This window comes from Neobacillus sp. BF23-41 (assembly GCF_041106275.1).
In genome coordinates this window covers 1-57,671 of sequence record NZ_JBGBPR010000010.1, presented here as the reverse complement: position 1 = coordinate 57,671, position 57,671 = coordinate 1, and the positions used below count along the sequence as shown (strand labels likewise).

Genomic DNA, 57,671 nt, shown 5'->3' with positions numbered 1-57,671 from the left:
TGAAATCACTGCTGAGATGATTGGGATTGCCGCAATGATGTTAGGAGCTGGACGCATCACTAAAGAATCAGTCATTGATTTGGCAGTAGGCGTTGTTCTCCACAAAAAAGTAGGCGATTTTGTCCAACAGGGTGACGCACTTGTGACGATCCACAGTAATCGTGAGAATGTTCAAGAAGTCATCGAGAAAATTTACGCAGCCTACAAACTAGTTGAAGAAAAAGTAGCTCAACCAACACTTATTTATACAGAAATCCATTAATCCCTTACGAGGTTGGCTTGTTGGTCAGTCTCATGCTTTTTATTCTCTTATATAAAAATCATGAATGGAGAATAATAAATTATAAATTAAAAATTAATTGATCAAGCGATCGTGGCTCGGAATCATTTACATCTAAGAATAAAATACATCATTGTGGAGGAAATCATGAAATACATCATAGCCATCATTGGATTACTTGTTGTTTTTGGACTTGCCTTTATTGCGAGTAATAATAAGAAAAATATTAAAATCAAACCGATTATCCTAATGGTCATCATTCAAGTAATATTAGCGGCATTATTATTAAATACAAAATTTGGTTTAGTCTTAGTTAAAGGATTTGCTGACGTTTTTAGTAAATTATTAGAATACGCAGCCAGCGGTATTTCCTTTGTGTTTGGCGGGCTTGCGAATAAAGGTGAAATGTCGTTCTTCCTTAATGTATTACTTCCAATCGTGTTCATTTCAGTATTAATTGGTATATTCCAGCATTTTAAAATACTCCCTATCATTATGAAAGCAATAGGGTTATTGTTAAGTAAAGTAAATGGTATGGGTAAATTAGAGTCATACAATGCCGTAGCTTCCGCGATCGTTGGTCAATCAGAGGTATTTATTACGGTTAAAAAGCAGCTCGGCCTGCTGCCTGCCCATCGCTTATATACATTATGTGCTTCCGCAATGTCAACCGTTTCGATGTCCATTGTCGGTGCGTATATGACAATGATTGAACCAAGATATGTTGTGACAGCACTTGTAATAAACCTATTTGGCGGATTTATTATTTCATCAATTATTAATCCATATACTGTGCCAGAAGACGAAGATATCCTCATCATTCAAGATGAGGAAAAGCAAAGCTTCTTTGAAATGTTAGGCGAATATATTATGGATGGATTTAAAGTAGCCGTCATTGTCGGTGCTATGTTGATTGGATTTGTTGCTTTAATGGCTGGTATCAATAATGTTTTTGATATGGTTTTCGGAATTTCATTCCAGGAAATTTTAGGATATATTTTTTCACCATTTGCCTTTATCATGGGAGTTCCATTTTCAGAAGCTGTCCAAGCTGGGGGGATTATGGCAACGAAGCTTGTCACAAATGAGTTTGTAGCGATGATGGATTTAGCAAAAATACAGGAGAGCTTTAGCCCGCGTACATTAGGAATTATTTCTGTCTTCCTTGTCTCCTTTGCAAACTTCTCCTCGATAGGAATTGTTGCAGGAGCCGTAAAAAGCTTAAATGAAAAAAAGGGAAACACTGTCGCACGATTTGGTCTAAAACTTTTATTTGGAGCAACATTAGTTAGTGTTTTATCATCCGTGATCGTAAGTATCGTTTTATAAATAAGGTTGTTTTCGTAAATATTGTGGTTTTTCGAATCAATGTCTAAACCCGTATTAATAAAGGTATCGTGGCAAAAATAAAGTTTACGAAAAGAGCAATAAATGATGTTGAAAAAGCAATTTCTTTTCTTAGTTGAGAGGGGATTGCTTTCTAAAAGGAGGGGAAGGTTGTGAAAATAGTTTTTCACAACTATTAATATGAGTTTTGTTGGTTTATTTCTCTCAGGTGCAGTATTATTTTTAAACAGTCTTATGCTATTGGGGAAAGCAGAAGCAAAAAGTGTAGGTGTTTTTAATATATTTGTTGGAATTATTCAAATAATAATCCCATCTTACTTAATGATTGTATCAGGTCAAAATAATTGGGAACTTTATAATGTTGCATCTATTTTTCTATTTGGATTAACCTATTTATATGTGGGGGTAACCGTATTGAAAGGGCTTGATGGCAGCGGTCTCGGTTGGTATAGTTTATGGGTCGCTATTATTGCAGTCGTCTATACCTTAACATCGATTATTCACTTTCACGATGTTGTCAATGCATTAACATGGGGTATGTGGGCACTATTATGGTTTCTGTTCTTTTTATCAAATGCGCTTAAAAAGAAAATAGATACGTACATTGGGATTGTTGCTTTCATACAGTCATGGGTAACGCTGACCATTCCAGCTTTGCTGTATTTCTTAGGTGTCTGGAATACACGATTTGTCTCTCAAATCTGGACCCTCGTTTTAATTCTAGCGATTGTCTATTTTGTTGTAAGTCTTTTCAAAATGAAATTTTCATTTAAAAAAGAGAAAAGTGGACAAGAAATTCAAGTGATATGATCAAAAGATATGCTTCAAAAACCTGTCTAGATTTAATCTAAACAGGTTTTTTTATGAGAACGGTGCCTGTGCGTTGCGAACCCAAAAGAAATAAACCAAACACCCTTTCTGGTAGGAGAGGGTGTTTTTGGTTTATCGTTGCCTGTCAAATCCTTCGACAAAAACGATAAAACTTTCTAGGGCGTGACAGGAACTGAATCTATTTTTTATTTTTGTTGCATTTTACCAATATAATAAATAAGCATAAAAAGTAGGTTCCTTTCTTTATAGAAAAGATTGTCAAACATCATTGAAATATATGCCACGATGTGTGAGAACTTCTATTTGAATAGTTCATATTTAGCTATATTAATATATTTTTGTCTAAATATGGAATTGTTGACAATTAAAAACAGCCATAATATAATCTGAATTAACTTAAAACAGTCAAAAACAATCACAAATGACCAATAACGTTCAAAAAAGCTCCAAAAATAATCATTGAAACAATTTTACTTTCAAAGAGATGAAAACGGTAACAGAGGGGTTTATACCTATAAATCTATTTGTACAACCTAAAAACTATTTTTAAGGAGGTGATGTAATTAAAACTGAAAGCGATAACAAATTTAACTTTTTTAAGTAATCTTTAAGTTTATAAAAACTAGGGGGATCATAATGAGAAAAAATGTAAAAATGCTATTAATACTAGTTTTAATGTTTGTAATGGTTGTGATGACTGCGTGTACTAGTGCTAGTGAATCATCAAGTGAATCTACGAAAGATAACAAAGAGCAAAAAGGTGACAAAAAGTTAACAATAGGACTAACTGTGGGTACTTTGGCCAACCCTTTCTTTGTTGCTATGTCAAAAGGGGTTGAAGAAGCAGGGAAAGAATTAAGTGCAGAGGTTTTTGTTGAAAGTGCAGAATATGATCTCGCAAAGCAAACTTCTCAAATTGAAAACTTCATTACAAAAAAAGTAGATGTTATTTTATTAAATGCTGTTGATACAAAAGGAATTGCAGCAGCTGTTCAACAGGCAAAAGACGCTGGTATTCCTGTAATCGCTGTAGATACGAATGCTGAAGGTGGTGTTGATGCTACTGTTACATCGGATAACTATCAAGCTGGTAAACTAGCTGGAGAATATGTCATTGAACAATTAGGTGGAAAAGGAAACATTGCTATCATTGATGGACCTCCTGTTTCAGCAGTAACAGACCGTATTAAAGGGTTTGAGGAAGCTATTAAAGATTCTAAAATTAAAATAGTAGCGAAGCAAAATGGCGAAGGAAATCGTGAAAAGGCATTAACCGTTATGGAAAGTATTTTACAAGCTAATCCATCAGGCTCTATTGACGCCGTATTTGCCATCAATGACCCTGAAGCAATCGGTGTTGAAATTGCTCAAGAGCAAGCTGATCGTAAAGATGAATTTTTCATTGTAGGCGTAGATGGTGCTCCTGAAGTGACAGAAGCGATGGCCAAAAAGGGAAGTACTATTAAGGCAACTTCCGCGCAATCACCAAGTGAAATGGTGAAAAAGGCTGTTGAAATTGGAATGAAAGTGAAAAATGGCGAAGACGTAGAAGACCTTATTAAAGTTCCAGTTAAACTTGTTACTCAAGATAAATTAGATTCTTACCAAGGGTGGTAAGCCTCCTCCATAAAAAGGGCTGATAAGGAAAGAACCTTATTCAGCCTTTTTCAAATTAAAAAAAGGGGTGAGATAATAATATGGCAGTTACAGAACGGGTAGTGAAGGTTCAACATGGTCATAAAAATCCAGTGTTGAATATGGAAGGGATTAGTAAAACATTCTCAAGTGTAACCGTATTAAACAATGTGAAAATTGAACTTTATCCAGGTGAAGTACATGCATTAATGGGTGAGAATGGAGCCGGAAAGTCAACTTTTATGAAAATATTAGCAGGGATCTATACACCTGATAATAATGGTGGAAAGATCTATTTTAAAGGTCAGCCAACTTTGTGGAAGGATCCTGTTGATGCAAGGAACAAAGGAATAAATGTTATTCATCAGGAATTAAGCCTTTCTCCCAATTTGTCGATTAGTGAAAATATCTTAATGGGTTCAACCTTTCCGAGAAATCGGTTAGGGATGGTTAAGTGGGGTGAGGTGCATAAAAGCGCACAAAAGGTGTTGGATTCAATGGGTTCTAATCTTGACCCACGCCAATTGGTTTCAACCCTAAGCGTTGCTCAACAACAAATGGTGGAGATCGCCCGAGCATTATCCTTTAAGGCAGAGGTTCTTATCATGGATGAACCAACAGCCTCTTTAACAGATAAAGAAATTATGAAACTATTTGATATTATTGAGGATTTAAAAAAACAGGGTGTTGCCATCGTTTATATTTCTCATAGAATGGAAGAAATATTTACGATTGCTAATAGATTTACTGTCTTGCGTGACGGTGAGTGGATTGCAAGTGGCCCCATTGAAGAGACAAACCCTGATCACCTTGTGAAGCTAATGGTAGGTCGTGATTTAAAAGATTTGTTTAATCGAGATAAGTCTTCTGATCCTAAAAAACTTTCAAAAAGCAGTTCCCCTGTTCTAGAACTGAGAAATGTTTCAGATAACACCATTGTTAAAAACGTTTCGTTTAAAATTTATCCAGGTGAAATTATTGGTTTAGCAGGGCTTGTAGGTGCGGGGAGAACAGAGTTAGTTAGGGCTCTATTTGGTGCATCTGAGTTGAAAAGTGGCGAAATATTTGTAGACGGAAAGTCTGTTAAAATACAATCCCCTATAGATGCAATGGCTAATGGGATTGCTCATGTACCTGAAAGCAGGAAAGAGCAAGGTTTATTTTTATCTATGTCCGTAAAAGAGAATATTTTAATGGCAGAGTTGAAAAAGCATACGAAGGCTGGAATTGTTAGTTGGAAAGAAGTGAATGCTACCGCTGATCGTTATATAAAAGAACTAAACATAAAAATTGCCTCACCGGAACAGCAGGTATCGAACTTAAGTGGTGGTAATCAACAAAAAGTTGTGATCGCTAGATGGCTGTCCATCGCACCTAAAGTATTACTGCTTGATGAACCCACGAGAGGTGTGGATATTGGGGCAAAGACTGAAATACATAAAATTGTTTCAAAGCTTGCCGAAAATGGCTTGGCAGTTTTAATGATTTCATCTGAGCTTCCGGAAGTATTAGGTGTTAGTGATCGAATCCTCGTCATGTGCGAAGGAAGATTAACAGGAGAACTTTCGAGAGAAGAAGCCACACAGGAAAAAATTATGTACTTAGCTACTAGGGGGGAGTAAAGAAAATGAGTGGAAATACTCAAACAATATCACAAAGAGAAAGCCTTCATGTTGGGAAGGTCCTTCACGGATTATGGAATCGATTGGGTATGATCATGATTTTAATCTTATTATGTGTTGTCCTTTCTTTTACCGCGCCTAATTTCTTAGAAACGGCCAATATGTTAAATGTATTAAAGCAGGTTTCCATCATTGCTGTGCTAGCTGCTGGAATGACAATTGTGATATTAACTGGTGGAATTGATTTGTCGGTCGGTTCAACAGTTGCTTTATCCGGTGTTATTTCAGTTATGGTCTCTTCAGCAGGAGTTAACCCCGTCATTGCCATGATATCAGGTGTGGCTGTAGGGTATGCAGTAGGACTAATAAATGGATTTTTCACTGCTAAAACCAAATTACCAGCATTTATTGTTACATTAGGTAGTTTCACCTATGTTCGAGGTCTTGCTTATGTCATTAGTGGTGGTTATCCGATTGTTTTACAAAATGAAACGTTCAAATTCATTGGTGGCGGAGCTATTTTCGGAATACCAACTCCTATCTATATCATGATTTTTGTTTATATCGTTATGTTTTATGTTTTAAAGTATACCATGTTTGGCCGCCATATTTATGCCATTGGTGGAAATGAAGAAGCAGCACGATTAACAGGGATTAAGGTTGAGAAGTCATTAATTAATGTTTATTCCATCAGTGGATTATTAGCAGGTTTAGGTGGGGTCGTTTTAGCTGGCAGGTTGTATTCTGGTCAACCAACTGCAGGACAAATGTATGAGTTAGATGCAATTGCCGCGGTTATTTTGGGTGGAACTAGTCTAACAGGTGGTAAAGGAAAGATACAAGCAACAATCATTGGGGTATTAATTATGGGCGTTATTAGTAATGGCTTAACTCTAATGGACGTTAACTATTATTGGCAGCTTGTAGTCAAAGGTGGAGTAATTGTTGCCGCGGTATTATTAGATCGCTTACGTGGAAATAGTGCAGCTTAATGGAATTCAACGGATGTATTTAACAATGTAGAGAATAAGAGTAATAAAGGTAATAAAAGATAAAATATCTTTCCAATAAGTGGATTTTTTCATTGGAAGTAAGACATTTTAAAGGCTGTCGAATGATCGACAGCCTTCATTCTTCATGCAATTTTGCGATCAAAAAGGGGGTATTTAATGAAGTACTTGCTTGGAATAGACCTTGGAACATCTAGTGTGAAGACATGCCTGATTGACTATACTGGAACAGAGTGTTTTTCAGATAGTGAAGTATATAGCATAAATACTCCTGCAAGAAATTGGGCAGAACAAGATCCTGAAGAATGGTGGAGAGCTACAAAGAAGACCATACAGCATTGTTTACAAAAAGTGGGGGGATATGAGGTTGAAATTACTGGAATTAGTTTTTCTGGACAAATGCATGGTTTAGTAATACTTGATAAAGACAAACAAGTAATAAGACCAGCGATCATTTGGTGCGACCAAAGAAGTCAGCAGCAAATCCACTCCATATATAATAAAATACAAAAGGAAAAAGTAGGAAGGCAAACACTGAATGCACTTTCTCCTGGTTTTTTACTGCCTTCTTTAATGTGGATAAAAGACCATGAACCTTTTAATTATGAAAAAATAGATAAAGTGGTTTTACCTAAAGATTATATACGTTACAGAATAACTGGAGAGATTGGTACAGATTCAACAGATGCTTGTGGAACATTAATATTTAATATAGAAAGAAGAGAATGGGCTGAAGATCTAATTAAAAAGTTAGGGATAAATAGGGATATTTTTCCACTATGCAGTGAGCCATACGAGATCGCTGGTTACGTAACACGAATTGCAGCCAATGAAACTGGATTGAAATTAGCAACCCCTGTCGTATATGGTGGAGGGGATCAGCCGATGCAGGCTGTTGGGAATGGCATCCTTTCTTCGGGGACAGTTTCCTGTACGATTGGAACAGGAGGACAGTTGTTTTCACCTGTAAATCAACCAGTTCATGACAGACTATATCGTACAAATACATTCTGTCATGTGAAAAACTGGTACATATTAGGTGCTAATTTAAGTGCAGGACTATCATTAAAATGGTTAATGGAAAATATTTTATATATCGCAGACTTTACAAAGTTAAACAAAGAAACTAGTAAGATTCCATCAGGTAGTGAAAAGTTACTCTTCCTACCATATTTAAATGGAGACAGAACACCCCATATGGATGCTAATGCTAAAGGGATGTTTTTTGGACTTCAATTAAAGCACAATCGTTACCACATGTTGAGAGCGGTGATGGAAGGTGTTGCTTTTTCATTGCGTGATTCATTAGAGATTTTTAATGAACTACAAATACCTGTTGAGCAGGTTATCGCTTCAGGTGGATTTATCCAAAGTGATTTATGGATGCAAATTGTAGCAGACGTTTTTCAAAAAAGTATATGTACTACCTTGACGAAGGAACATGCCTGTAAAGGAGCAGCAATTATGGCAGCTGTAGGTACAAAAGTCTTCAATTCAATGGAAGAAGCAGTAAGTGAAATGGTAAAAAAGGGTGATAGGCTAGTAGAGCCAAATGAAAAGAATGGATATGTATATAATGAGCAATATGAGCTATTTAAATCTCTCTATATACAAAATAGGGAACTGTTTATGATATAGATCTAGATACTTTGTATTCTAAATTAATAGAAGCGATAAGAATGGAGAGTGGAAAATAAATGAATAAAATATCCCGCTCAGTTATGTGCGTTGGGGAGCTGTTAATCGATTTTTTCTGTACAGATATTGATGTTAATTTAAAAGAAGGTGATTATTTCCTAAAGAAGGCTGGAGGTGCCCCGGCAAATGTAGCAGCTACCATTTCAAAGCTAGGTGGGGTGGCGAGTCTTATTGGGAAAGTAGGAAATGACCCATTTGGATCATTCTTGATAGAAACTTTAAACGAGGTGGGTGTAGATACATCGATGGTTGTTACCGATGATTTAGCACCAACAACCTTAGCATTTGTTTCTCTCCAAGCAGACGGTGAAAGGGATTTTGTATTCAATAGAGGAGCAGATCAACATCTAACAGACGAAAACTTAAATTTAGATAGACTAAGTAGAGCAAAAATAATACACTTTGGATCCGCAACAGCTTTACTTGATAACCCATTTAAAACAACCTATTTTAATGCAATGGAGTTTGCGCAAAATAGTGGAATATTCCTATCATTTGACCCTAATTTCCGTAAGGATTTATGGAAAAATAGAATAGAAGAATTTATTAGTTTAGCTAGAAAAGGTATATCCATGGCTGATTTTGTAAAAGTCAGTGAAGAGGAGCTTGAACTTATCACAGGAAAAATGGATAAGTATGAAGGAATAGAGAAGCTCCATCATTTGGGAGCGAAAATTGTGGCTGTGACTCTTGGAAGTGAAGGAACTCTTCTTTCAAATGGAAATGATGTGGGTGTAATAAACAGTATAGAAATAAATTCAATTGACTCTACAGGTGCTGGTGATGCATTTGTCGGTGCTGCTTTATATCAGTTTGCAAACTTGGAGTCCATTAATACAATTCTTAATGATTTTAGTAAACTGAAAGAGATCATTCTATTTGCAAATAAAGTAGGGGCACTTGTATGTACAAGGGTAGGAGCGATATCTTCCTTACCAAACGAAGAGGATATATTAAAAATTTAGTCATTTTTACTCATGCAGTAAGTTTAAAGAGTCTGATTACAAGAATAAGATAGAAGTCATTCTTAAAGCAGTGACATTTATATTCAGCAAAGAAAGGAATCGTGGCATGATATGCCGTGGTTCCTTTTCAAATGAAGGCTTCTAACAATCCTTCCTTTTGAAGCTGTTTCTTAAAAGTAAACTATTTAGGATACTTTTTTAAGGCGAACAGTGCCTGGGCACTTACATTGGTTTATGACTAAAAGACGTCCTTAAGAGTATCAGCAACTTGCTTCGGGGCGTGCTGACAAAGGATTACTCGTTTTAATACATCGTATTCACTCATGCAAAAAGTCTGATTGTTTGTCTTAGGGCTTTCTGCCATTTTTTGCACTCGTGTCTTCTCTATTTAATGTTAGGTTTTCCTAAACAAGCGTTATTATTTACAGTCAGACATTGGGAAATCTCATTGCACCAAGGATCATATCAATAACAAATCCATACTATTTTGAATAATAATGTTTTAAATGTTAACCGGATTTAAAACTAGGTTGACATTTAATTTGAGATTCATTATTATCATAGTTGTAAATAGTACATATTGATTATTAGGAGAGATAATAATGAAAATTAAAGAAATTACCTTTGTAGCAGTGTTTGCCGCTGTCATGGGTGCTCTTGGAGTAGTTCCGCCTATTATGCTTTCTTTTACACCAGTTCCCATTACATTACAAACTCTAGGTGTTCTTCTTGCGGGAGGGGTATTGGGAGCAAGATTAGGGGCGATGAGCCAAACGATCTTTTTATTACTTCTCGCTGCTGGAATGCCTCTTCTATCTGGAGGAAGAGGTGGACTAAGTGTATTTGTCGGACCAAGTGTTGGTTATATAATTTCATGGCCTATTACGGCTTTCTGTATTGGTTATCTACTATCACGTTTTCAAACTTTAAAAATACAACATATTTTATTTATTAATCTGACAGTTGGAATTCTATTAATCTATTTAATTGGAATTCCTGTCCAAGCATTTATGATGGACATTCCTCTATTAAAAGCTGTTCAGTTAAGTTTAATTTATATCCCAGGGGATGTCCTAAAAGCCATACTAGCTTCTATTTTAGTTTACAGACTAAGAAAACATCCAGTTTTTTCACGCGCATTAGCAACAAGTTATTCCAATTATTTATCTAAAAATATCTAAATCTTAAGAGGCACCAGAATGTGTCTCTTTTTATAGAGGAGATATATCATGGGAAATATTACAGAATCATATAAGACTTTCGCAAAATTATCCCCAAACAAAATCGCAATCCATACGAATCATCAACAAATCAGTTATCAAGAATGGTATGAATTAATCAATCAAACAGCGAACTGGCTTCATTCTCTTCATTCAGAAAATAAAACAATAGGAATCCTTTTGCCGAACGGTATCCCTTTCCTACAGCTCTTTGCAGGAGCCTCCAAGGCGGGTTGGATTGCTATTCCATATGATTTGAAATGGAAGATAACCGAATTGGAAAAAAGGGTGATACTTTCACATCCTTCTATCATTGTCACAACTAGAGAAATTTACTCTCGAATCGAACAAAGTATTCCTAATGTAACGATTTTGGATGATAGTTTACAGGAAATCTCTCAGTTCGATCCTACAACTGTATTGAAAACGGAAGGAAATCTGCCTTTTTACATTGGATTTACATCTGGTACGACCGGAAAACCAAAAGCATTTGTTCGCTCCCAAGATTCGTGGATGGCTAGCTTTGATTGCAATCGTTTTGATTTCGGGTTAGATGAATCCGATCAAGTTCTTATTTCTGGTGCCTTAACCCATTCTCATTTTCTGTACGGAGCCATTAGCATTTTGTATTTAGGTGGAACCGTCTTTCTTTTAGAAAAGTTCTCTCCTATTGAAGGACTATCATGGATACATTCCTTTCCAATTACAACGATATATGTAGTTCCGACAATGGTAGAAGCATTCTTGAAAGAAGGAATTCAAGTCGATAAGTCAATAAAAATTATTTCATCTGGTGCAAAATGGTCGGATAGATCGAAATTAGAAATCCGTAATATGATTCCTAACATGACTATGTACGAGTTTTATGGGGCTAGTGAATTGAGTTTCATTACTGTACTTCCCGATAGAGAAGGTATTCAGAAGGCTACAACAGTCGGAAAGCCTTGTTATGGTGTAGAGGTACAAATACGGCGTCCAGATCAGGAATTAGCAAAGCCAACTGAGACGGGAAAAATATATGTAAGAAGTAAATTGATGATAAATGGGTACTTGGATCATGATGGAAGGACAATTCATTCTATTCAAGATGAAGATGGCTGGGCCACAGTCCATGATATGGGCTATTTTGACGAAGATGGCTTTTTATATATTGTAGGTCGTGAACAAAATATGATTTTATATGGAGGAATAAATATTTTTCCTGAGGAAATAGAAAAAGTTATTTCCTTACATCCAGATGTCGAAGAAGTTGCTGTAATAGGCCTATCAGATTCGTATTGGGGCCAGGTTGTTGCTGCGGTAGTGAAAGGAAAGAGTAGCCAATTAGAGTTAAAAAGATTTTGTAAGACTCATTTATCTTCTTATAAAATTCCACGTAAGTGGTTTTTTCTATCTGAAATGCCATATACAACGAGTGGCAAGATAGCTCGTGCTGAGCTAATAAAACGAATGGAAAAAAAGGTGGTCAATGATTAAAAGAGCGGTAATTGTCCAAGCGAAACGAACACCCATTGGAAAAATGGGTGGAATCTTACGAGATATTCAGCCACATGAGCTTGCAGCTCCTATCCTCCAACATTTAGCGAATGGATTGGAAGAAAAAATAGAAGACATCATTTTGGGAAATGTAGTTGGACCAGGTGGAAATGTAGCTCGAGTTGCTGCATTAGAAGCAGGACTTCCTCTTTCTGTACCGGGAATCACAATTGACCGTCAATGTAGTGCAGGGTTAGAAGCGATTCGAATGGCATGTTACTTTGTCCAAGGCGGAGCTGGCTGTTGTTATATAGCTGGTGGTGTAGAAAGTACGAGTACCTCTCCGTTTCCATCTAGAGCAAGATTTTCTCCGGAAAAAATTGGCGATCCAGATATGGGTGTTGCAGCAGAATATGTGGCTGAAAAATATGCTATTTCAAAGGAAATGCAGGATGAATATGCACTTTTAAGTTATAAACGTAGCTGGGAAGCTTACGAAAAGGGATATTTTAATCAAGAGATCATTCAAATTGGAGATTTCCACCAAGATGAAGAATTTTTTAGGAAAAGAAAGATGGAAGTACTTTTAAATAGGATGAAGCCAATATTTAAAAAGAACGGTACGGTTACTGCAGCGAACAGTTGTGGGATACATGACGGGGCTTCAGCAGTACTTGTCATGGAAGAAAACATGGCATTAAATAATGGATTCCAGCCTATTTTACGATTTTTGGATAGTGAAGTCTCAGGTGTACTTCCGAATTATCCAGGAGAAGCCCCTATTCCGGCTATTCAAGCCTTAATAAAAAGAAACCAGTTAACCATTGAGGATATTGACCTAATTGAAATAAACGAAGCTTTCTCCTCTAAGATTGTTGCCTGTACAAAAGAACTTTCTATTTCTTATGACAAGTTAAATGTGGGCGGAGGTGCTTTAACGCTAGGACATCCTTATGGAGCTTCGGGAAGTATCATGATCACGAGGCTTTTCTACGAAGTACAAAGACGAAAGGATATTAAATATGTACTGGCCGCGATTGGGAGTGGTGGAGGAGTCGGAGTAGCAGTCCTATTCGAGGTGGTAACATGAAAACTAAGGAACATGAGATTATTTTTAATAAAGAAGATGTGCAACAAATTGTCCAATTGATTGGTGATCGAAATCCTATCTATCAGAGTTCGGAGAGGGCAAAAGACTATGGTTTCGAAACGATTCCTTTTTGGGATTAAGTACTAGCAGTTTTGCCCTTTCACAAGTAATCGGAGCCTTGACTGGGGGATATGTTTCCACTTATTTTCATTGGACAACTCTATTTTAGTTCCATTAATAACCCTTTTCTTCCTTTTATTTCGAAATATCTACCAAAAGAAGAAAGGAAAGGCGGTAATGTTGATGTAATTGGCTTATTTCTAGTAGGAGCAATTGCGGCCTCCCTATTGTTATATATTACGGATTTTAACTATATTTATCTTCTCGTGTTTATTGTCGTAATTGCCTTATTCTTAGTTTATATTAGCAAGGATTCCAAAGCTTTCATTGGCATTTCATTTTTCCAAAATAAGCGTTTCATCGCTTTGTTAGCAATCGCTTTTGTTATTTACTCAGTGCAATTAGCGTATATTTTCTTGTTTCCGTTTCTCCTTGAAAAGCTTTATGATTTGAAGCTTGATACCATTTCGTTATTGCTAATCCCGGCTTATGTCTTAGCAGCCACTGTTGGGGCACTTTCTGGAAAAATTGCAAGAGTATTAGGAACCAGACAATGTATCGCTATTACAATGGTTGGTATTACAACCAGTCTATTGGTAGGCGGATTTTTTGTACAAAGTTCTGTGATTGTGTTCGTATTTTCCATGATTTTATTCTCTAGTTCGTTTGCGTTTATGTATGCCCCGATGATTGATTCATGCGTTAGCACTATTGCGAAAGAAAACTCGGGAACAGCGGTCGGATTTTATAATTTGATTCTTAATTTAGCTGCTTCCATTGGAATAGCCTATACAGCAGCAATGATGGATAACTCATCAATGAAAGGAAATATCTTAGAATATCTAAATAATCCGGACGCTTCCTTATATAGTAATATTTTATTGGTTCTTTCACTCATTACTGTTTTCAGCTTAATCTTGTATTGGGCGTTAGTAGGACGATTTTCAAAATAAATATTAAAGACGTGATCACCCTGCTGTACGGGAATTCCACGGGGACAGTTCTCGTGGCTTCTTAATTAGGGTAGTGTAGATCACCAGAGCGGTCCCCATGGTTTCCATCTACTAAATTGATAAATTTCCTTATTCCTTTACGGATTTGTTCTTCATTAGCATAGGAATAGCTTAAGCGCACCCATGAGGATGGCCGATTTAATGGATCACAAACACGACCAGGAACAATGGAGATTGATTGTTGAAGGCATTTAACTAATAATTCATCTGTCGATTGGTGGTTGGGAAGCCGTACCCATAAGTTCAAGCCACCATCTGGGCTGGTCCAGTGCCAATCTGTTACCGCTAGTTCTTCCTCCATGATTTCCTTTCTTATTTGTAAGGCAATTCGTAGTTTTTCAACGTGTTGTTGCAGTCTGGGTGATGAAAAGTAATGAAGGAAAATCTTTTGATTCAGGAGTGGAGATCCGTTATCAGCTAGTGATTTCACCCCTAGGAGTGGTTTCATAATGGATGATTGTGCATTTACTACCGCAATTCGTAGTCCAGGTGAGATATATTTGCAAAAGCTCCTTACATAAATCACGATTCCAGATGTGTCATAGGTGTAAAAGGGAGGAGGCGGCTCTTGGTCAAAATAGATGTCGTGATAGGCGTTATCTTCGATTAAGAGACAGCGATATTGCTCAGCTAATTGGACTAATTGCTTTCTTTGTGCGGCTGGGACCGTGTATCCAGTTGGATTATGGAAGGTTGGATTCATATAAAAGAGTCGTGGCTTGTATTTTTTCATCATAAATTCAACATGCTCTAAATCGTATCCGTCAGGTTGGATGTCCACGGTTACAATATTTGCTCCTTGTGCTCTAAAAGTATCAATTGCGGCACTATAGCTTGGCTGTTCCATTAAAATGGTGTCTCTTGATTTAACAAAAGCTTGAGCAATGAGGTAAATCGCTTGCTGAGAACCAGTCGTGATTAACAGGTTATCCGCTGTAGTAATCGTTTTATACTGGTCAATAAAATATTCGCACAGTGCTTCCCGCAGCTCCTTGTCTCCTTGAACGGTTGAGTAGGTTGCCAGCACTTTGGGATAGAGATCAAACACTTTTTTTACGTAATCGGATAAAAAGAGATTAGGCAAGAGGCTGGGGTCAATTAACGCCTGTGAAAAATTATAGGAAACCGGGACTTGATGAATCTCGGATAAGTGATTTTTTTGTGCGTATGCTGAAATAAGAGGATTATCTAGATTTTCAAATTTCGCTCTTCCACTTAATTGAACATAATATCCTGATTTATCTTTGACATATACTTTATTTTGTTGTTTAAGCAACTGATAGGCTTTTAAAACCGTTAATCGATGAACATTCATTTCTTCAGCTAATTTTCTTACAGAGGGAAGCTTATCCTCTTCCTGCCACTCATTGCGTTCAATCCGGTGTAAAACATAATCATAAACTTGTTTAAATAGATAATCATCATTGGTCATGTCCTTCCCCCATTTCTCCTTGATTGTACCACGATTCCTTATTGAACTGTTCTATTGATGATAATCTGTTCTATCCCCAACCTCCTATAATGGATAAAAAAGGAGGAATTGTTAATGGTGATGATTGGTTATTTGTTCATGTGTTTGATTTTTGGTACGACCTTTTTAGCAATAAAAATAGGGATAGATGCAGGTATTCCACCCTTTTTCTCTGCTGGACTTCGGTTTTTGATTGCAGGTTTTATTCTTTTTGGGTTCATGGTCTTGCGAAGAAAAACCACGATAGGTTTGTTATTTCGTAAGGAAATGCTGATTACAGGGATCGGTTTAACCTTTGGGACGTTTGCAACTTTATATTGGGCAGAACAATATGTGACGTCTGGTGCAGCCGCTGTGCTATCGGCTACCGGTCCGATGATAATTTTATTGATCCAAACGACCATATTGAAGAAGAAAGTGAATCAAATTTCTTTTATTGGATGCCTTGTAGGTGTTGTGGGAGTTGCTCTTCTCATTTTGCCAAGCTTTACTCTTCAGGGGGAACGGTACTGGTTAATGGGGTGTCTCTTGATTGTCATTGGCGAGGTATTTTATGCTTCTGGGGCCATTTATTCAAAACATGTGATGGAAAAATTTGAATCAGATTCCCCCATTGCATTAAATGCAGCCCAAATGATGCATGGGGGAATCTTACTCATTCTTTTGTCTCTTTTTACAGAGGATATACAGTTTACTAGCTTGACTAGTACAGCATCCATAGGCTCGTTTCTTTATTTAATAGTTTTTGGCTCAATGATAGGTCATACTCTTTTTTACTGGCTAGTCTCGAGGACCAATCCTGTTTTTCCGTCTACCTGGCTTTTTATTTCTCCTCTCATTGCGATGGTACTAGGTGTTTTGTTTTATCGGGAATATCTTTCTTGGGAATCAGGTATAGGTGCTTTAACGGTTATTTTAGGGACGATTCTGGTGCAGAGTGGCAATCGCCAAAGAAGGGTGCCTGTCACCACCCGAAGTATGACGAAATGACCATAGACCGGATTGTACTTGAATCCGGTCTTTTCTTAATATAGTCGTACCGTATCCCGGCCATTCCGAATAGAGGCCAAACTGGGTGAGTTGATTGAGTACATCCATCATATTCCGAATAAGCCCGGGGTTGTTTTGATAAGGTAGGTTCAAGGTTTAGCCGTATGTGTTTTTGTATAGGTTCATAATCTATAAAAATCGTAGTTAAAGGAATAATGGAAGATATTGTAGAATATTTACTTTGATTGGAACTTTTTAACTACTTGATAGAGGTGGATTTTTGATGCAGCAGAAATGCATTAAATCTATGCAAAAAAAGACGACGGAGGGATTAACGAATACAAAGAATATGTTCCAATGAAGTCACATGGTTTAGACATACAGTGACTTGTACTGTTCGCCTTTTTTTTGCTTTATTCAAAATAAAGGGTCGTGTGGAACAGCGTTGTGAAACAAGAAAATCCGAGTCGTGACAGGCACGGAATCTCAGGATCAGGCTTGTTTATTTTAAATTAGAAAGAATCGTTCTCTAAACGAAAACGATCGAATCTTTCTTTTAGTAACGGGCGGTATTGTGTATGATCTTTGTTGGATATGAAGCTTTTTCAAATATAAGGGAATTATTAGAAGCATTATGAATATATAAATAAAGGCAATAGCCTAATTTTTTAACAGGGGGAGTTTTTAAAGTGTCAAAAAAAGTTTTAATCCTAGCAGGAGATGCTGTAGAGGCATTGGAAATTTATTATCCGTATTTTCGTTGTCTTGAAGAAGGCATCGAGGTACAAATAGCAGCACCATCAAAGAAGAAGCTGCAAACAGTAGTCCATGACTTTATTGGATGGGATACTTATACGGAAAGCAAAGGATACTTAATTGAAGCACAGTTAGCTTTTGAAGATGTAAATCCGGACGAATTCGATGGGCTCATTATTCCAGGAGGACGGGCTCCGGAATACATTCGCTTAAATGAAAATGTTCCAAGAATCGTCGCGCATTTTTTTGAAGCAAATAAACCTGTGGGGGCCATTTGCCATGCAGGTCAGGTATTAACAACCGTTCGTCAATATTTGGAAGGTCGAGAATTGACCGCCTATATCGCCTGTAAGCCGGATGTAGAAGCAGCAGGGGCAACCTATATTACAAATCCTCTTCATGTTCAAGGCAATCTCGTTTCGGGGCATGCATGGCCAGATCTTCCGGGGTTCATGAAAGAGTTTATTAATCTATTAAACCAATAAGACTATTATCTGATTATCATTTAGTAATCTAGAAATAAGACATAATGGATACAGATTCAAGGGGCAGCTTGAGGAGTGGGCTGCCCTTTATTTTAGTTAGTATTTATCTCGAAAAGAAGTGTCAGCAATCCTGTCTACATAAAATTCACCGTTCAAATATTTGATTACAGAGACACTGCAATTATCATGGTGAGGATAACCGCTCATTTTTGCTAATTGCATTAAGTAGTTGCCTATTGTTACCCCATGTGAAAATACTAGGACATTTCCACCCTCATTTTTATGCTTATGAATGATTTCATCGATAGCAGAGCTTGTTCGTGAAAATAGCTGTAAATAGGATTCCCCTTCAGGTGCTGACATATTTATATCGTTAAGACTAAATAATGTCTCTAGGATATTCCCATATTGAGCTAGAATTTCCGTTTGTAATAGGGATTCCAAAACACCAAAGTTCATTTCCTTTAGACGTGGATCAGTAATGATGGGGATGTTTCGATGGCCAATGGCATACCTAGCCGTATCTACTACTCTCTGGCTTTCACTTGCGTATACTGCTTTAAATTCTATATCAGATAAACCGATTCCTACAGATTTAGCCTGTTCAATTCCTTTATCTGTAAGTGGTGAATCACAAAATCCCTGTAATCGCTTCTCTACATTAAAATGGGTCTCCCCATGCCGAACAAAATAAAGCTTCACTTCTTTTTCAGAGGACACGCGTAAACACCTGCTTTGTATTGGAATTAATTGATTGATAAAATAAATTTTACCACATCTTTCGAGTAGTTTGTTATTAAATAAACCAAGCATTTCCAGTCCAACCTAGGTTGTGAGGTATTATTTTTAGGAATTGTTTGTACGAAAAGGAGTTTTCTTTTGAAAAAAGTCTGGGCAAACATAAATGCGGTATTAATTGCAGATAATCCAAAGACATTTGTAACTAGAAGAATATCAGAAGCAAATCTTGAGTTTGGGGGGATTCGTGGGGATCGCCACTTTGGTATTACCAGTAAGGCTGATTCAAGGCAGCCGATGTATCCACGAGGAACAGAGATTCTAAACCGCCGCCAAATAACGATTGTGTCTGTGGAAGAATTAGACAGGATTGCAGAAGAATTAGGTGTTGAATCTGTTCTGCCTGAGTGGTTAGGGGCTAATGTATTGGTAAAGGGATTTCCGGAATTAACAAAACTCACTATGGGTTCACGTATCCTTTTTCCAAGTGGAGCAGGATTAATATGTATGGGTGAAAACCAGCCTTGTACCTTACCTGGTGATGAAATCCAAAAGCATTATGATGATCATGTGAAGTTATCCCTCCGTTTTGTACGTGCAGGTTATAAGCGGCGGGGGATCGTATGTGCAGTAGAAAGGCCTGGAATCATTTACGAAAATGATGAAGTCCAGGTTTTGGTTAATGATTTTAAAAATCCGATGCAATAAATAGAAGAGAATGAAACAATTCGATTGGTTGACTGTAAAAAATTGGACATAAAATATCAAATAACAGGCGAACAGTGACAGTACTGTTCGCCTGTTATATAGAATAAAGTTGTTCGTGGAACATCGTTGTGAAACAAGAAAATCCGGGGCGTGACAGGCACGGAAACTCAATGGTTTAGCCGTTTTTTAGCTGAATTTCGTTCTGCAGTAATTGGAATATGTTTCAGTGCTTTACCTAAGCCGTAGTAGGGCATATTTCCATAAATAGATTCATAAGATCGATTTTTTATTTGATAGGTTTCGTGGTAAATGCCAACAGCATCATTGTTTCCTACCTTTTTATTAAAATTTTCCCATGCACTCAAATGCTTCTCATTTTTTGCATAAGCGAGTAGGTCTTCCATTGAACGCCAATATTGAATCATTGCAGTCGTTCTAAGTCCGAAATAGCTTTCCATCGATAAAAATCCCAATTCATCTTTGTTCGTATAAAGCTCCTTAATCATCCCAGGCATTGCATTAAATACTGGTAACCACTTATGAAGTGCAAATCGCTTGTTAACTCTCATTCCAATGATAAAAACGACAATATCCTCTGTATTCTCAGTGGTATAACGCCCAGTATAGATATGTTTGGCCATTACTAATCCTCCTTAGTTAAAAACTTCTCAAGAGTAACCTCGCACCAGTCCATGGCTGCCTTCGTGGTCCTTTTTCCATAATCTAATGTAAACAACCAATACATTGAATCCTCCACGTTATCTTTGTGATTAACAATGGCCAGTTCGATCGATAAATAAGTTTGGTAACGCCCTTCTAACTTTTGCTTGTAATTCTGTAAAAGCAAGACCGTCTTTTCTCTGGACTGATAGCGGCCAAAAAACAATTTAAGCAAAATTTCATTTCGTTCAACAGGAAGTTGTTCTATGGGATGCTCCAACCAATTTTTTAAAGTTTCTATTCCTTTTGAAGTGAGGAAGTACTCATTTCTATCCGGCTTTCCTGGGTTTGATGAAGTACGAACTTCTGCTAATCCCTCTTGGACGATTAATTTAAGAGTTGGGTATATTTGACCATAACTTATCTTCCAGAAATGATTTAAGCTCTGATCAATGAGCTGTTTAATGGCGTAACCAGATTTGCAGTCAGTGGTTAAAATTCCTAAAATCGCATAGAGTGTATCGTTATAATTTTTCAAATGTCCTCACCTATCTAAAAGATATATAACCTTTAGATATATATTATTAAATAAACTAAAAAAGAACAGGTAAAGTTTTCGGAATAGGAAAATAATTAAAGTTTGGTATATATGGACAGAAAAACTAATTAATCGTTTTGATTTTTGATAAGTTATGCTAATAGAGAGTGAGTGCCGCTGTATGGGTTCATAATCTATAAAATTCGTAGTTAAAAGCTAAATTAATAGTCAAGTATGGTGATGAAAGAGGGGTATATTTTTGAACAAGGGATGGAACCGATTTGGTTTATCGAAAAAGAAGAACAATCAATCGAAATGAGTAAAATTGCCTTAGTGCTGTGGGATGCGGAATTATCGATTTCTTCAAAACCAAAGAAGATAAAAAGTGGGAAGCGATGCTTGCTGACCTAGTCAAGGATAAACTGTTATTCATGAGGTACAAGAATTAACCAAGAATTTATCATTAAAGTTGTTTAACAGTTATCATTCTATAATTGTGAAAACAAGAAAAAAATACCTAATGAATCTGCGATTTTAAATATATATTGGGTGGTTTAAAAATTTACCAATAAAAGATGTACCAAAAGGAACTTTTGGGGCATTTTTTGTGCTTGTATTTGCTTTTATCAAGAAATGAGTAATGAATAATAAATTTGAAAAGATTATATAGAAGGTATGAAACGGATCCTAAACATTATAACGTTATATTGACTCGAGTGGAATTACGTGGTAACCTACTCTTGTAAGAAAAACAAAAAAGGTAGATGTAACCGTATACAAGTACCCATTTTATTAGGTTTACCGAAAAGGATGAGGGAAATGAAAGATTGTTTTGTATTACAGAATGTAAAACTAGTCAATGGAAGTTCTGTAGACATCAAAGTAGAAAATAAAAAAATCCAAAACGTTGTTCCGGCGGGAACTGGAAATGGCGGGAAGGCAATTGACTTTAAGCATAAAGTAATTGTTTCCAGCGGCTGGATTGATATGCATGTCCATGCCTTTCCTGAATTTAATCCATATGGGGATGAAGTGGATGAGATTGGCTATAAAACAGGAGTAACAACGATTGTTGATGCCGGCAGTACTGGCGCTGATCGTTTGCCAGACTTAGTAAACAGCTGTAAAAAGTCGAAGACGAATGTTTTTGCCTTTTTAAATATTTCACGAATTGGTCTAAAGCGAATCGATGAACTAACCGACCTTTCTTGGCTGGATGAAGATGCTTTAAAAGGAGCCATAGCCGAACACAAAGATTTTATTATTGGACTGAAAGCTAGGATTAGTAAAAGTGTCGTGGGTCCAAATGGAGTAGAACCATTAAAAATGGCCCGGAAATTTTCTAAGGACACTGAGTTGCCGCTGATGGTTCATATTGGTTCAGGGCCACCGGATATTAATGATGTCCTCGATTTACTTGAGAAAAAAGACATTATCACCCATTACTTAAATGGGAAAGCCAATAATTTATTTGATGAAGCTGGGAAACCTCTTCCGAAGCTGCTGGATGCCATTAAACGGGGAGTACATTTGGATGTTGGCCATGGAAACGCTAGCTTCTCTTTCCAAACGGCAGAGCAGGCGAAAGAGTATGGTATTCACTTCGATACGATCAGCACGGATATCTATCGAAAAAATCGCTTGCACGGCCCAGTTTATAGTATGGCCAGTGTACTATCTAAATTTTTGTATTTAGGATATCCCTTAAAAGAGGTCATTGATGCCGTTACAGTTAAAGCGGCAGACTGGTTGAATAAGCCGGCACTCGGAAGAATTTCAGTCGGAGATTTAGCTAACCTCACATTATTTTCTATAGAGGATGAAGTGACTCAGTTGATGGATTCTGAAGGAGAAGAACGAACAGCAGAGCAGAATATTGTCGTAAAAGGAGTGGTAATCAATGGAGAATACATTGAATGCTAAATATGGTTTGAAAAGGGTTATCAATGCAAGCGGGAGGATGAGTATTTTAGGTGTTTCAGCTCCCACAGACACCGTAATGGAGGCCATGAAAATAGGCGGGCAAAATTATGTTGAAATCGCTGATTTAGTCGATAAAGCAGGACAGCATATCGCTGGGCTGCTTCAATCAGAGGCAGCGGTTGTCGTGAACTCAGCATCGAGTGGAATCGCTCTTTCGGTAGCAGCAATCGTGACTGAAGGAAACAGACGAAGAAGCGAAAGACTTTATCAAGAAACGATTCAAAAAAATGAAATCATCATGCTGAAGGGCCATAACGTTCAATACGGGGCTCCGGTGGAAACGATGGTTTTCCTCGGCGGCGGAAAATTAGTGGAAGTCGGTTATGCCAATGAGGGCAAAGCGGAGCACATTGCCGATGCAATTACTGAAAATACGGCGGCGATTCTTTTCGTTAAATCCCACCACGCTGTTCAAAAAAATATGATTTCGGTTGAAGAAGCATGGGAAGTGGCGCAAGCGAATCATGTTCCATTGATTGTCGATGCAGCTGCGGAGGAAGATTTAAAGAAATATGTACAAGTGTCCGATTTAGCGATTTATAGCGGCTCGAAGGCGATTGAAGGTCCAACGTCTGGTATCGTTGCCGGAAAACAAAACTATATCGATTGGCTTAAGGTTCAACTGCACTGCATTGGCAGAAGCATGAAAGTCGGTAAAGAAACAACCTTTGGACTTTTGCAGGCTTTGGATGAGTATTTTGTCAAGATCGACAATAGCGAAAAGGAAAAAGCCAGTCTGGCTGTTCTCAAATCACTTGAATCCATTGACGGTGTAAAAGTAACGATTGTACAGGATGAAGCGGGACGTGCCATTTTTAGAGCTCGGATTCAGATTGATCCGGCTGTGACCAAAACAACTGCGAAGGAAGTAAATGACCAGTTAAGGAATGGTGAAATTGCGATTTATACCCGTGATTACGGAATTCGACAGGGCTTTTTCGATCTTGATCCACGACCATTACAGGGTGACGACATTTACGTAATTGAAGCCCAATTAAGAGCCATTTTAGGAGGAAGCGAACAATGACAAACATCGAAAAACGTTTTTATCACAACCGAGTCGCATTGAATGTGCTGGCTAATAGTATTGAAAATGCCATCGAAGTTTTTGAAGCGGCGGAAGGTCATGTATTAGTCGGAGTCCTTTCCAAGGATTATCCTACGGTAGAGGCTGCTGTGACAGCGATGAAGGAATATGGGGCAGCGATTGATGAAGCCGTATCTATTGGCCTTGGCGCTGGGGATAATAAACAAGCAGCAGTGGTAGCGGAAATCGCTAAATTTTATCCAGGTAGTCATATCAATCAAGTGTTTCCTGCTGTCGGGGCAACACGTGCCAATTTAGGGGAGAAAGAGAGCTGGATCAATTCTCTTGTATCACCAACTGGAAAAGTAGGGTACGTAAATATTTCTACTGGTCCTGTAAGTGCGGCAGTTGGTGAAACAGCCATTGTTCCAATCAAAGCGGCGATTGCCTTAGTGCGGGATATGGGAGGAAATGCCTTGAAATACTTCCCGATGAAAGGCTTAAAGCATGAGGAAGAGTTCCGTGCCGTTGCACAAGCTTGCGGTGAAGAAGGGTTTGCCTTAGAACCAACTGGAGGCATTGATTTAGATAATTTTGAGACCATTTTAGAAATTGCATTGGAAGCAAAAGTGCCTAAAATTATTCCTCACGTTTATTCTTCTATTATTAATAAGGAAACTGGAAAAACAAATCCGGATGATGTGAGGACACTACTCGCCATTACTAAAAAATTGGTTGAAAAACATGCCTAAACAAATTGTTGCATTCGGTGAAGTAATGATGCGTTTGCAGGTGCCGGGATATGAATTACTGACTCAGGCTAACACATTACAATACTCTTTTTCAGGCACGGGAGTTAACGTTGCTTCTGCGATGACCAAGCTAGGCTATGATGGCTATCTTGTGACGAAATTACCAGAGAATCCTTTAGGTGATGCAGCCCTTTCTTTCTTAGGGCGATTGGGAATCAATCGGAAATTTGTTTGTAGAGGCGGAAAATATCTTGGGTTGTATTTTTTAGAAAATGGTTTTGGACATCGGGCTAGCCGGGTTACCTATACCAATCGCCTGGAAAGCAGCTTTAATACCGCCCATGTTTCGGATTATGATCTGGATTTGATTGCCGAACAAACAGATATCATTCACTTTTGCGGTATTACGCTTGCCATGACCGATGGTGTCCGTGCTAGTATGAAAGAGCAGGCTAAAAAGGTAAAAGAAAAAGGTGGATTGGTTTGTTTCGATTGTAATTACCGCCCTTCCTTATGGGAGGGAGGGTACAGTGAGGCGAAACCTCATTATGAAGACATGCTGGCTTTGGCTGATATCGTCATGATGAATGAAAAAGATGCAATGTATATTTTAGGAATGGAGACAGCAGAAATCTCCCGAGAGGAACAGCTGAAAGACCTCATTCCTAAGGTAGCAAAACACTTCGATATTCAAACGATTGCGGGAACACACCGAGGGATTAATAGTGATAATACCCATTCTATACGGGGATATTTGTATAAAGATGGGCAGTTTCACTTCTCAGAAAAGATTTCTTTTTCCGTATATGATCGAATTGGAGCCGGAGATGCTTTTACTAGCGGGATTTTGCATGGCGAGCTGACTGGATTTTCACCTGAGAAAACAGTCCGGTTTGCAGCTGCAGCAGGAATGCTGGCCTGCACCATTGTTGGAGATACCCCGATGTCGACGGAAGCTGAGATCTTGTTCGCCATGGCCGGAACCATTGATGATATAAAGAGATGAAGGAGCGAGTAGGGAATGAATGTGAATCGAAAAAAGGGACCTATGTACTTACAAATAAAAGAAATATTGAAGGATCGTATTTTACATGGTGTTTATGCAATTCACACGAACATTCCCTCCGAGCCTCAATTAGAAGAAGAATTTAATGTAAGCAAAATTACTATACGGAATGCCATTAAAGAACTGGTTCAAGAAGGATATCTGGAGAAGAAAAGTGGTAAAGGAACAAAGGTCATCGCGAATGTATCGTCTGCGAAGCTTTCAAAAGGGAAACGCTTTACGGAACTATTAGTAGAAGAAGGCCACCACATCACCAAAAAGGTGTTAAATATTAAAAAGGCTGAATTGTCTCCAAACTCGGAACTTTATTCTTTATTTGGAAGCCATTGTGTCCAAATTGAACGACTCTACTTATTGGACAACGAGCCCTATATTCATTTCACTCATTACATCTTATTAGACATAAGTGAGGAAGAATTAGAGGATGTCAATATCGGATCTTTGTACCGCTTTTTAGAAGAGCAAAACATTAGACTGGAATCATTCCGAGATGAGTTTGCCGTTTCGATTGCACCTAGTCATGTTAGTGAAAAATTAAACGTAGAAAAAGACACAGTGGTGTTAAAAAGAATTCGTCGTTCCTGTGATGATGAAGGAAATGTACTGGAATATAGCGCGGGTTACTATAATACAGGTAAACAAAATTATATTGTTAATTATAATGATTCCATTCAGTAACCCATTTTTTTGAATAGTATGTAAGCGATTTCTTAGGGGAGAGTGAGAAAATATGAGTTTATATTTAATAGGTATTACGTTAGCAGCCATTGTGATCGTTATTTTAGGAGTATCGTGGTGGAAATGGCATGCATTTATCAGTTTAACTGTCGCCGGCCTGTTTCTAGCTGTTTTTTCTGGCGTACCAATGGACAAGATTGTCACAGCCTATGAAACGGGAGTGGGCGCTGTCCTTGGACATCTGATTGGAATTTTAGCGTTGGGAACCATCTTAGGTAAAATGATGTCTGACTCAGGTGCGGGCATGCAAGTAGCCGATTTCTTTATCAAAAAATTCGGTGTGAAATATCTACCATGGGCGATGCTTCTTTCTGGTTTTATTATTGGTATTCCTGTGTTTTTTGAGGTTGGTCTAGTAATCTTGCTGCCTTTGGTTATTTCGATTCGCAAATCTACTAAACAAAACATTCTTTTAATTGGTATTCCGGTGCTTGCCGGATTGTCGATTGTGCACGGATTAGTTCCTCCGCATCCTGGTGCGATGACAGCGATTGGCATTTATAATGCAAACTTAGGACATGTAATGCTTTATTCATTAATTATTGCTTTTCCAACTGCCGTCATTGCAGGACCTTTATTTTCAAAATGGATTCAAAAACGGGTAACTCCTGTTGGAGAACCGGAATTAATCCGCGTGGTGACAAAGTCAAGCGGGTTACCAAGTACAGCGATTTCGTTTTTCATTATCTTGCTGCCTGTTATATTAATTATGTTAACGGTAATTGCCCCATATCTTTCACTGCCAGGTGCTATTGAAAAATTTCTATTGCTTATTGGCAGTCCGGTTATTGCTTTACTAATTTCATGTTTTGCAGCCTATTTCTTCTTGGGCTTCCGCCAGGGTATGGACAGGACGTTAATTAAAAAATTAACGGAAGAATGTTTATTGCCATTAGCTTCGATTATTCTCATAATTGGGGCAGGCGGAGCATTCAAGCAAATTCTAATTGAAAGCGGTGTAGGGACAGCGATTGCAGCAATGTCCGAGCAAATGTCCTTATCACCGATTGTCCTAGCCTTCCTAGTTGCGGGATTAATCCGAGTCGCTACCGGTTCAGCAACTGTTGCGCTAACAACCGCAGCCGGAATTGTTTCTCCAGTAGTGGAGCATATGTCAGGTGTTAACCTAGAATTATTAGTTATTGCTACTGGTGCAGGTTCATTAATGCTTTCACATGTTAATGATGCCGGTTTCTGGTTGGTAAAAGAATATATGGGATTGACTGTTAAAGAAACATTCAAGACATGGACAGTTATGGAAACACTCCTTTCTTTCGTCGCCTTTATTCTAGTTTTAATTTTGGATGTATTTGTTTAAGGTTAACTTTGTCGAAATGCGAACAGTGCAATTGCACTGTTCACATTTCCACAAAATCTAATAAACTTCCGGGCGTGACAGGCACGAGAATGTTGCACCTAAAGATAAGATAGTATCTTTATAAAATGTTGATATTCCCTTCAATCGTTATTACTGCTGTTCCAGCTACGTCAATGATTGGTTCATTATTTTCAGAATGAATCGTTATATATAATGTACCCGGTCTGCCAATTGCATGACCTTGACCTATTTTAAGTTGATGAGGTTGCTTTTTTGAAAGAAATCCTTCTAAAAACAAATACCCGGCTAATGCACCATTTGCTGCACCAGTTACAGGATCCTCATTGATTCCGATACCAGGGGCGAAATCCCTTGTATAAATATCAAACTCCCCATTTGTATCAAAGGTAAATAAATGAGTGGTTGAAATATTATGCTCCCGATTCATGCTGCCTAACTCTTTTAGTTGCGGCTCAGCTAAATCAATGGCTTTACGTGTTTTCACTGGAACAAGAAGATGCCAGTTTCCAGTATTGCTTAGTTTAATTGGATATCTTTCATCTAGATCAGTTGTTTGAATACCGACTAGTTGGGCAAGCGTGTCTTTATTGATTTCGATTTCTTTGACCTTTGGAGCGACCTGGGTCATAGAAACACTAATAAGTTGATTGTTTTCTTTTATCCATTTTACTGGAATCAGTCCTACGTTGGTTTCAAATACAATCTGATCAGCTTTATTTAACCAATTGTATTTGGTTCCAAGTAACCAGGAAAGACCAATTGTTGCATGGCCGCAAAAATTGATTTCCTCAAGCGGTGTAAAATATTTTACTTTAAAATCTGCATGTGGATGAGAAGAAGGCATTAAAAAAACAGACTCTGGAAGGTTCAATTCATTTGCAATTTTTTTCATGTCTTCCTCCCTTAAATTTTTCGCATCGGGAATAACCCCCGCAGGATTTCCACCAAACGATACATCAGTAAAAGCATCAATATGGTAAACCGGGATTTGTTTCATGTTTCTCCTCCTTGAAATGATCTTTTGTACTTTAATCATATGCACTAATTTTGTATAAGTAAAATGAATATTATGAATTGAATACATGGGAAATTTTCATATAAATCTATCTCAAGAATAAATACGTGCCCCCTATTTTAGATAAATTAAGGAGGAAACCATGTCGCTTTTTCAATTTGAAGTATTTCTTAAGGTTGTAGACACTGGAAATTTTACGAAGGCTGGCGAAAATTTAGGACTCACACAATCTGGTGTCAGTCATAATATATCTGCTTTGGAGTCAGAACTGGGGATTATTCTTTTAAATAGAGGCAGAAATGGAGTTTCATTGACGGATGCAGGAAAACGGATTATTGGACATATGAGAAATATAGTTTCAGAGTCGGAACAGATTAAACAAAAGACGGCTGCTATTCTTGGGATAGAAATGGGTAAAATCAAGATAGGAAGTTTTCCAAGCACTTCAGCTAAATTATTGCCTGGCATTATATCTTATTTCAAAAGCAGGTATGAAGGGATTGAGTTGGAGCTATATGAGGGGAGCTATGACGAAATTACTGAATGGGTAGAAAATGGAGTTATTGATATTGGATTTGTATCGTTGCCGGTTAAAAGGTTGGAGACGATCCCTCTTTTAAAAGATAAATTAGTTGTGCTATTACCTAGCGATCACCCTTTCCGTGAACATAGGTCCTTAACCATAGAGCAGTTATCGCAGGAACCCTTTATCATGCCAAAGGCAGGCTGTGAGGTGCTGGTCAAGAAAAGGTTTCAATCAAATGGATTACAGCCTAATATTCATTTTGAGGTGGAAGATAATCAAACCATAATTTCAATGGTTCAAGAAGGACTGGGGCTAACAGTGATTCCTCAATTAACATTACCAAATTGGTTAACACAAGTTTCTACTGTTGAACTTGTTCCTGAAACCTATCGTACTATTGGATTAGCAGTAAAGTCTAGGAAGGATTGTACGCCTGCTGTAAAAGAATTCATAATTGCCTCGCAGAAATTTGTGAAAACAAATAGCGAAAATAACAAACCCTATCTCTAGGATTACAAAGTTCCTAGGACAGAGGAAGTAGTAAGTTATATATATATTTTAGTGCAAAGTTTGACTAAAGAAATAATGATGGATTGGAGGCCAAGGATGATGGCTGAAATTAAATTTGAAATAAAAGAGACTATTGGGGCAATTTCACAGTCCCCAAAAGGCTGGAGCAAAGAACTAAATCTGATTAGTTGTAACGGAAAAGAGCCCAAATATGATTTACCTGACACTCCGCACGCATAAATGCGGCGGGTTCTATTATCTAAGCTTCTACTTACCTCTCTCTAGCGCCATTCTAAGAATGCCTAGGTACAACAATAAGTCACTCACTTAGTTCATAGAATCTTTCTTAAACAAACAACCTGACGGTTGTTTAGCGTTTGGTAGGTAGGTCACACCTGATATTCTAGTTTAAGATACTTCAATCCCCATGCTAAAAATGGTAGGCATAGATAATTTTAAACGGCTAATTTCTAAATCATGATTCTTGATAAAGTTTTCAAAAGTTTCAGCGCATAAATCTTTGTCAATTTTGTCTAACGTTGTATTTATATTTTTTATTAAAAATGCGGAATACAAATCCCGTTGAATAGTAAAATTACCTACTTGGCTCCATCGTTGATGGAGTTTTTTCTTTTGGAAATCATCGGTTTCATGGTTATATTGACTTGCCTTAGCTGTCCAAGTATTTATTTGATGAAAATTAGCACCTAAAAATTTACACTTGTATTCCAAAATAGAAACTAACAATGCGGGAGCTTTGTTTGCGATTGATTTCCCGAATCTCTTTTTACGTTGAAACCTACCGGTTTTCTCACTTATTTTGGTTTCCTTTGCTCGTTTTTGAAGTGCTTGATAGTTCATCGTTTCAACAAAAAACTCATTTCCTGTAGCTAAAATAATATTGGCTAACTGGCAATGAGATTGTCTCCGCTTCGCTGCTTGTTTTCGTTGGATATCTTGTATTTTATTGCGCAATTTAATGTAGTTGTTAGAAAAATTCCATCTATCGAGATTTTCTTTTTTAAAGGTTCCATCAGGATTGAATTTATTAGGGTTTGTGTAACGTTTGGAACGGTCCATTTTTCGTAAAATCAAACGTTTTTCGTTTTCGAGGTTATCTAATTCGGGTGCTAGTTCTCTCAACAACGCAACTTCATCCGAGGCTACAGCCATTGTTTGAGTGCCAGGATCTATGCCCGTTCGACCTTTTCCCAATCGTACTTTAAACAAACCAGTAGCTTTATCTCGTTTGCGTGGCGGTATTCCTTTCATAATTAATTGCACAAAGTATCTCATTTTCCCACGAATCATTTTACGAATAATACGACAGTATTTAATGTTTTTAAGGTTTTTTAAAACTTCTTTGGCGTAAATATCCATCGATTTGACCGTAACTGACACTTTCGTACCCATAACGTTTATGAAATATTTACTACCTTCTTTACGGAACGTAATGCCTGACTTATTTGTTTTCCCTTCAATAGAAGTCATAGATCCATATTTTTTAAAATGTACTTTTTTTCCGTTTCCATAACGTTTTTTTTGGTAAGAACCCCAGGCACGGCTGGCTAACTTTTGAGCAGTGTTAATATCTAATACGCCTTCAAAATGACGTTTCGTTGGTGCGACAAAATCATGAATTGCGTATTCAGATAATCCAATAGAAAATTCAATTTCTTTTTGCTTATTATACAAAGATCGAAGTTCCTTTTCTAAAAATTTTATCTCTTTCTTGTTCTTTAACATTTTAATTTTACTATTAACGGCTTTTATACATCTCTTGTTTTTTCGGTATTGTTTGTTGTCTTGAACCAATCTGTGCCTTTTTAATATTTCACTCAAACAAGCATTTTGAATTTTTCGAGAAACTTCAAAGATTTTATCAAAAGAAATAATATGGAAATCTGTTGTATTCATCGGCAAAGTTAATACAAAACTAGATTCTTCATAATTTGACATCTCTCGAAACCTCCGAACATTAGTTCTGTTTTAAGTATATCAAAACAAACAGAAATCTTCCAATAAAATCTTTATTAATTAATAAATAAAACTGAATTCCTCCCCATACTTGAAAGTAGGGGCTTCCTTCGGTATGTTTTTTGGTGAACATTTTGTTGGTTTCTATTGGAATGCTCGCCCTATCATTCGCCCATACTACTATGGGTGATGCAAAATGCCATGTCAAAAAAGTGACGATTTACGGCGATTAGTGGAAGAGGCAAAAAGATATACAAAAGATGGCAAGGTTGCTGACTATATTCCCGAGCTGGCTAAAGCAAATCCAGGTGATTTGTCTATTGCTATTAATTATCCTGACGGAAGATGTTTCTCAGCGGGAGATATTGATAAAAAGATGACGCTCCAAAGTATCTCAAAGGTTATCAGCTTAGCTCTTGTTTTAATGGAAAGAGGTTTTCATTATGTATTTGAACGGGTTGGGATGGAGCCTACTGGAGACCCCTTTAATTCGATTGCCAAATTAGAAACAATGGCACCAGCTAAACCGTTAAACCCGATGATCAATGCAGGGGCACTTGTGGTGACTCATATGATTAAAGGGGATTCAGTAGAGGATCGGTTTAATCGGTTATTAGGCTTTATCCGGGAATTGTCGGGCGACCCTTCGGTTGGATATAGTGAGAAGGTAGCCCGATCCGAATTTGAATCTGCTGATTTAAACCGGGCATTATGTTATTTTCTCAAACAGCATAAAATCATCACTGAAGATGTTGAAACATTATTGGATTTATACACAAAACAGTGTGCTGTCGAAATGAATTGTTTGGATTTAGCGAGAATCGGCATGATTTTTGCGATGGATGGAGTGGATCCTCTTAACGGAAAACGGTTTATGCCCGACGATGTAGCAAGAATTTGCAAAACTTTTATGGTTACGTGTGGAATGTATAATGCATCGGGCGAATTCGCCATAAAAATAGGTATTCCGGCTAAAAGTGGTGTATCAGGCGGAATCATGGGGGCTGTTCCTGGTAAATTTGGAATTGGAATTTTCGGGCCTGCATTGGATGAAAAAGGGAACAGTGTTGCTGGACTTAAACTTTTGGAACTTTTATCAAGAAATTATCGACTGAGTATGTTTTAAGGTAAAGCTGAAGTAATGGAAGCTGTCAGAAAATACAATTGTTATATGACGGATTTTATTAAATAACTAGTGGATTCCCAGTATTATATCGAATGGTCAAAGACTCCTGACCCGAACCTGCCACTGTTCCCTCAAATGGGAATATGTCTAATAAATGAAGTGTATCAAAAAGGACCAGGTTTGGTCCTTTTCCTTTTTATTATTATCAATAACAAGAGACAAGTTAAATTAATAATTGATACATGCAAGTTGTTTTGAAACTATGCTACCATATATCTGTGTTGCTCTACCGTAAAGCATGGACACATTATGAAGCCATGAAATACTTAAATGAAATGAAAGGAAACTATTACATGAATTTTCAATCTGTTGTTGCTAATGTTCCTGATTATAAAGCTTTTCTGACTGTAGATGAAATGGATGAGAGCTGCAGGAAGCTTGCTAATGAGTTTCCCGATCTCGTTACCGTATTTGAGGCTGGAAAATCTCGAAAGGGACATTCGATTTTATGTATGAAAATTGGAGATGGTCCAAAGAATGCTTTATGCTTTGCCTGTCCTCACCCTAATGAACCTATTGGTGCCATGACACTCGAGTACTTTTCTCGTGCTTTGGCTGAGAATGACGAATTACGAGAAGGATTAGGCTTTACATGGTACATGATTAAATGTATCGACCCTGACGGTGTTCGTCTAAATGAAAACTGGTTCAAAGGGCCGTTTAATGTGTATACCTACACGAAAAATTATTTTCGGCCAATCGGCTATGAACAGGTGGAATGGACTTTTCCGATTGATTACAAAGAGCTGCATTTTCACAACCCGCTACCTGAAACCCAAGCTTTAATGACATTAATACAAGAGATAAAACCAGAGTTTATGTATTCCCTCCATAATGCAGGGTTTGGGGGAGCTTATTGGTACATAACACAAGATCTGCCAGAGCTGTATGAAAGTTTGAGGGATTCAGCTATTAAACAAGGTATCCCCTTAAATTTAGGAGAGCCTGAAGAACCTTTCATAACGAAATTTTCTCCAGCTATCTTTAAAAATATGACAATTGCTGAAGCTTATGATTTCATAGAAAAATTTAGCGGTGAAAAGCCAAATATAAAAAATGGAACTTCGAGTTCAGACTATGCATCGAGCGTAGCAGACTGTGTAACTCTTCTTACTGAGCTGCCTTATTTTTTTGATTCTCGAATTGAGGATTTGGGTGAGGGGGAAATCACACGGAAAGAAGCCATTTTACAGGGGGTAAAACAATCACAAGCTCATTTTGCCCGCCTAGATAAGCTGCTAACAGAAGTCCGCCCTTATATCTGTGAAGAGAACCCATTTGTAAAACTGGTAGAAGAAGTGATTCAGTATATTAGAGAAGGCAGTGAGGCCAAAATCAATTGGGCTGAAAGTAATCCTGAATTTGAAAAAAATGCTTCCATGGCAGAGATTTTTGATAATTTACAAGCTGCAAAGTTTTACAATGGCTTGTACTTAGGTTTAACCGTTCGTACTTGTGAATATGAAATCGAACGGCTTAGGCAGCAAAAAAATAAAGAAGAAATCGCAATGAGCAAACTTATGGAAACCTGTGAGAAAGGTGAACAGTTCTTAGTAGACTATTGCGGAAATCTAGAAATTGAGCTTGATTATAAGGCGATTCCGATTCAAAAGCTTGTACGTATTCAAGTAGAGAGTGGACTGATAGTGGCTAATTACATTCGTAATAATCGATAAACATAAACACTGAGGAACCAGTTACATTGCTAGAATAAGGAAGGGGAGTATAGTAATGCCGGTACCTAATCTTACATGTAAAGATAAAATTGAAACAGAGGATGAATTACGTTCTATTATAGGGGAACCGAGTGAACTAGTTAGAAAAAAGGTGATTTCCTATGTAGACGATCATTGTAAGGATTTTATTTCCCGCTCTCCTTTTCTAGTGATCTCTACATCTGATGCTTCTGGATATTGCGATGTTTCACCTCGTGGAGACATGCCTGGGTTTGCTCTTGTACTTGATGAAAAGCATATCATTATTCCAGAACGGCCAGGGAATAAAAGAATAGATACAATGCGGAATATTTTATCCAATCCAAAGGCAGGTCTTCTTTTTCTGATTCCTGGACTGGGGGAAACATTAAGAGTAAATGGAAAAGCATACTTGGTGAAAGATGACATTCTCCTTGAACGAATGGCCCATCATGGAAAGAAACCCTTGGTTGGAATCTGCATTGAAGTGGAAGAATGCTTTATTCATTGTGCGAAAGCGATGAAACGTTCAGGCCTTTGGGAACCAGAAACATGGAGTGAAAAGGATTCACTGCCAAATGCAGCAAAAATCCTAATAGACCATACGAAAATTCCCGACATGACCGAAAAGGAACTAAACAAAGCGCTCCAAGTAGATTATTTGACCGAACTCTACTAAAGAAAGGTAGAGCGGTTCTTTTTGTGCCAGACGTGTCCCGATCCTAGGTGCCTGTCCACTCAGAGATGATATTGTGAGGATGGGCACTTTTTTGGAGAGTTCAAATAAGGCGAACAGTGACTGACACTGTTCGTCTTGTCTGTCATTTACTTGTGTAAAATCTATGATTATATGATTCGAAATAAATTAGTCGAAAATCCATTATCTGATTCTGCTTGTAACTTTTTGGATTAATCCTTTTGCAGTTGACGCTTTTACCCATTTAGGGTATTCCTGCATCAATAAATCATATAACTCATTGTCAGAAATGGATTGAGGATCTTCTACACTGAAGAAATCAGCATTATCTATGTACCGACCTGATAGGTTATCAAGTTCTTCTAAGAATGAAAAATCGGATTGAAATGCTCGAAGGAATCCCCGCTTTTTAGTCCCTTTGTTAGATTTTCCAATCGCCATGAATTGCCAGAATAGAGGCTCGAAGGATGAGCTTTGGATATGATGGATCGTTTCTTGTTCATCAAAGGTAGCACCATCCGTTACAAACATAACATAAATTGGTACATCATTTGAAAGCGGCTTGTTCCGTTTGGACGCTGATCCAAAATAATGCTGGCGTATCATTTTCATTGCCTTTCCGTAATAAGTGCTCCCCTCTAATGGGTGTCTCTTAATAAGTTTATTAACAAATCCGTTAAAGTTATCAATGGTCAATTCTCCAGCATCATGTGCCTTAGCTCCAAACAAGAAGATATCTATGGAGCCATCGTCATCAAACCGGGTGCCTAAAGCTAGTATCCGTTCTGCAAATTCTTGTATTTTTCCGGAGCGGTAAAGGGCTGACATGGAACCCGATATATCCAAACAAAGTGCAACCTTTGCATTATGGTTTTGCAAGCCCACTTTTTCTAAAGAGATGACTGCTTTTTTAGAAAGTTCGAGTATTTTTGGTGCTTGTTTCTCCATCTTCTTTTCAAGCAATATCTTTTTATTATTGATCGGTGGTGAAGGAGGTGGAGGTGTTGCAGCAGTCATTGTAGGTGGAGGTGCTGGCTGGGACTGTTCTTCTGCGACCTCTCCGCCAAAATCCTTCAAAAGTGCTGCAAGCCCGCCATCAAACCCACGGCCTACCGATGAAACTCTCCAAAGATCTTTATAATATATTTCAGTAATAATGATGGCTTTTTCATTCATGAAGTCACTGCTATTAAAGGAATATTCCATGATTGATAGACCGTTTGCTTTAATATTAAGAGAACCAGATGAAATAGTTCCCATTGTTCCATCGCCATCGATTGTGGCAGTAAATACTAGATATTGTGAGGATGATGGAAGCTTTGATAAGTCGATATGGTATGTACCTTTTCCGCTGCTATGCGCTTGAAGTTGGATTTCGTTAAAGGGAGAGTGCAGTTGGTTATAGAAAATCATATATCGATCATCTATTAGTTTTTTGTCAGCGTTCAAACCGAAACAAGTAACATCAATATCAAATTTCGAATTAACGTTAATCTCGACCTGCAATTGAAGGGCAGGGGTAAAATCGATTAATTTAACTTTTTCTCCCCGAATTAATGTTTTCATAATTTCCTCCTTAAAATTGTTGTAATGGACAAATGTTCAATAGCTTTTAAGTGTTGGCTAATATTTCCTTTTTCACTATAATCATATATTGGTAGAAGGATATCAAGCAACCGAAAAATGAAAAAACTTATAGTGTCATGAACCTAAAAGTCACCTAAACAGATAAATGCTTTCACACAAAAAAGGGTGAAAAATCACCAAAACTGCAAAAAGCGCCCTCAAAAGTGAAAAATGGTTATTCGCTTTACTCCGCCAATCTCGCTATCGTAGAAGTACTTAGACGAGGGCTTTTACATAAAGCCCTCGCAAAGGACAAGGTGATGAAAATTATCATAAACTTTTCACATTTTAATGAAAAACATATGACCGTTTTCTTCATTTAACACTATATGAATTATGAAGGAATTTATTAGAAGAAAGGCAGTGGTTGAGGATGGCAAAGTTTAGAATGGTTCGCACTGATTTTTGGAAAAATCCGATGGTTTCAGAAGAGATGACTCCAGAGGATAGTGGATCTTTTTATTTACACCTAAATATAGTACAATTTTCACATATCCAATAAATAACATTATAGTTATAGATAGTAAACATTTAGTCAGGAGCAAACCAATGGAAGCGGTAGAAAAGAAATTAATCGTAAATTCCGACAAGGGTAATCTATTAAGAGAGTTAGTAAAATCGATGAATGAGTGTGAGCGGTTTTATTTTAGTGTCGCATTTATTAACTTCAGCGGTCTTCAACTTCTCCTAGATCCATTAAAGGAAGCCGAGTCAAGGGGCGTAAAAGGAAAGATTATTACTTCCACGTATCTCAATTTTACAGATGCAAAGGCTCTAGAGAAAATTAGAGAGTTCAATAATGTCGAGTTAAAGGTTTTTGTTACGGATAAAGAGATTGGTTTCCATACGAAAGCATACATATTTGAGTACCAAGATAGCTACAAAGTGATAATCGGCTCCTCGAATATCACTCAAAGCGCTCTGAAAAGCAATATTGAGTGGAATGTTGAGATAGTAACAAAAGAGGATGCCCGCTTTATACAGGATGTTTTAAAGGAATATGATTATCTTTGGAATATGAGTGAAGAAGCGGATCAGGATTTCATAAGAAGGTATGAAGAATTCCTTAAGAGTCTCAAAAATAGCCAAGTAACTCATCAAATGATTTATGAAAACAAACAATATATTGTCCCTAATAGAATGCAAAAACGGGCAACTGAGAATTTAGAAAGACTGAGAAGCTTTGGGGAGAAAAAGGCTCTTGTGATCGCAGCAACCGGTACAGGAAAAACGTATATGTCGGCTTTTGATGTAAAGAGCTTAAAACCCAAGAAACTCTTATTCATTGTTCATAGGGAAGAGATTTTGAAAAAAGCTAAGGAAACTTTTGAAATGCTTCTACCTAATGAGGGTTTTTCTTTTGGCTTACTTACAGGAAATCATAAGCAAAAAAATGTTGATTATGTGTTTGCCACCATTCAAACCATTTCTAAATGTTTTCATGAATTTGAAAAGGGTGAATTCGATTATCTAATCGTTGATGAAGCCCATCATGCAACAAGTCCAACCTACCAAACCGTCTTAAATTATTTCGATCCAAAGTTTACACTGGGGATGACGGCAACTCCAGAACGAAGTGACGGATACAACGTTTTTGACCTTTTTGATAATAATGTCGCAATAGAAGTGCGATTACATGAAGCTCTAGAGGACGAGTTGGTTATTCCTTTTCACTACTTTGGGATTACGGACATAGAAGGTATTGATTTGAGTGATGTGAATATTGACGATGTTGGTGAAATCACAAAGCGGTTAAAGGTAAATGAACGGGTAGACTTTATTATTGAAAAAATGGACTTCTATGGTCACGACGGAGACAAAAGAAAGGGCCTTGGTTTTTGTGTCAGTATTGAGCATGCCCTGTACATGGCTAGTGAGTTTAATAAGCGAGGTTATAAAAGTGTTTGTTTGTATGGTGCCGACTCACCAGAAACACGTGAAAGACATATTAATCGATTAGAAAGTGACCATGACGAGTTAGAATTTATTTTTACCGTAGATATTTTTAATGAAGGGGTGGACATTCCTTCTATCAATACCGTGCTTATGTTAAGACCAACCAACTCTCCGATTGTGTTTATTCAGCAGTTAGGAAGAGGATTACGAAAGCATGCAGATAAAAGCTTCTTAACCGTTCTTGATTTTATCGGAAACCATAATAAAGCCTTTCTCATTGCGCTGGCACTAAACGGAAGTCGTTACTATGATAAAGAAAGCTTGAAGGTAGCTATAGCAACTGATTTTGCTAATATTCCTGGTTGTACTCATATCCAAATGGATAAGATTTCACAGGAAAGAATTTTGGCTCAGATCGATAGTGAAAACTTCAATTCTATGAAGTATTTGAAAGAAGAGTACTTTGAATTTAAAAAGCTACATCAGGGACGAATTCCATATTTATTATTGGATTATCTGAAATATGATGGTGCGCCGGATCCTGTAAAATTTATCGATCGCGAAAAAACTTATATATCATTCTTGAAAAAAGTAGAGAAGGATGACTATTTAAAAGAGCTTTTACAGAACGAGACTTTCGAAGGAGCATTAAAAGAATTATCAAGCAAGTTACCACTTAAGCGAATATATGAATTTGTTATCATCCGGTATTTGTTAGAGCATGAGGAAATAAATCTAGAAATCGCAAAGAATCAAATCTTAAAGTTATTAACAGATGTAGATGATGATAGCATACTTCATGCTTTTGAGTGCTTAAATCAAAACTACTATGATAGCGTTCAAATTAAGAATAAGCCTAAATTGGTTCATTATAGCAGTGGAAAGTTGGCGAAGACTCAACTTTTTAGTGATCTATTAAGAAATGAGGATTACCGAAAGTTTATTGAAGACACCATTACTTACGGGATTTTCCGTTACGAAAAAGAGTTTAAGACGGAATACTACGGTGTTCCACACTTTAAACTATACGAGCAATATCAAATGATGGATGCCGCATTACTTTCTAACTATCGAAAAATTCATAGTTCCTTTAGGGGTTCAGGGTTGCTTGCTAACGGAAAAGAATATTTCCTATTTATTGATTTGCATAAAGAAGAGGATGTAAAGGAAAGTATTAACTACAAAGATAAATTTATCAATGAGCGATACTTTCAATGGCAATCACAAAATAGTACTGCCCAACATTCTGAAAGAGGGCAGAATATTATTTTTAATAAGCAACGTGGTGTTAATCTTCATTTATTTGTGAGGAAGTACAGAGAAATAGATGGAAAAAACGAGCCTTTCATTTATATTGGAAAAGGAGATTCGGTCCAATATGAAGGTGAAAAACCTATCACGGTAAAGATTAAACTAGAGCACGAAATCCCTGCAACACTATATACAGAGTTTACGAAAAAAGTGTAGTCTTCTCATTCGAGAAGACTATTTTTCGTTTATTAATTGTTCAACCGCTGGAATGTCAGCCGGTGCCCACTTTAGCGAATCTAGATTATCTGTTTTTAGCCAGATTAACTTTGAGTGCTCACTTGGTGTTGGTGTTCCTTCGACAATTTTACATTTAATTGATTTTAAATTAATGATAAATGTCTCGTATTCATGTGTATTATCGTTAAATACTTCATTTAATGTCTCTATTTCACAGCCCAATTCTTCATCGATTTCCCTTACGAGGGCTGAGTAGATGTCCTCATTTGCTTCTACTTTTCCGCCTGGAAACTCCCACATATTTGGAATGGACATTTCTGGGGACCTTAGGGCACATAGAATCTCATTCTGTTCATTTTCAATAATTGCTGCGACTACTTTTACGAGCTTTTTCAATGTAATCCTCCTTGATGATTGATTTACTAGTCATAATATATCACTTTTGATGTAAATATTCTTTAAGGTAATTTTTCTTTTTATTGTGAAAGTTTTGTTGGAAAAATAAACCTAATAATCTATCATTAAGATAATAGAACGAATCGGTTTGCAGGAGAGATGTTTTGGAAAATTTAATGTAATTGAAAGTATTAAAGATAGGTTGTTAGAAAATGGTAAAACGATAGAAATCCCTTTATTAAAAGGGCAAAAGACATTTCAAGCGGTCTTACATGATGGAAGCTGCCAAAAAGTCACAAAATACAGCTTATATTTTTGCTTTGATAGCTGAGGCATCAAAACAGAGAGTTTGAGTATAGTAAAGTGAATCAAATTTAAAGAAAAATGAACGAATATTCCTGTCGATGGGGGATCTAATTTATGCAACTATATTTTTACGATGAGAGATATAAGAATGACATCGAGAATTATCAATTATCGGAGGAACAACTTCGATTTACCGGTACGCCAACAGAATGTATCAAACTTTCAAATGAAGATCCAGATCGTTATTCAATCTTAGCGATGGATCAAGAAAATTTGGTCACCTTTTTCAATCTACATAAAAATGAAGGAGTAAAACCATTCTCTAATAATGATCGTTCCATTTTACTAAGAGCGTTTTCGACAGATTTCCGTCATCAAGGTAAGGGGTATGCCAAGAATGTACTTTTGCAATTACCTTCCTTTGTAAAGGAACACTTTATTGAAACGAATGAAATTGTCCTAGCAGTTAACCTTCAAAATACTGTCGCACAAGGCTTATATAAAAAATGTGGATTTATTGATGAAGGTGAACGAAGGATGGGGAACAAAGGGGAACTTATCATCATGAGTTATCATTTGTAGAATTTAGACGGTACGTATGGATTGCTCTGCTCATTCCATGTACCCTTGGTACGTATGGTCTGAAAAAACTAACCAAACGTTTGATTAAATTCTTGATTCCTTGGTACATATGAATAAAAAGAGTAGTTGAATCTATTAAATAGTAAAATAGTAAAAAAGTGGAGGATTCTTTTATGATGAATACCTTAATTCCTTTAATAACCTTTTTGCCACTAATTGTCCTAGCATTCGTTGTTAGATGGGTTTACCAAATTAAAAAAAATAGTGAAATTCAAGTTGAGCAAAACAAACAGATCATCTTGCTTTTGCAAAATAAAGATATAAATAATTAACTATTTAAGATGTCGAGGTATGCGGAGGAGGAAAAAAATGAAAATAGAATACGCAGTCATAATATTAGCTCTTTGCATTGCCTTTAGTGGATTTTGGATAGGAAATGCTCTTAAACAGGATAATGTAGAAATGAAAATAACAGAGGATACCTTATCTATTTCAGAAGCAGCAGACTATTTAAAGATTAGCGAGGATTCGATAAAAAAAATAATCATCCAGGAAGAAAAAACCATTGAACAAGGTGGTGCATTTTCTATGATGTTCCCTTATTCGAAAATATATGACAAGTATGTTTTCTCAAAAAAATCTTTGGACCAATGGGTACAGGAGAAAGTAAAAACTCAAAGCGTATATAGTGTGGAAGGTATTAAAAGCAGATAACATTTTTCACAACTAATTTAAATAATTCCCTTTTGGAACTTTTGGAAATATGTTTCGTCTCTTAATAAAAGGGGGCAAAAAATTGAAAATTAAATTTGGTTCAATGCTTTTGATTCTATCGCTCATTCTCACGGCTTGTAACCTTGGAGTAAAACCGAAGGAACATTTGGGAGAAATATACAGCGTTGCGTTGGACGCAATCATGGAAAAAGACGAGGCATTGAGTAGTGAAATGAAATTTATTGCAATTGATATGAGCAATTTCGACAATGGATTAAGTAAAAAGGATAAAAATGAAATTATGAACTTTTTCAAAGATAAATATAAAGTGGATGTAATGGATGCCACTTTTGATGAACTGAAAGAAAAAGGTTACTACAATCCAGATAAAATGTCTTTGGAAGGTGTACTCCTTAGGATAGAGAAAATGGATTTTAAACTAAATAACAATGTTTTCTTTGAAGGTTCTAAATATAGGTCAGGATTAGGTGCAATTGGTGTAGAAGGTACTGTCCACTACAAAGATGGTAATTGGCAAATGAAAAAGTCGAAAGAGACCTGGATAAGCTAATTTTTGAAGTGTACGAATTAATTTGGAATATATGGGGTGAGGAGCTAAATTCAACAGATGTGTAAAGGACCTATTCGGTTACTTGTGAACTAGGACTTCCAACAAAGCCCCTCCCTAGTCCTTTTCCCCCATTCAACGATTTCCTCTCCCCTATAGAACTATTTAAGAGAATACTAGTTAATTTGATATAAAAAGGAAAACAATTATCTTTCACCCAATCCAGCTACTGAAAAAATTTAATAACCAATACAAAAAGTAGACCATTGCCACGTGGGACAATTTGGTTTATGTGTGTGCCTAGGACTCATAAACGGATTCTCACTTTTTACCGGCTTTTAAATAATTTGAAATTATCATATAATATAAGTGTATAAATCTATAAACAACATTTTTATACTATAAATAGTTATAATAAGATAGAAAAGGTGTGTGACTAGGTCGCGCTTAGGTTAGTGTGACGTCTAGCCAAATTTTAGGGGAAAAGGTTGATGAAAATGAGCAACAGAGAAACTAAAACAGACGTCATTTTAATTGGCGCCGGAATCATGAGTGCGACTTTAGGGACACTTTTAAAAGAATTAGCACCGGAATTGGAAATTACTGTGTTTGAGAAGCTCGCAAATGCAGGAGAGGAAAGCTCTAACGAGTGGAATAATGCGGGTACGGGGCACGCGGCACTATGTGAACTTAACTACACAGTCGAAAAACCGGATGGATCTTTAGATATTAGTAAAGCAATAAAAATTAATGAACAGTTTCAGGTTTCCATGCAGTTTTGGTCTTATCTTGTAAACAGCAAGCTGATGAAAAATCCACAGGATTTTATCAGACAACTGCCTCATATGAGTTTAGTTCAAGGGGAACAAAATGTTACGTTTTTAAAGAAACGTTTTGAAGCTATGTCAAACAATCCCCTATTCCAAGGGATGGAATTTTCGGATGACCATGATAAACTGATGGATTGGATTCCGCTTATCATGGAAGGCCGTAAGGTTAATGAACCGATAGCGGCAACTAAAATGGACGCTGGAACGGATGTCAACTTTGGTACCTTAACACGGATGTTGTTTGATCACTTAGAGAGTAAAAATGTCAATATAAACTACAAACATAGTGTTAATAATATTAAACGTACGAGCGACGGCTTGTGGGAATTGAAAGTGCAGAATCTCGATAGCGGTACGGTCGAACGCCATACGGCAAAATTCGTCTTTATTGGAGGCGGGGGTGGAAGTCTGCATTTACTGCAAAAATCCGGTATTCCTGAAGGAAAACATATTGGAGGATTCCCGGTAAGCGGAATATTTATGGTGTGCAATAATCCGGATGTTGTAGCGCAGAATCATGCAAAAATATACGGCAAAGCTAAGGTTGGTGCTCCGCCAATGTCTGTTCCGCATCTTGACACAAGATTTATCGACAATAAAAAATCGTTGCTATTTGGACCATTTGCCGGCTTTTCACCAAAGTTCTTAAAAACTGGTTCAATGTTCGATTTAGTAACTTCTGTAAATCCAGATAATATCTTAACTATGTTGGCGGCAGGCGTAAAAGAGATGTCATTGACAAAATACTTGATTCAGCAAGTTATGTTATCGAAAGAACAACGCATGGAAGAGTTACGTGAGTTTATCCCGAACGCCAAAAGCGAGGATTGGGATTTAGTAGTAGCGGGCCAACGCGTGCAAGTTATCAAGGATACTGAAGCTGGCGGCAAAGGAACGCTTCAATTTGGTACGGAAGTGATTACTTCTGCTGATGGCTCGATCGCAGCATTACTAGGCGCTTCTCCGGGTGCTTCTACTGCCGTGCATGTTATGCTTGAAGTAATCAAAAAATGCTTCCCGCAACATATGAATAAGTTGGAACCGAAAATAAAAGAAATGATTCCTTCTTATGGCATGTCACTAATGGAAAACCCCGAGCTTCTGCACGAAATTCATACATCAACAGCAAAGACGCTTGGTCTAAGCGAAAAAGAGCTGGAAAAAGAGTTGGAAAAAGAGTTGGAAAAAGAGTTGGTCTTTAGTTAGACCTTTGGATGTAGAATCCAAGGTTGCTAGTGAATAGATTCACTCGATAGTTTTTAAGAGAATTATAGGATTGTAAGCAAAGCTTGGCATGATCATAAAAAGAGTGGAGAAAAAACTAACTAAACGGTTAATTAAATCGGACAACCCTTGGTATACATGGGCTGAGAAACTAACCAAACGGTTGATTAAATACTTTTCAAGAGACCCTGATAACGTTCATCAGGGTTCTTTTTATTATTCCATATTTTAAATGGTGAAGGAGAGTTAGAGAAAAGAGGTTCTTGACCTTGATGACCAAAGGGAAAAACAAAAATGAACACAGGCATAAGGCTCCCGTGTTCATTTTCATTTCAGAGTAAAATTATTATTCAATTTTTAGAAAAGCTGGGGATAGGTATAGGTGTTTTCTAGTTAACAATCGCACTACGATAGTTTAAGTACAACTATTCACAAATAGTTGAAACCGTCTTTATTCTAATCTATTAAACTAAATCCCCTGTAGGGCCAAAGAACTTTTTTGGAGATGATCTGAAAGGAGACTATACGCAACTACTTTCTTCTTGTACTGTTTGACTACATCAATGCGATCGTTGTAGCTAAAAACAAATAACCTAACATCTTTTTTGCCTTTTTTTGTATCAATGACTAATGGAGTCTCACTGTTCTCTGGATGCAAATATAATTCCTCGGTCCCTGGAAATATATAATGCTGCTTTATAAATGTTGCTTCGTTAAAGGAATGAATAACTTGATTTTTGTCCTTACCTTCTAAGAGTTTTCCGTCAATTGTTACGGTGACATTCGGTTCACTAAGTTTTGAATGAATTTCAAATTTCCTTATAAGCCATTCCACAGGACCAGTCGGAAGACAAGTCATTAATATTTTAACAGTACTTAAAAGAATTATCGAAATTACAGCCCAGGTCATTTTCCATCATCTCCGTTAAAACTTTAATTTGTTATTAGTTTATATAATAATATCTCATCTGGATCAATTATTAACCATCCAATTCGGTTTAAAATATACCATCCACTTGTAACTAGAGGGAATGGTAAGGATGAGTCGAATAGACTCTTCGCTAATAGATCGCCAGGATGGATAGATATAAACATATAGCTGATGCAAAGAAAAAGATGACAGAAGTTACACGATTACTCCTCCATTTCATTCCATATGCACAAAAAAAGATAGCGGCTGCTAATTTGGAGCAACTTTGATAATAAGCATTATTTGAAAAAAATGAACTGCTAAAAATTATTGAAATAAGCAAAGTTGTTGAGATTAGTAATTTAAACCATAAGGGCTCATTTAGGAATTGTTTAATCATAAATTTAATCCGCAGCATGTGTATTACTCCTTTTCAAGAAACCTTTTGATATTAATAAGATATGGTGTGTTTTTCAAATGTATCACTTCCCTTGATGCAAGACGAATATCATTGAGAAGAATTTATATATAGAATTGATGATGATTACTCGACTAACCTGTCCCATTCGTATAAAAAAAGCCGCCATGTTGGCAGCAAGGTTAGCGAAGTAACTTAGTAATCTAAGACACGCTTGGCGAAACTTTCTGTTCGGCAAATTTTTTCTTTAACCAAGGTTTGGAGACCCACCGGTTCAAGGCGAAAAATCCTCGGATACATTCATCAAGTCCTTGGGCCAGCCAAATTCCTAATAGTCCTAAACCAAGTGTAATTCCGAAAAAGTAACTAAATACTACGGCAATGCCCCACATGCAGATCATACCGATGACTACTGGGAACCGTACATCACCTACTGATTTTAAAGAACCCATAAGAACGATATTCATGGCACGGCCAGGTTCAATAAATACTATTGCCCACAATACTGGAAGAGCTATAGCAATAATGTTAGCATCGGTTGTAAATATAGTTAAGATGGGCCTACCAATGAAAGCAACAGCAAGAGAAACAGCAGCTGAAACAATGACTGCAATTTTTAATGTCTTAAGACCCCGCTTCAGAGCTCTGTCGTATTGCTTAGCTCCGATATAGCGGGCAATTAAAAGTTGTGTCCCTTGGGCAATTGCGACTGTAAACAGGAAGCAAATCATCGATATATTCAAAATATACACCCGTGCGGCTAATGCTGCATCACCGGTAAGTGCGACAAAGCTAGTAATCACCACTTGTGAAAATTGATAGGAAAGGTTTTCTCCAGCGGATGGAATCCCGATGGACAGAAGCTCCTTTACATCGGTTTTATTAATTTGAAAAATATCTTTTATATGAAACTTTAAAGCTAGTTGTTTATAAACAAAGTAAAACAGTGCTACAATAATAAAAATCCGGGCAACAAACATGGAATAGGCCACCCCAGCAACACCTGTTACAGGAAGGCCGAACCATCCTTTAATGGCAATAAAGGAACCGATCATACTAATCACATTCATGATGACCGTAACAACCATAGTTTCTTTTGTATGTCCGTAGCTGCGCAAAAAAGCACTTAAAGCTAAAGAGATAGCTTCAAGGAATAGAGATAGACCTATGATGGTAAGGAAGGTATAAGCAAAATCGTAAACTTCACCGCTTAGTCCGTAAAATTTTAAAAACAAACCTCCAAAAGCAACCACAATGATGGTCATTACAACTCCAAACCAGAAATTCACTCCAAAGGAAGATCTTGCAAGGCGTCGCGCTCGATCCAATCGGTTTGCTCCTAAATTTTGACCGATAAGGATGGTCGCTCCGATGGCTGTGATGTTAAATACTAAAATAAAAATATTAAGAATCTGATTGGCTACTCCAACTCCTGCAACAGCGTTGTCTGAATATCCGCTTAAAATTAATGTAGCAACAATTCCCATACTCATATGAAGCGTTATTTCGATAAAAAGAGGCCACGTGATACTAAACAATGATTGATCCTGGTACTTATTGTTCTCTACAGTCAATTTATTCTCCTTCTTTACTCAAAATCATATAAAACCTATATTACTACATTTACTCTAAATAAAAATAAAAAAGGTACTCTTAAAAATTCCAGTTGGACTGATGGACATTCTCCTTGTCCCATTTAACAACCGAAAAAGGATATTGTGCTGAAAAGGTGAAAAACTTACTCAAAGATTGCCATTAAGTCAACGTCTGAACTTCGGTAATTTACTCTTGGCATTTTTTCACCCCAAAAATATAGTATGAAAAAAAGCCTGCATTAATGTAGACCTTTTTCAAATAAAATCACTTTTCGTCCTACGTCCAAATATATTTCTGTTGTTCCATTCATACTTGCGTGCAACACATAAATATTCATCTTCATTCCCCTTATGATCTTTTAGTTCTCCGTAAAAAAGATAGTGCAATCACTACGACAGTTACAGGGAGGATAAGCCAGAGCCAATTAAATGAGTGATTTTCTTCTTCGGAGTATGTTTCGTTTTCAAAATTTTCATAAGAAGATGCTGTTTCTATTTCTTCAGGCACTACCGTGTCCGATTCATTTTCATCAAAACTTACCGTTTCAGAATATAAATCATCTTCTACTGGTTCATCTTCTGGTATTTGTACATCCATCTCTTCTAAATCAGCAAGCGTATAAACGTTCCCCTCTTCATCCGCATATGTAGGTTCAACATCGTTTGCATCATTTAACATTAATAAAATCGTTCCAAAAACAAGCGTTTTTGATAACACATCGCCAGAAAAATAACGTGTAGATTTTGGATATTTTGTCGTAAGTGAAGAATAAGATGTCGGTTTTGTCGTTGTGTTCGTTGTACTGCTTGAGCTCGGTTTTGACGGCGAAGTCTTCGGAGCCGTCGTAGACGGTTTGGTATAGCTAGGACTCGTCCCCCTCGTCCCGCCTGTTCGTGTTTTTGCCTCTGCATTGACATTACAAAGTAAAAAACTTAAAACAAGGATAGATAGCACACTAATCATCGTTTTTTTCATTTATATCTCCTCCTAAAAAATAGCCAGCTCAGATTAAAGAACCTGCTTCCTTTAATTGATTATGCTTAGTAGAATAATATTAACATATTTTTCCTGATAAAATACGGAAAGTAGTGCGAGTTAAATGAGAACGGCCTGTCGTTGTTCCTTTACGAAAAAAAACTGTTTTTAAAAACTTTATCTGAGAGTACATCGTCTATTGTTTATGAAGGAGGGATGGACGTGGAAGAAATGACTTTGGAAGTATTAGATACAGAAGACAAAGAAGTACTTATAGACGAAATTATGAATAGGTACGGACAAGAAGTCCTCCAGCTGGTTTTTTCATATGTAAATAATCGTACCATAGCAGAAGACCTAACTCAGGATATATTTGTTAAGTGCTATAAAGGACTTCATACATATAGAGGCAAATCGAAGTTAAGAACATGGTTGTGGAGGATTGCTATCAATCATTGTAAGGATTTTCTAAAAAGCTGGTATAACAAGAACGTGGTCATAACAGAGTTTGAACCGCTAAACAACACGACAAAAAAGGAAATGGTCGAGCAGGCTGTCATCCAAAAACAAGAGGATGATCAATTGATTTCTGCGATCATGATGCTGCCAATTAAGTATCGAGAAGTGGTATATCTCTTTTATTATGAGGAACTGCCCATTAAAGAAATTGCGTTATTAACGGAAGTGGGAGATAACACAGTGAAAACCAGGCTCAGACGTGCAAAAGAACTTCTGAAAGAACGATTGGAGGAATAGTGATGGAGGACCGTTTAAAGAACTTAAAAAAGGCGATGGATCAACGGGCGTTTTCTAAATTGAACTTTACAGAGAAGCATCGAAGAAACATCCGTGAAAAAATTAATCAACAAACCGAAAATGAAGAGGATATTCTGCTAGCGGTTATGCAGCTACTTGTTCATGAAAAAACAGGCTTTGAATTAACGAAGCTTTTGCGGGGAAGGGGTATCCGAAAATTTGAAGACAACGAAGGTTTTTTATACACTTTTTTACATCGATTAGAACAGTCCGGATCTATACAATCAAGCTGGACAGAAGATGAGGCGAAGTATTATCAATTAACGGACATAGGCCGAAAAGTGTTGAGAAAGATAGAGAAAAAACAAAACAAAAAACAAGTGGTATTGAAAGAATTATTTGAGAGGTGATGCAGTTGTGAATAAAAAATACGTCTTTTTAAATGAAGTCATCGCCCAAATCAAATCGAAGGAAGCAAAGAAATATGTTGCGGATGAATTGAGTTATCACTTAAAGGAAGCGAAGAATGTATGGATAGAGAAGGGGTTAACAGGATCAGAGGCTGAGGAAAAAGCGGTAGTGCAAATGGGAAGCCCGATTAAATTAGGCCAGCAGCTGAATAAACTTCATCGGCCAAAAGTAGATTGGATCCTCGTAGTTCTATTAATAACTATCTTTGGTCTCGGCTTTTTACCGATGTTTTCAATCGGCATTATGGGAGAATATTTATTAGTTTATAAAGTTGTTATTACTCTAATCGGCAGTGCGTTTACATTAGGGATAATGCTAATGGATTATAGGAAGTTAAAGAGACAAGGATGGTTATTTTATTCTATTGGAGTATTCTTTCTATTGGTGTTAAGACTATTTTCAAACACGACGATTAATGGACTTCCACTTCTTAGGATTGGACCGTTAACCATTGAAAGTATCATGTCTCTACCCTTCTTCTTCTTGGCGTGGGCAACATTTTTTAGTAATGAGAGGTTGAAGTTCTGGCAGTTTATTCTATTGTTCTTCCTGCCATTCCTTTTACTATTTACGGTACCAAGTATTTCAACTACCTACATTTACACCATCATGGTATTTTCGATGCTTTGGTGGAGCAAGTTTAGTCGAAAAATTGTTCTTTTGATCTGGGGAGGATCCGTTAGTTGTTTCTTGTTCGTGAGTTTCATTTCTTGGAAGTTTTTAAACTATTATCAGAAAGATCGATTGTTGGCCTATCTAAACCCGGAAAAATATTCAGATGGACCAGGATTTATGATCCTGCGTGTGAAAGAACTTCTGTTAAATGCAGGCTGGTTTGGTAACGCCATGAACAAAGAATTTATTCCTGAGGCCCATACTAATTTAGTGTTTGTAAGTTTAACCTACTATTACGGTTGGCTTTTTGCCATTATGCTTGTTTTAATCCTATTCCTATTTGGTGTAAGAATCATTGTCATCACAAGTAGGATAAAAGATTCGTATGGAAAACTTCTTCTCATCGGTGCAGTTGCACTTTATACGATACAGCTAGCTACTAATATCGGAATGACACTAGGTCTTTTCCCGTTAATTTCCATATCCTTGCCCTTTATAAGTTATGGATTAATGCCAACGCTGCTCAATGCAATATTAATTGGGATTGTCTTAAGCGTATATCGCCGAAAGGATCTAACCAGAATACAAATTTGAACTCCAGATACCCCTATAGGAAAAAGCCAAGCAGTGTGTTTCTCAATGGAAGCACACTGCTTTTAGCATGTTTTTAGTAAAATTATGGAAAAATACTTATATAGGCTTAATCATCAGAACGTTTATAAGTATATGCAATTGTTTATTATATGCTAACAAAAATACCCCCCTAAACGGGAGGCTAAATGAACTAGAATCCAAATGGTCTTGGCGGACAACAAGGATTATGTGGTACACCGCACATTGTATGTGTTTCACAACATTCATTTACAAATGATTCTGTGTGAGGGAAATAGTGTTTATTATTAATCATATGCTTGTTGACTGTTGTCGTGTGAGAAGGATGGACATGAGTTACTACCTTATTAAATAAATTCGTCTTAACATATTGTTGTCCTGGTGAAACAAGTGGTGGATCATACTGAGCTGGAAACACTTGAGGTGGGCAGTATTGTGGACATGGTTGTGGCGGACAGTATTGAGCTGGTAATGGTTGTATAGGAGCTATCTGTTTAGGCATTATATTTGGTGGAATATTTGGTGGAATATTTGATGGAATATTTGATGGAAAACCACCGTAACCAATATTTCTTTTCATCATTAAATGACCTCCATATGAATTTGTCTTGTTACATCATTAGTCTATGTGAGCTTTTGTTTGTAGGGACTAATTTAGGTACCTATTTTATAAATAGAAATGATTTAGAAATGATGCATACTACGAAATTATTACGACAAATAAAAACCCCCGCATCCATCAACGGGGGTGTGAATAAGAAAACTGTTATTTTTGAGAATCAATCTTTATAAAAGGAGCCTTAAAAAAGGTTAAAGAATCTTTTCATAATTAATAAGAGTTAAGTATTCGTTAACTTGTTGCTCCCCTGTTTTTTTATAGCCAAATTTTTCATAAAAATGGCGATTTCTACGGTTGTCGTTAGGTGTATCAAGTGACCACTTTTTAACTTTAGGGAATTGCCTTTCCAACTCCTGTAAAATTTTTGATCCTAATCCTTTATTTTGAAATTCAGAGCCAAGGAAAATTCGATACAAATAATTATGATCTTTTGTTTGCTTTACAAGACAGATTCCGCCTGCAAGCCTGCCATCAACGAAAATAGAATAGTGCAAAGAATTTTGCATTCTAAAAAAAAAGTAATCCAATGATTCAGTTGCAGGACTTGTATGATAATCCTTATATTTGATTAAATCTGAATGAAACGCTTCTTTTTGAATCTTTAACAATTCGTTTGCTTCCGCATGCTTTGATGGTATCATCTTAAATTTCAATTTCCCCACCTCTTACGCCATTTCTGTCATTATATGAACATCTGCCACATTGTTTAATTAAATGATAAAGTTCCTCAGTTATCGCAAATAAGGACTTACGCTCGAAAAATGTGCTTCTCTTTTTATAATAATTCTTCTTTAACTAACGAAGCAGTTGAACAAGATTTATATTCCATTCAAAGGATATTTAATTATTAACCTGCAGGGTAAAGAGGAGATTCGTAAATAAACCATTTGCAAAAAATGAAATGTGGATTTTTTTATTTCACAGCAGATTAAAAAAAAGAGCCCATAGGCTCCTTGAAACAATGTTTAAATCATTTGCTTAATAGAATCTCTGTTTTCTTCTTTCAAATTCAAAGTCCTACATTCATTTCAGAAACTATATGACAAAGGGGCAGATTACCTAAACCTGCCCTTTGTTCCGTACAATTTAGTAGCCACTCATAAAAGAAGTTCCTACAATGATAAGGAGAATAAACAATACCACGACGATCGCCATACCGTGACTATGTTCTTCCACGTATAACACCTCCAGTACTTGCTTATATAGGATATTACTCATCCAAAATCATACAGTTTGGTTTATTAAACATTAGCACCAACTGGACAGTACGATAATTAACAGAATGAACAATACAACGATTAAAACAAAAGTTGAACCGCCGCCATAGCCACCGCCGTAGCTATAACCGCCGCTATATCCACATGATCCCCACATATTTTTCACCACCTATTGGATTATTCGAAGGAATAACACACCTGCTATGTATATATATTCCTTAAGACAAGGGTTGATTGGTCAAGCATCATGGTGTTAGGACAAAATCAGCGTTTTGCTTAAACAATACTAAAAATAAAAAAGCGTCTGCAATACATGCAAACGCCTCTTCGGAGGTATTTCTTTATGCAAGATGTTGCTTATGGTGGTAGTTATAACATATGCACTCAGAATAAAACTGAATGGGACAAGTGCTGATAAAAGTAAATTAAATAGAGAATGGACAAAACAATCCTTAGTTGACTTTTTTTCCTTGGTTATGACGGTTTTTGGATTTTATTTTAGTGCATGTCGGAAATTTATTCAGAGATTTTAAGTTTCCGCTAATACCCTATTACACTTGTCCATTACGAAATTTATTTCAGTACATATAATGTCGTATGGTTCATAAGGAAATGGGGGTGAAAAAATGTCAGTAGAACATTTTCATGGACTGTGTCACAGACATATGGGTAGAGCTGTTGAAATCAGAACCCATGACGGGAGAATTCATAGGGGAATCATTCATCGTGTTTCCAACGACAGAGTTTTTCTTCAACCAATTGGACGACCTAGAAACCTAGGCGGTTTTGGTTATGGAGGTTGGGGCTGGGGTTGGGGCGCTGGAATTGCGCTAGGCTTTATTGCTTCAGTAGCTGTCCTTTCTCTATTTTTTTGGTAGTCATAAAATGATTTTATAAGATTAATAAAGAGTTAATAAAAGCACAAGAACCTCAATCAGCTAGGCGTTGGAGTTAGATTCCGAAAAACTACATTCAAAGTGATCAACAAAGGATTATTTGATTGTTACTTGATCCAATAAAAAACGGACGAGAATTTCTTTCGTCTGTTTTTTTCCGTTTTATCAAACTTTCACTTTATTTGAGCAATATGATCTGTTTTGATATTAAGTAGATCCTTACTTGTCTTGTTAGTTCCTTCAATATAATTCATAACCAAGTAATGCCCAACACAGTACCCTAACATTTTCGGATAAAAACGTGATCCATACAATATGTTTTGATGTTTAAGGTCATTTTTTGGAACATCTTTATTTGGGAGCACTAAGTTTTTCCACATTTTCTTTAACTCTTTATTGGTATAATACGATGTCCAAGTAGCTAAGAATTCTTCACCCAATCTTTCACGTACTGCATTTTCAGCTAATCCTTCTAAAATGATTGTGTCCAGCAATACGTAATCCTCTTCGTTTTTTTGAAACTTGGATAACCGACAAATATGATTATACTCATGTGTAAACAATGCCCTTATTTCCTTTTCCGTGTTATCCTCTGAAATAAATAAAAGTAGTTTATCCTTGAAGGCCAAACCTGATTTTCCGTTAAAGTCCTGTGTTAATTTTCGATTGTCCTTATCTGATGGGAAAACAAAGATAGGGATATTTGGCCCTTCCCACACTTTTTGAAGTCGTAGACTTTCTTCTTGTACAATTTCCCATACTTTATTTTTTTGTAATTTTTTCACTACCTCGTTTCCGTTCCCAAAAGGATGATACATTCCATGTAGAGTTAAGTAATCGTAGATTTCGGAAGCTAGAGCACCCTCAAAGTGAACTGTTAACTTTTCACATATTTCAATTGGTTTATGAAATGAATCGTGCAACCACTTATCTGTTCTAATCACGCCCATATCAGCACCCCTAACTACACATTTTGTTTAAAATACATTATGCGCTTATCATATAATCGTTCCGAAACCTTTTTCCTTACCTTCTTAGCATCCTTAAAAGGTTCCTATTTTCCCCCCTCATAGGCCTTTAAAAGTTGATTAATATTTATAAAAGTATCGGCAACAAATTTATTTCATTCTCATAAAATAATGTACAATTTCTAAAAAAGGATGAGACTGAATTTGAATTACACTTATCTTGATTGTTTAGCAATATTTGGAGTTGGAGGTGCCCATCCTGGAGGCCTTCAACTAACAAAAGAGATCTTATCAAGGGAAAAAATAGATGAAACAAAGTCGATTCTTGATGCTGGGTGTGGAACAGGGCAAACCTCTGCCTATATTGCAGAACAGTACCAATGTCATGTTACTTCCTTAGATTGTAATAAAATCATGTTGGATAAGGCTAGACAAAGATTTTCGTCCTTACATTTACCAATTGATGTAAAGCAAGGGAGCACTGAAAATCTTCCTTTCGATGAGGATTTATTTGATATGATTCTTTCAGAATCAGTCATATCCTTTACAGATGTATCCTTAACAATTCCTGAATTTAAAAGAGTATTAAAGCCAAATGGTGTTTTGCTTGCAATTGAAATGGTACTTGAAAAATCACTTTCTGAAGATGAATTGAAAGCTATCGTTAATTTTTATGGAGTTTCTCAATTACTAACTGAAAATGAATGGTACAACTTCTTCAAAAGAGCCAGTTTTAAACAAGTTAGTGTAGAGAAGTTCAATCTTGAGTTTGATGAAAATGATGTGCAAAATGTTACTGATTTCTCACTTTCGGAGAATATTGATGATAAATTCTTTGAAATTCTTGAAAAGCACTTGCACTTCACAAAAGGTTATAAGGGTATACTAGGTTTTCGACTATTCAGATGTTGTATTTGAACAGTTCCAGTCATACACCTAGAACTATATTTTGAGCAATCAAAAAAGGTCTGCATTCGAATTACAATGCAGACCCATTTTGTCGTTTGTTTTCATTTATAAATTGCTAAAATTATTGCTTACTAAGCTGTTGCTTGTTCTTGACCAATATCTGCTTAAAGTTCACTTCCATAAGAATAATCGATAGCATAATAAGCATTCCTCCAACAACTAACTGTACTGTAAATGATTCAAAACCAAACGCTACTGAAAAAATACTTCCAAAAACTCCTTCAAGCATCATAATTAATCCAGCAGATGTTGCGGAAGTATGCTTTTGAGCTAAAACCTGAACAGTTTGGCCAACAAACGAACATATTATTCCCATATATAACAATGGCACTATTGCAACAGACCAATTGATATTAGTAAGCTGTCCTTCCTCTACGAAGAAGAAAAAAAACAACCCCCCTAATGTTTGTACAACCGCAAGCATAAAAGCAAGAATGCTGACTTCAGTTGCTCTTGCTCCATAGCTGAGATATACAATAGATGCTGCATAAAACAACGCACAAATAAAAGAATATACGTCACCAATATTTATGGTTAGTGTTTTGTTTAATATTCCAGTTAATATAGTCATTCCAAGTATACAAAAGGCAATGGAAACAAAGCTTTTTACTGGGAGTTTCTTTTGATATATAGCCCAAGCCAAGAAAGGGATAATTACCACATATGTTGCTGAAATAAAGGCGTTATTAGATGGAGTCGTGTACTGAACACCAATAGTCTGTGTAATAAATCCGCCAAAATTAAGCAATCCCGCAATTAGCCCAATTTTAAAGTCCTTAAGGGTCATTATGAATATCTTTTTATAAAAAAACATAAGTACCAAAACAACAAAGAGAAAGCCTCGGAAAAAATTTACGAATCCCGCAGACGCATTTGCATCTAGAGCTATTTTTGTTAAAACAAACCCAGAACCCCAAAGTGTAGCAGTTATCAATAGTAGCACGTTTGCAATTGATTTTGTCATTTTCATATGTTATTTCTCCTTTTCTTTTTAATAAAAAAAATCCCGCCTCTTAAAGTAAAGAGACGGGAACGATCTACTCTTATACAGTTTTCATTGACAATTCAACGATAATTAGTAACGGAATTAATTTTCCGACACACACCAATTGGATTTTGGGGGTTTTTAAGAAGCATTGGTCATTAATGATAAAATTAGCTTACGTCTTTCTCAGACAATTTTATTCTTAATTATTAACCTCTTTATAAATTTTTGATTCATCTTTAATTTACTAAATTATCATAATGAAATCAACCCATAGTCATGTTTAGAAGAGATTGTGAAGGTTGGTATTTAAACTACCATGAAAATAAGTTTCTTCAAGATTAGAAAAATGACAATACTTAAGAAGACCCTGCTCAGTGATGTTAAATTTCCAAGTACATAATCTAAACGAGACTATAAAGCATCTTGAACATATTGGTGTACCTCTTGCAAAGAAAAAAGAGATTAGTGAATTTGGAAAGTTTATTTGGATTGAAGATCCTGAAGGTCGACTGGTCGAGCTTTGGGAGAAATAACGTTTAAACTTTCGTTGGTCACTATTTTTATGTTTCCAGGTTACAGATACCATTAATGCTGTTGCCTTAGTATCTAAAGGAAAATTGGAATGATGAAATGATGGTTCTAAAGGCTTGCTTTCGTCGTATTCGACAGTAAACTGTGCATAAATGTTGACGCTGACTTAGGTAAGTTTTTATATCCCTCAACCCTGACTAATTCAATATTTTCGTCACCAATATTTTTAATGTCTAGGCTGTATACATTATAAAACGCTTGTCTTATAGACTTGTTAAGCTTTTTGTCACTATGGTCTGGCTTTCCAACTGTTACTTTCCATTGTTTTGTTTCTAGT

Annotated in this window: 55 protein-coding genes and 4 pseudogenes (1 of these 59 running past the window's edge); 41 read left to right on the top strand and 18 right to left on the bottom strand. The window is 36.7% G+C overall.

The window, feature by feature from the left end; genetic code table 11:
* The 13 genes from AB7942_RS16210 to AB7942_RS16150 form a co-directional block, all read left to right on the top strand.
* Positions 1 to 262: the 3' end of a pyrimidine-nucleoside phosphorylase gene (locus tag AB7942_RS16210; RefSeq protein WP_369447655.1), read on the top strand. Its footprint begins 1,040 nt before the window's first position; the window shows 262 of its 1,302 coding nt (coding positions 1,041-1,302); its start codon lies beyond the left edge, outside the window; its stop codon occupies positions 260 to 262.
* Positions 263 to 427: 165 nt separating this feature from the next.
* A complete protein-coding gene (locus tag AB7942_RS16205; protein WP_369447654.1) occupies positions 428 to 1,609 on the top strand; it encodes a NupC/NupG family nucleoside CNT transporter in 1,182 nt (393 codons plus the stop codon).
* A 198-nt stretch (positions 1,610 to 1,807) separates the two neighbouring features.
* Positions 1,808 to 2,437, top strand: coding sequence for an AmiS/UreI family transporter (locus AB7942_RS16200; protein ID WP_335713601.1), 630 nt, complete (start codon positions 1,808 to 1,810; stop codon positions 2,435 to 2,437).
* Positions 2,438 to 3,094: 657 nt separating this feature from the next.
* On the top strand, positions 3,095 to 4,075 hold the full coding sequence (locus AB7942_RS16195) for an ABC transporter substrate-binding protein (RefSeq protein WP_369447653.1): 981 nt from the start codon (positions 3,095 to 3,097) through the stop codon (positions 4,073 to 4,075).
* Between the two features lie 80 nt (positions 4,076 to 4,155).
* Positions 4,156 to 5,715 (top strand): sugar ABC transporter ATP-binding protein, encoded by a 1,560-nt coding sequence (locus AB7942_RS16190; RefSeq protein ID WP_369447652.1) that lies wholly within the window; start codon positions 4,156 to 4,158, stop codon positions 5,713 to 5,715.
* Between the two features lie 5 nt (positions 5,716 to 5,720).
* Positions 5,721 to 6,707, top strand: coding sequence for an ABC transporter permease (locus AB7942_RS16185; protein ID WP_369447651.1), 987 nt, complete (start codon positions 5,721 to 5,723; stop codon positions 6,705 to 6,707).
* A 177-nt stretch (positions 6,708 to 6,884) separates the two neighbouring features.
* Positions 6,885 to 8,363 (top strand): xylulokinase, encoded by a 1,479-nt coding sequence (xylB, locus tag AB7942_RS16180; RefSeq protein WP_369447650.1) that lies wholly within the window; start codon positions 6,885 to 6,887, stop codon positions 8,361 to 8,363.
* A 59-nt stretch (positions 8,364 to 8,422) separates the two neighbouring features.
* Positions 8,423 to 9,388, top strand: a complete 966-nt coding sequence (locus tag AB7942_RS16175; protein ID WP_369447649.1) for a carbohydrate kinase family protein — start codon at positions 8,423 to 8,425, stop codon at positions 9,386 to 9,388.
* Positions 9,389 to 9,990: 602 nt separating this feature from the next.
* A complete protein-coding gene (locus AB7942_RS16170; RefSeq protein ID WP_335438338.1) occupies positions 9,991 to 10,569 on the top strand; it encodes a biotin transporter BioY in 579 nt (192 codons plus the stop codon).
* Between the two features lie 48 nt (positions 10,570 to 10,617).
* The gene (locus AB7942_RS16165; RefSeq protein WP_369447648.1) at positions 10,618 to 12,084 is read left to right on the top strand and encodes an AMP-binding protein; all 1,467 of its coding nucleotides are present in this window, start codon (positions 10,618 to 10,620) and stop codon (positions 12,082 to 12,084) included.
* On the top strand, positions 12,080 to 13,174 hold the full coding sequence (locus tag AB7942_RS16160; RefSeq protein WP_369447762.1) for an acetyl-CoA C-acyltransferase: 1,095 nt from the start codon (positions 12,080 to 12,082) through the stop codon (positions 13,172 to 13,174). The genes AB7942_RS16165 and AB7942_RS16160 overlap by 5 nt, the downstream gene beginning before the upstream one ends.
* Positions 13,171 to 13,314, top strand: coding sequence for a hotdog family protein (locus AB7942_RS16155; RefSeq protein ID WP_369447647.1), 144 nt, complete (start codon positions 13,171 to 13,173; stop codon positions 13,312 to 13,314). The genes AB7942_RS16160 and AB7942_RS16155 overlap by 4 nt, the downstream gene beginning before the upstream one ends.
* Before the next feature lie 51 nt (positions 13,315 to 13,365).
* Positions 13,366 to 14,247 (top strand): MFS transporter, encoded by an 882-nt coding sequence (locus tag AB7942_RS16150; protein WP_483310879.1) that lies wholly within the window; start codon positions 13,366 to 13,368, stop codon positions 14,245 to 14,247.
* Positions 14,248 to 14,308: 61 nt separating this feature from the next.
* Here AB7942_RS16150 and AB7942_RS16145 read toward each other — a convergent pair whose 3' ends face one another.
* Positions 14,309 to 15,739 carry an aminotransferase-like domain-containing protein gene (locus AB7942_RS16145; RefSeq protein ID WP_369447646.1) on the bottom strand — a complete coding sequence of 477 codons (1,431 nt, stop codon included), beginning with the start codon at positions 15,737 to 15,739 and terminating at the stop codon, positions 14,309 to 14,311.
* 114 nt (positions 15,740 to 15,853) lie between these two features.
* Between AB7942_RS16145 and AB7942_RS16140 the strand changes: the two genes are divergently transcribed.
* Together AB7942_RS16140 and AB7942_RS16135 are read left to right on the top strand one after the other, a co-directional pair.
* Positions 15,854 to 16,768: a DMT family transporter gene (locus AB7942_RS16140; RefSeq protein ID WP_369447645.1), complete on the top strand. Its 915-nt coding sequence runs from the start codon at positions 15,854 to 15,856 to the stop codon at positions 16,766 to 16,768.
* A gap of 689 nt (positions 16,769 to 17,457) precedes the next feature.
* Entirely contained in the window at positions 17,458 to 18,009 is a 552-nt protein-coding gene (locus AB7942_RS16135) for a DJ-1/PfpI family protein (RefSeq protein WP_168241942.1), read from the top strand.
* A 96-nt stretch (positions 18,010 to 18,105) separates the two neighbouring features.
* On the opposite strand, the gene AB7942_RS16130 is transcribed toward AB7942_RS16135, so the two are convergent.
* Positions 18,106 to 18,729, bottom strand: a complete 624-nt coding sequence (locus tag AB7942_RS16130; RefSeq protein ID WP_369447644.1) for a histidine phosphatase family protein — start codon at positions 18,727 to 18,729, stop codon at positions 18,106 to 18,108.
* Between the two features lie 159 nt (positions 18,730 to 18,888).
* Here AB7942_RS16130 and AB7942_RS16125 point away from each other — a divergent pair, with 159 nt between their 5' ends.
* Positions 18,889 to 19,455, top strand: a complete 567-nt coding sequence (locus AB7942_RS16125) for an MOSC domain-containing protein (protein WP_369447643.1) — start codon at positions 18,889 to 18,891, stop codon at positions 19,453 to 19,455.
* 167 nt (positions 19,456 to 19,622) lie between these two features.
* Here AB7942_RS16125 and AB7942_RS16120 read toward each other — a convergent pair whose 3' ends face one another.
* Together AB7942_RS16120 and AB7942_RS16115 are read right to left on the bottom strand one after the other, a co-directional pair.
* The gene (locus tag AB7942_RS16120) at positions 19,623 to 20,096 is read right to left on the bottom strand and encodes a DUF4188 domain-containing protein (RefSeq protein WP_369447642.1); all 474 of its coding nucleotides are present in this window, start codon (positions 20,094 to 20,096) and stop codon (positions 19,623 to 19,625) included.
* A 2-nt stretch (positions 20,097 to 20,098) separates the two neighbouring features.
* On the bottom strand, positions 20,099 to 20,653 hold the full coding sequence (locus tag AB7942_RS16115; protein ID WP_369447641.1) for a PadR family transcriptional regulator: 555 nt from the start codon (positions 20,651 to 20,653) through the stop codon (positions 20,099 to 20,101).
* Positions 20,654 to 20,887: 234 nt separating this feature from the next.
* Between AB7942_RS16115 and AB7942_RS16110 the strand changes: the two genes are divergently transcribed.
* From AB7942_RS16110 to AB7942_RS16080, 7 genes are all read left to right on the top strand, one after another.
* Positions 20,888 to 21,064: a hypothetical protein gene (locus tag AB7942_RS16110; RefSeq protein WP_369447640.1), complete on the top strand. Its 177-nt coding sequence runs from the start codon at positions 20,888 to 20,890 to the stop codon at positions 21,062 to 21,064.
* 408 nt (positions 21,065 to 21,472) lie between these two features.
* Complete coding sequence (locus tag AB7942_RS16105) at positions 21,473 to 22,576, top strand: amidohydrolase/deacetylase family metallohydrolase (RefSeq protein WP_369447639.1); 1,104 nt, start codon at positions 21,473 to 21,475, stop codon at positions 22,574 to 22,576.
* A complete protein-coding gene (locus AB7942_RS16100) occupies positions 22,554 to 23,663 on the top strand; it encodes a DgaE family pyridoxal phosphate-dependent ammonia lyase (protein WP_369447638.1) in 1,110 nt (369 codons plus the stop codon). The genes AB7942_RS16105 and AB7942_RS16100 overlap by 23 nt, the downstream gene beginning before the upstream one ends.
* On the top strand, positions 23,660 to 24,415 hold the full coding sequence (gene dagF / locus AB7942_RS16095; protein ID WP_369447637.1) for a 2-dehydro-3-deoxy-phosphogluconate aldolase: 756 nt from the start codon (positions 23,660 to 23,662) through the stop codon (positions 24,413 to 24,415). The genes AB7942_RS16100 and dagF overlap by 4 nt, the downstream gene beginning before the upstream one ends.
* On the top strand, positions 24,408 to 25,421 hold the full coding sequence (locus AB7942_RS16090) for a sugar kinase (RefSeq protein WP_369447636.1): 1,014 nt from the start codon (positions 24,408 to 24,410) through the stop codon (positions 25,419 to 25,421). The genes dagF and AB7942_RS16090 overlap by 8 nt, the downstream gene beginning before the upstream one ends.
* Positions 25,422 to 25,436: 15 nt before the next feature.
* Complete coding sequence (locus AB7942_RS16085; RefSeq protein ID WP_369447635.1) at positions 25,437 to 26,159, top strand: GntR family transcriptional regulator; 723 nt, start codon at positions 25,437 to 25,439, stop codon at positions 26,157 to 26,159.
* Positions 26,160 to 26,211: 52 nt separating this feature from the next.
* The gene (locus AB7942_RS16080; protein ID WP_088085467.1) at positions 26,212 to 27,537 is read left to right on the top strand and encodes a GntP family permease; all 1,326 of its coding nucleotides are present in this window, start codon (positions 26,212 to 26,214) and stop codon (positions 27,535 to 27,537) included.
* A gap of 118 nt (positions 27,538 to 27,655) precedes the next feature.
* On the opposite strand, the gene AB7942_RS16075 is transcribed toward AB7942_RS16080, so the two are convergent.
* Positions 27,656 to 28,555: a PhzF family phenazine biosynthesis protein gene (locus AB7942_RS16075; protein ID WP_369447634.1), complete on the bottom strand. Its 900-nt coding sequence runs from the start codon at positions 28,553 to 28,555 to the stop codon at positions 27,656 to 27,658.
* A gap of 160 nt (positions 28,556 to 28,715) precedes the next feature.
* On the opposite strand from AB7942_RS16075, the gene AB7942_RS16070 reads away from it, so the two are divergent.
* Both AB7942_RS16070 and AB7942_RS16065 read left to right on the top strand, forming a co-directional pair.
* On the top strand, positions 28,716 to 29,609 hold the full coding sequence (locus AB7942_RS16070; protein WP_369447633.1) for a LysR family transcriptional regulator: 894 nt from the start codon (positions 28,716 to 28,718) through the stop codon (positions 29,607 to 29,609).
* A 99-nt stretch (positions 29,610 to 29,708) separates the two neighbouring features.
* Positions 29,709 to 29,834: pseudogene (locus AB7942_RS16065) on the top strand (PC4/YdbC family ssDNA-binding protein); the annotation flags it as partial.
* 183 nt (positions 29,835 to 30,017) lie between these two features.
* Here the strand turns inward: AB7942_RS16065 and AB7942_RS16060 are convergent.
* A complete protein-coding gene (locus AB7942_RS16060) occupies positions 30,018 to 31,568 on the bottom strand; it encodes an RNA-guided endonuclease TnpB family protein (RefSeq protein ID WP_369447632.1) in 1,551 nt (516 codons plus the stop codon).
* A gap of 214 nt (positions 31,569 to 31,782) precedes the next feature.
* On the opposite strand from AB7942_RS16060, the gene glsA reads away from it, so the two are divergent.
* The 3 genes from glsA (at position 31,783) to AB7942_RS16045 (ending at position 35,145) form a co-directional block, all read left to right on the top strand.
* The gene (glsA, locus tag AB7942_RS16055; RefSeq protein WP_369447631.1) at positions 31,783 to 32,712 is read left to right on the top strand and encodes a glutaminase A; all 930 of its coding nucleotides are present in this window, start codon (positions 31,783 to 31,785) and stop codon (positions 32,710 to 32,712) included.
* Positions 32,713 to 33,065: 353 nt separating this feature from the next.
* A complete protein-coding gene (locus tag AB7942_RS16050) occupies positions 33,066 to 34,448 on the top strand; it encodes a M14 family zinc carboxypeptidase (RefSeq protein WP_369447630.1) in 1,383 nt (460 codons plus the stop codon).
* 55 nt (positions 34,449 to 34,503) lie between these two features.
* The gene (locus tag AB7942_RS16045; RefSeq protein ID WP_369447629.1) at positions 34,504 to 35,145 is read left to right on the top strand and encodes a pyridoxamine 5'-phosphate oxidase family protein; all 642 of its coding nucleotides are present in this window, start codon (positions 34,504 to 34,506) and stop codon (positions 35,143 to 35,145) included.
* Positions 35,146 to 35,346: 201 nt separating this feature from the next.
* Here AB7942_RS16045 and AB7942_RS16040 read toward each other — a convergent pair whose 3' ends face one another.
* On the bottom strand, positions 35,347 to 36,729 hold the full coding sequence (locus AB7942_RS16040) for a VWA domain-containing protein (RefSeq protein ID WP_369447628.1): 1,383 nt from the start codon (positions 36,727 to 36,729) through the stop codon (positions 35,347 to 35,349).
* Positions 36,730 to 37,162: 433 nt separating this feature from the next.
* Here AB7942_RS16040 and AB7942_RS30550 point away from each other — a divergent pair.
* Together AB7942_RS30550 and AB7942_RS16035 are read left to right on the top strand one after the other, a co-directional pair.
* Positions 37,163 to 37,261: pseudogene (locus tag AB7942_RS30550) on the top strand (DNA replication protein DnaD); the annotation flags it as partial.
* 77 nt (positions 37,262 to 37,338) lie between these two features.
* Positions 37,339 to 40,152: a DEAD/DEAH box helicase gene (locus AB7942_RS16035; protein WP_369447627.1), complete on the top strand. Its 2,814-nt coding sequence runs from the start codon at positions 37,339 to 37,341 to the stop codon at positions 40,150 to 40,152.
* A gap of 18 nt (positions 40,153 to 40,170) precedes the next feature.
* On the opposite strand, the gene AB7942_RS16030 is transcribed toward AB7942_RS16035, so the two are convergent.
* On the bottom strand, positions 40,171 to 40,569 hold the full coding sequence (locus AB7942_RS16030) for a (deoxy)nucleoside triphosphate pyrophosphohydrolase (RefSeq protein ID WP_369447626.1): 399 nt from the start codon (positions 40,567 to 40,569) through the stop codon (positions 40,171 to 40,173).
* 420 nt (positions 40,570 to 40,989) lie between these two features.
* On the opposite strand from AB7942_RS16030, the gene AB7942_RS16025 reads away from it, so the two are divergent.
* The 5 genes from AB7942_RS16025 to AB7942_RS16005 all read left to right on the top strand — a co-directional run bounded on the left by AB7942_RS16025 (position 40,990) and on the right by AB7942_RS16005 (position 44,775).
* Positions 40,990 to 41,457, top strand: a complete 468-nt coding sequence (locus AB7942_RS16025) for a GNAT family N-acetyltransferase (protein WP_369447625.1) — start codon at positions 40,990 to 40,992, stop codon at positions 41,455 to 41,457.
* Between the two features lie 173 nt (positions 41,458 to 41,630).
* The gene (locus AB7942_RS16020; RefSeq protein WP_179195711.1) at positions 41,631 to 41,789 is read left to right on the top strand and encodes a hypothetical protein; all 159 of its coding nucleotides are present in this window, start codon (positions 41,631 to 41,633) and stop codon (positions 41,787 to 41,789) included.
* 37 nt (positions 41,790 to 41,826) lie between these two features.
* Complete coding sequence (locus AB7942_RS16015; protein WP_369447624.1) at positions 41,827 to 42,171, top strand: helix-turn-helix domain-containing protein; 345 nt, start codon at positions 41,827 to 41,829, stop codon at positions 42,169 to 42,171.
* Between the two features lie 82 nt (positions 42,172 to 42,253).
* Positions 42,254 to 42,742 (top strand): peptide ABC transporter substrate-binding protein, encoded by a 489-nt coding sequence (locus AB7942_RS16010; RefSeq protein WP_369447623.1) that lies wholly within the window; start codon positions 42,254 to 42,256, stop codon positions 42,740 to 42,742.
* 494 nt (positions 42,743 to 43,236) lie between these two features.
* Complete coding sequence (locus AB7942_RS16005; protein WP_369447761.1) at positions 43,237 to 44,775, top strand: malate:quinone oxidoreductase; 1,539 nt, start codon at positions 43,237 to 43,239, stop codon at positions 44,773 to 44,775.
* Positions 44,776 to 45,262: 487 nt separating this feature from the next.
* Here AB7942_RS16005 and AB7942_RS16000 read toward each other — a convergent pair whose 3' ends face one another.
* From AB7942_RS16000 to AB7942_RS15990, 3 genes are all read right to left on the bottom strand, one after another.
* Entirely contained in the window at positions 45,263 to 45,703 is a 441-nt protein-coding gene (locus AB7942_RS16000; protein WP_369447622.1) for a YfmQ family protein, read from the bottom strand.
* 621 nt (positions 45,704 to 46,324) lie between these two features.
* Complete coding sequence (locus AB7942_RS15995; RefSeq protein ID WP_369447621.1) at positions 46,325 to 47,695, bottom strand: MATE family efflux transporter; 1,371 nt, start codon at positions 47,693 to 47,695, stop codon at positions 46,325 to 46,327.
* Positions 47,696 to 48,065: 370 nt separating this feature from the next.
* Positions 48,066 to 48,692 carry a hypothetical protein gene (locus tag AB7942_RS15990; RefSeq protein ID WP_369447620.1) on the bottom strand — a complete coding sequence of 209 codons (627 nt, stop codon included), beginning with the start codon at positions 48,690 to 48,692 and terminating at the stop codon, positions 48,066 to 48,068.
* Between the two features lie 222 nt (positions 48,693 to 48,914).
* Between AB7942_RS15990 and AB7942_RS15985 the strand changes: the two genes are divergently transcribed.
* The 3 genes from AB7942_RS15985 to AB7942_RS15975 are packed head-to-tail and all read left to right on the top strand — an operon-like array spanning position 48,915 to position 51,128.
* Positions 48,915 to 49,448 carry a sigma-70 family RNA polymerase sigma factor gene (locus AB7942_RS15985; protein WP_369447619.1) on the top strand — a complete coding sequence of 178 codons (534 nt, stop codon included), beginning with the start codon at positions 48,915 to 48,917 and terminating at the stop codon, positions 49,446 to 49,448.
* Between the two features lie 2 nt (positions 49,449 to 49,450).
* The gene (locus AB7942_RS15980; protein ID WP_369447618.1) at positions 49,451 to 49,858 is read left to right on the top strand and encodes a PadR family transcriptional regulator; all 408 of its coding nucleotides are present in this window, start codon (positions 49,451 to 49,453) and stop codon (positions 49,856 to 49,858) included.
* Between the two features lie 7 nt (positions 49,859 to 49,865).
* Entirely contained in the window at positions 49,866 to 51,128 is a 1,263-nt protein-coding gene (locus tag AB7942_RS15975) for an FtsW/RodA/SpoVE family cell cycle protein (protein ID WP_369447617.1), read from the top strand.
* A gap of 190 nt (positions 51,129 to 51,318) precedes the next feature.
* Here the strand turns inward: AB7942_RS15975 and AB7942_RS15970 are convergent, their stop codons facing one another.
* The 4 genes from AB7942_RS15970 to AB7942_RS15955 all read right to left on the bottom strand — a co-directional run bounded on the left by AB7942_RS15970 (position 51,319) and on the right by AB7942_RS15955 (position 53,139).
* Positions 51,319 to 51,729 (bottom strand): CotD family spore coat protein, encoded by a 411-nt coding sequence (locus tag AB7942_RS15970; RefSeq protein ID WP_483310878.1) that lies wholly within the window; start codon positions 51,727 to 51,729, stop codon positions 51,319 to 51,321.
* 227 nt (positions 51,730 to 51,956) lie between these two features.
* Positions 51,957 to 52,418, bottom strand: a complete 462-nt coding sequence (locus AB7942_RS15965; protein WP_369447616.1) for a GNAT family N-acetyltransferase — start codon at positions 52,416 to 52,418, stop codon at positions 51,957 to 51,959.
* Between the two features lie 433 nt (positions 52,419 to 52,851).
* Positions 52,852 to 52,941: a YjcZ family sporulation protein gene (locus AB7942_RS15960; protein ID WP_098935026.1), complete on the bottom strand. Its 90-nt coding sequence runs from the start codon at positions 52,939 to 52,941 to the stop codon at positions 52,852 to 52,854.
* Between the two features lie 72 nt (positions 52,942 to 53,013).
* Positions 53,014 to 53,139 (bottom strand): YjcZ family sporulation protein, encoded by a 126-nt coding sequence (locus tag AB7942_RS15955; protein ID WP_098935027.1) that lies wholly within the window; start codon positions 53,137 to 53,139, stop codon positions 53,014 to 53,016.
* 469 nt (positions 53,140 to 53,608) lie between these two features.
* On the opposite strand from AB7942_RS15955, the gene AB7942_RS15950 reads away from it, so the two are divergent.
* Complete coding sequence (locus AB7942_RS15950; protein WP_098935028.1) at positions 53,609 to 53,860, top strand: hypothetical protein; 252 nt, start codon at positions 53,609 to 53,611, stop codon at positions 53,858 to 53,860.
* A 191-nt stretch (positions 53,861 to 54,051) separates the two neighbouring features.
* On the opposite strand, the gene AB7942_RS15945 is transcribed toward AB7942_RS15950, so the two are convergent.
* Entirely contained in the window at positions 54,052 to 54,828 is a 777-nt protein-coding gene (locus AB7942_RS15945; RefSeq protein WP_369447615.1) for a DUF2268 domain-containing putative Zn-dependent protease, read from the bottom strand.
* A 222-nt stretch (positions 54,829 to 55,050) separates the two neighbouring features.
* Here AB7942_RS15945 and AB7942_RS15940 point away from each other — a divergent pair, with 222 nt between their 5' ends.
* Positions 55,051 to 55,764, top strand: coding sequence for a class I SAM-dependent methyltransferase (locus AB7942_RS15940; protein ID WP_369447614.1), 714 nt, complete (start codon positions 55,051 to 55,053; stop codon positions 55,762 to 55,764).
* Positions 55,765 to 55,876: 112 nt separating this feature from the next.
* Here the strand turns inward: AB7942_RS15940 and AB7942_RS15935 are convergent, their stop codons facing one another.
* Positions 55,877 to 56,785, bottom strand: coding sequence for a DMT family transporter (locus tag AB7942_RS15935; RefSeq protein WP_369447613.1), 909 nt, complete (start codon positions 56,783 to 56,785; stop codon positions 55,877 to 55,879).
* A 392-nt stretch (positions 56,786 to 57,177) separates the two neighbouring features.
* Here AB7942_RS15935 and AB7942_RS15930 point away from each other — a divergent pair.
* Positions 57,178 to 57,336, top strand: a pseudogene (locus AB7942_RS15930) (VOC family protein); the annotation flags it as partial.
* 106 nt (positions 57,337 to 57,442) lie between these two features.
* Here AB7942_RS15930 and AB7942_RS15925 read toward each other — a convergent pair.
* A pseudogene (locus tag AB7942_RS15925) lies at positions 57,443 to 57,671 on the bottom strand (hypothetical protein); the annotation flags it as partial.

What these genes read in the sequence shown, in the direction of transcription:
- AB7942_RS16205 (WP_369447654.1), top strand. Translation starts at nt 428, where the DNA reads ATGAAATACATCATAGCCATCATTGGATTACTTGTTGTTTTTGGACTT.
- AB7942_RS16200 (WP_335713601.1), top strand. Translation starts at nt 1,808, where the DNA reads ATGAGTTTTGTTGGTTTATTTCTCTCAGGTGCAGTATTATTTTTAAAC.
- AB7942_RS16195 (WP_369447653.1), top strand. Translation starts at nt 3,095, where the DNA reads ATGAGAAAAAATGTAAAAATGCTATTAATACTAGTTTTAATGTTTGTA.
- AB7942_RS16190 (WP_369447652.1), top strand. Translation starts at nt 4,156, where the DNA reads ATGGCAGTTACAGAACGGGTAGTGAAGGTTCAACATGGTCATAAAAAT.
- AB7942_RS16185 (WP_369447651.1), top strand. Translation starts at nt 5,721, where the DNA reads ATGAGTGGAAATACTCAAACAATATCACAAAGAGAAAGCCTTCATGTT.
- xylB (WP_369447650.1), top strand. Translation starts at nt 6,885, where the DNA reads ATGAAGTACTTGCTTGGAATAGACCTTGGAACATCTAGTGTGAAGACA.
- AB7942_RS16175 (WP_369447649.1), top strand. Translation starts at nt 8,423, where the DNA reads ATGAATAAAATATCCCGCTCAGTTATGTGCGTTGGGGAGCTGTTAATC.
- AB7942_RS16170 (WP_335438338.1), top strand. Translation starts at nt 9,991, where the DNA reads ATGAAAATTAAAGAAATTACCTTTGTAGCAGTGTTTGCCGCTGTCATG.
- AB7942_RS16165 (WP_369447648.1), top strand. Translation starts at nt 10,618, where the DNA reads ATGGGAAATATTACAGAATCATATAAGACTTTCGCAAAATTATCCCCA.
- AB7942_RS16155 (WP_369447647.1), top strand. Translation starts at nt 13,171, where the DNA reads ATGAAAACTAAGGAACATGAGATTATTTTTAATAAAGAAGATGTGCAA.
- AB7942_RS16150 (WP_483310879.1), top strand. Translation starts at nt 13,366, where the DNA reads ATGTTTCCACTTATTTTCATTGGACAACTCTATTTTAGTTCCATTAAT.
- AB7942_RS16145 (WP_369447646.1), bottom strand. Translation starts at nt 15,739, where the DNA reads ATGACCAATGATGATTATCTATTTAAACAAGTTTATGATTATGTTTTA.
- AB7942_RS16140 (WP_369447645.1), top strand. Translation starts at nt 15,854, where the DNA reads ATGGTGATGATTGGTTATTTGTTCATGTGTTTGATTTTTGGTACGACC.
- AB7942_RS16120 (WP_369447642.1), bottom strand. Translation starts at nt 20,096, where the DNA reads ATGGCCAAACATATCTATACTGGGCGTTATACCACTGAGAATACAGAG.
- AB7942_RS16110 (WP_369447640.1), top strand. Translation starts at nt 20,888, where the DNA reads ATGGTGATGAAAGAGGGGTATATTTTTGAACAAGGGATGGAACCGATT.
- AB7942_RS16105 (WP_369447639.1), top strand. Translation starts at nt 21,473, where the DNA reads ATGAAAGATTGTTTTGTATTACAGAATGTAAAACTAGTCAATGGAAGT.
- AB7942_RS16100 (WP_369447638.1), top strand. Translation starts at nt 22,554, where the DNA reads ATGGAGAATACATTGAATGCTAAATATGGTTTGAAAAGGGTTATCAAT.
- dagF (WP_369447637.1), top strand. Translation starts at nt 23,660, where the DNA reads ATGACAAACATCGAAAAACGTTTTTATCACAACCGAGTCGCATTGAAT.
- AB7942_RS16090 (WP_369447636.1), top strand. Translation starts at nt 24,408, where the DNA reads ATGCCTAAACAAATTGTTGCATTCGGTGAAGTAATGATGCGTTTGCAG.
- AB7942_RS16085 (WP_369447635.1), top strand. Translation starts at nt 25,437, where the DNA reads ATGAATGTGAATCGAAAAAAGGGACCTATGTACTTACAAATAAAAGAA.
- AB7942_RS16080 (WP_088085467.1), top strand. Translation starts at nt 26,212, where the DNA reads ATGAGTTTATATTTAATAGGTATTACGTTAGCAGCCATTGTGATCGTT.
- AB7942_RS16075 (WP_369447634.1), bottom strand. Translation starts at nt 28,555, where the DNA reads ATGAAACAAATCCCGGTTTACCATATTGATGCTTTTACTGATGTATCG.
- AB7942_RS16070 (WP_369447633.1), top strand. Translation starts at nt 28,716, where the DNA reads ATGTCGCTTTTTCAATTTGAAGTATTTCTTAAGGTTGTAGACACTGGA.
- AB7942_RS16060 (WP_369447632.1), bottom strand. Translation starts at nt 31,568, where the DNA reads ATGTCAAATTATGAAGAATCTAGTTTTGTATTAACTTTGCCGATGAAT.
- glsA (WP_369447631.1), top strand. Translation starts at nt 31,783, where the DNA reads ATGCCATGTCAAAAAAGTGACGATTTACGGCGATTAGTGGAAGAGGCA.
- AB7942_RS16050 (WP_369447630.1), top strand. Translation starts at nt 33,066, where the DNA reads ATGAATTTTCAATCTGTTGTTGCTAATGTTCCTGATTATAAAGCTTTT.
- AB7942_RS16045 (WP_369447629.1), top strand. Translation starts at nt 34,504, where the DNA reads ATGCCGGTACCTAATCTTACATGTAAAGATAAAATTGAAACAGAGGAT.
- AB7942_RS16040 (WP_369447628.1), bottom strand. Translation starts at nt 36,729, where the DNA reads ATGAAAACATTAATTCGGGGAGAAAAAGTTAAATTAATCGATTTTACC.
- AB7942_RS16035 (WP_369447627.1), top strand. Translation starts at nt 37,339, where the DNA reads ATGGAAGCGGTAGAAAAGAAATTAATCGTAAATTCCGACAAGGGTAAT.
- AB7942_RS16025 (WP_369447625.1), top strand. Translation starts at nt 40,990, where the DNA reads ATGCAACTATATTTTTACGATGAGAGATATAAGAATGACATCGAGAAT.
- AB7942_RS16020 (WP_179195711.1), top strand. Translation starts at nt 41,631, where the DNA reads ATGATGAATACCTTAATTCCTTTAATAACCTTTTTGCCACTAATTGTC.
- AB7942_RS16015 (WP_369447624.1), top strand. Translation starts at nt 41,827, where the DNA reads ATGAAAATAGAATACGCAGTCATAATATTAGCTCTTTGCATTGCCTTT.
- AB7942_RS16005 (WP_369447761.1), top strand. Translation starts at nt 43,237, where the DNA reads ATGAGCAACAGAGAAACTAAAACAGACGTCATTTTAATTGGCGCCGGA.
- AB7942_RS16000 (WP_369447622.1), bottom strand. Translation starts at nt 45,703, where the DNA reads ATGACCTGGGCTGTAATTTCGATAATTCTTTTAAGTACTGTTAAAATA.
- AB7942_RS15990 (WP_369447620.1), bottom strand. Translation starts at nt 48,692, where the DNA reads ATGAAAAAAACGATGATTAGTGTGCTATCTATCCTTGTTTTAAGTTTT.
- AB7942_RS15980 (WP_369447618.1), top strand. Translation starts at nt 49,451, where the DNA reads ATGGAGGACCGTTTAAAGAACTTAAAAAAGGCGATGGATCAACGGGCG.
- AB7942_RS15970 (WP_483310878.1), bottom strand. Translation starts at nt 51,729, where the DNA reads ATGATGAAAAGAAATATTGGTTACGGTGGTTTTCCATCAAATATTCCA.
- AB7942_RS15955 (WP_098935027.1), bottom strand. Translation starts at nt 53,139, where the DNA reads ATGTGGGGATCATGTGGATATAGCGGCGGTTATAGCTACGGCGGTGGC.
- AB7942_RS15950 (WP_098935028.1), top strand. Translation starts at nt 53,609, where the DNA reads ATGTCAGTAGAACATTTTCATGGACTGTGTCACAGACATATGGGTAGA.
- AB7942_RS15945 (WP_369447615.1), bottom strand. Translation starts at nt 54,828, where the DNA reads ATGGGCGTGATTAGAACAGATAAGTGGTTGCACGATTCATTTCATAAA.
- AB7942_RS15935 (WP_369447613.1), bottom strand. Translation starts at nt 56,785, where the DNA reads ATGAAAATGACAAAATCAATTGCAAACGTGCTACTATTGATAACTGCT.